The organism is Streptomyces sp. NBC_00887 (genome assembly GCF_045207585.1).
The window spans coordinates 9781494-9838455 of the sequence record NZ_CP108788.1; the positions used below are offsets into that span (position 1 = coordinate 9781494).

General features: G+C 65.6%; 47 protein-coding genes and 9 pseudogenes (2 of these 56 only partly in view). 30 read left to right on the top strand and 26 right to left on the bottom strand.

Features of this window, described 5'->3' with window-relative positions; genetic code table 11:
* Nucleotides 1-1020, top strand: the 3' portion of a protein-coding gene (locus OG844_RS44530) for an N-acetylmuramoyl-L-alanine amidase (RefSeq protein ID WP_406387470.1). The gene continues 912 nt to the left of window position 1, outside the view; 1020 of the gene's 1932 nt are visible here — the last part of the coding sequence; the start codon falls outside the window, past its left edge; the stop codon is at nucleotides 1018-1020.
* Nucleotides 1021-3048: 2028 nt separating this feature from the next.
* Here OG844_RS44530 and OG844_RS44535 read toward each other — a convergent pair.
* Nucleotides 3049-3507 carry a MarR family winged helix-turn-helix transcriptional regulator gene (locus tag OG844_RS44535; protein WP_406387469.1) on the bottom strand — a complete coding sequence of 153 codons (459 nt, stop codon included), beginning with the start codon at nucleotides 3505-3507 and terminating at the stop codon, nucleotides 3049-3051.
* 337 nt (nucleotides 3508-3844) lie between these two features.
* On the bottom strand, nucleotides 3845-4270 hold the full coding sequence (locus tag OG844_RS44540; protein WP_406387467.1) for a TIGR02611 family protein: 426 nt from the start codon (nucleotides 4268-4270) through the stop codon (nucleotides 3845-3847).
* Between the two features lie 450 nt (nucleotides 4271-4720).
* Between OG844_RS44540 and OG844_RS44545 the strand changes: the two genes are divergently transcribed.
* Entirely contained in the window at nucleotides 4721-5194 is a 474-nt protein-coding gene (locus tag OG844_RS44545) for a VOC family protein (protein WP_406387466.1), read from the top strand.
* Nucleotides 5195-5447: 253 nt separating this feature from the next.
* Here OG844_RS44545 and OG844_RS44550 read toward each other — a convergent pair whose 3' ends face one another.
* Entirely contained in the window at nucleotides 5448-6326 is an 879-nt protein-coding gene (locus OG844_RS44550) for a Bax inhibitor-1/YccA family protein (protein WP_406395949.1), read from the bottom strand.
* A 194-nt stretch (nucleotides 6327-6520) separates the two neighbouring features.
* Here OG844_RS44550 and OG844_RS44555 point away from each other — a divergent pair, with 194 nt between their 5' ends.
* A complete protein-coding gene (locus OG844_RS44555) occupies nucleotides 6521-7066 on the top strand; it encodes a CGNR zinc finger domain-containing protein (protein WP_406387464.1) in 546 nt (181 codons plus the stop codon).
* 235 nt (nucleotides 7067-7301) lie between these two features.
* Here the strand turns inward: OG844_RS44555 and OG844_RS44560 are convergent, their stop codons facing one another.
* Nucleotides 7302-8492 (bottom strand): alpha/beta fold hydrolase, encoded by a 1191-nt coding sequence (locus OG844_RS44560; RefSeq protein WP_406387462.1) that lies wholly within the window; start codon nucleotides 8490-8492, stop codon nucleotides 7302-7304.
* Nucleotides 8493-9064: 572 nt separating this feature from the next.
* On the opposite strand from OG844_RS44560, the gene OG844_RS44565 reads away from it, so the two are divergent.
* On the top strand, nucleotides 9065-9487 hold the full coding sequence (locus OG844_RS44565) for an organic hydroperoxide resistance protein (RefSeq protein WP_406387460.1): 423 nt from the start codon (nucleotides 9065-9067) through the stop codon (nucleotides 9485-9487).
* Between the two features lie 563 nt (nucleotides 9488-10050).
* Nucleotides 10051-10230, top strand: coding sequence for a hypothetical protein (locus OG844_RS44570; protein ID WP_406387458.1), 180 nt, complete (start codon nucleotides 10051-10053; stop codon nucleotides 10228-10230).
* Between the two features lie 779 nt (nucleotides 10231-11009).
* On the opposite strand, the gene OG844_RS44575 is transcribed toward OG844_RS44570, so the two are convergent.
* Complete coding sequence (locus tag OG844_RS44575) at nucleotides 11010-11195, bottom strand: transposase family protein (RefSeq protein WP_406387457.1); 186 nt, start codon at nucleotides 11193-11195, stop codon at nucleotides 11010-11012.
* A 163-nt stretch (nucleotides 11196-11358) separates the two neighbouring features.
* Between OG844_RS44575 and OG844_RS44580 the strand changes: the two genes are divergently transcribed.
* Nucleotides 11359-12003, top strand: coding sequence for a hypothetical protein (locus OG844_RS44580; protein ID WP_406387456.1), 645 nt, complete (start codon nucleotides 11359-11361; stop codon nucleotides 12001-12003).
* Nucleotides 12004-12045: 42 nt separating this feature from the next.
* Here the strand turns inward: OG844_RS44580 and OG844_RS44585 are convergent.
* From OG844_RS44585 to OG844_RS44605, 5 genes and pseudogenes are all read right to left on the bottom strand, one after another.
* Nucleotides 12046-12204, bottom strand: a pseudogene (locus OG844_RS44585) (IS5/IS1182 family transposase); the annotation flags it as partial.
* 295 nt (nucleotides 12205-12499) lie between these two features.
* Nucleotides 12500-12841, bottom strand: a complete 342-nt coding sequence (tatB, locus tag OG844_RS44590) for a Sec-independent protein translocase protein TatB (RefSeq protein ID WP_406387455.1) — start codon at nucleotides 12839-12841, stop codon at nucleotides 12500-12502.
* 48 nt (nucleotides 12842-12889) lie between these two features.
* On the bottom strand, nucleotides 12890-13738 hold the full coding sequence (gene tatC, locus OG844_RS44595; RefSeq protein WP_406387454.1) for a twin-arginine translocase subunit TatC: 849 nt from the start codon (nucleotides 13736-13738) through the stop codon (nucleotides 12890-12892).
* A 39-nt stretch (nucleotides 13739-13777) separates the two neighbouring features.
* The gene (tatA, locus tag OG844_RS44600; protein ID WP_406387452.1) at nucleotides 13778-14059 is read right to left on the bottom strand and encodes a Sec-independent protein translocase subunit TatA; all 282 of its coding nucleotides are present in this window, start codon (nucleotides 14057-14059) and stop codon (nucleotides 13778-13780) included.
* A 195-nt stretch (nucleotides 14060-14254) separates the two neighbouring features.
* Nucleotides 14255-15154 (bottom strand): alpha/beta fold hydrolase, encoded by a 900-nt coding sequence (locus tag OG844_RS44605; RefSeq protein ID WP_406387450.1) that lies wholly within the window; start codon nucleotides 15152-15154, stop codon nucleotides 14255-14257.
* Nucleotides 15155-16139: 985 nt separating this feature from the next.
* Between OG844_RS44605 and OG844_RS44610 the strand changes: the two genes are divergently transcribed.
* The 4 genes from OG844_RS44610 (at nucleotide 16140) to OG844_RS44625 (ending at nucleotide 23008) form a co-directional block, all read left to right on the top strand.
* Nucleotides 16140-18419, top strand: a complete 2280-nt coding sequence (locus OG844_RS44610) for a SpoIIE family protein phosphatase (protein ID WP_406387448.1) — start codon at nucleotides 16140-16142, stop codon at nucleotides 18417-18419.
* Nucleotides 18420-18839: 420 nt separating this feature from the next.
* Nucleotides 18840-19826 carry a nitrilase-related carbon-nitrogen hydrolase gene (locus tag OG844_RS44615; protein WP_406387447.1) on the top strand — a complete coding sequence of 329 codons (987 nt, stop codon included), beginning with the start codon at nucleotides 18840-18842 and terminating at the stop codon, nucleotides 19824-19826.
* A gap of 244 nt (nucleotides 19827-20070) precedes the next feature.
* On the top strand, nucleotides 20071-20556 hold the full coding sequence (gene ribH / locus OG844_RS44620) for a 6,7-dimethyl-8-ribityllumazine synthase (RefSeq protein ID WP_406387446.1): 486 nt from the start codon (nucleotides 20071-20073) through the stop codon (nucleotides 20554-20556).
* Nucleotides 20557-21169: 613 nt separating this feature from the next.
* Complete coding sequence (locus OG844_RS44625; protein WP_406387444.1) at nucleotides 21170-23008, top strand: glycoside hydrolase family 15 protein; 1839 nt, start codon at nucleotides 21170-21172, stop codon at nucleotides 23006-23008.
* A gap of 152 nt (nucleotides 23009-23160) precedes the next feature.
* On the opposite strand, the gene OG844_RS44630 is transcribed toward OG844_RS44625, so the two are convergent.
* The 3 genes from OG844_RS44630 to OG844_RS44640 form a co-directional block, all read right to left on the bottom strand.
* Nucleotides 23161-24186 (bottom strand): alcohol dehydrogenase, encoded by a 1026-nt coding sequence (locus tag OG844_RS44630; RefSeq protein ID WP_406387443.1) that lies wholly within the window; start codon nucleotides 24184-24186, stop codon nucleotides 23161-23163.
* Between the two features lie 325 nt (nucleotides 24187-24511).
* Nucleotides 24512-24985, bottom strand: coding sequence for a hypothetical protein (locus OG844_RS44635; protein ID WP_406387442.1), 474 nt, complete (start codon nucleotides 24983-24985; stop codon nucleotides 24512-24514).
* Between the two features lie 83 nt (nucleotides 24986-25068).
* On the bottom strand, nucleotides 25069-25641 hold the full coding sequence (locus OG844_RS44640; protein WP_406387440.1) for a TetR family transcriptional regulator C-terminal domain-containing protein: 573 nt from the start codon (nucleotides 25639-25641) through the stop codon (nucleotides 25069-25071).
* Nucleotides 25642-25884: 243 nt separating this feature from the next.
* On the opposite strand from OG844_RS44640, the gene OG844_RS44645 reads away from it, so the two are divergent.
* The 3 genes from OG844_RS44645 (at nucleotide 25885) to OG844_RS44655 (ending at nucleotide 28794) form a co-directional block, all read left to right on the top strand.
* Nucleotides 25885-26604, top strand: coding sequence for a hypothetical protein (locus tag OG844_RS44645; RefSeq protein ID WP_406387439.1), 720 nt, complete (start codon nucleotides 25885-25887; stop codon nucleotides 26602-26604).
* An 830-nt stretch (nucleotides 26605-27434) separates the two neighbouring features.
* Nucleotides 27435-28151: a molybdopterin-dependent oxidoreductase gene (locus OG844_RS44650; RefSeq protein WP_406387437.1), complete on the top strand. Its 717-nt coding sequence runs from the start codon at nucleotides 27435-27437 to the stop codon at nucleotides 28149-28151.
* Nucleotides 28105-28794 carry a cytochrome b/b6 domain-containing protein gene (locus OG844_RS44655; protein ID WP_406387435.1) on the top strand — a complete coding sequence of 230 codons (690 nt, stop codon included), beginning with the start codon at nucleotides 28105-28107 and terminating at the stop codon, nucleotides 28792-28794. The genes OG844_RS44650 and OG844_RS44655 overlap by 47 nt, the downstream gene beginning before the upstream one ends.
* Before the next feature lie 72 nt (nucleotides 28795-28866).
* On the opposite strand, the gene msrA is transcribed toward OG844_RS44655, so the two are convergent.
* Together msrA and OG844_RS44665 are read right to left on the bottom strand one after the other, a co-directional pair.
* Entirely contained in the window at nucleotides 28867-29382 is a 516-nt protein-coding gene (msrA, locus tag OG844_RS44660; protein ID WP_406387433.1) for a peptide-methionine (S)-S-oxide reductase MsrA, read from the bottom strand.
* 496 nt (nucleotides 29383-29878) lie between these two features.
* Nucleotides 29879-30778: a hypothetical protein gene (locus tag OG844_RS44665; RefSeq protein ID WP_406387431.1), complete on the bottom strand. Its 900-nt coding sequence runs from the start codon at nucleotides 30776-30778 to the stop codon at nucleotides 29879-29881.
* Between the two features lie 310 nt (nucleotides 30779-31088).
* Between OG844_RS44665 and OG844_RS44670 the strand changes: the two genes are divergently transcribed.
* The 3 genes from OG844_RS44670 (at nucleotide 31089) to OG844_RS44680 (ending at nucleotide 34540) form a co-directional block, all read left to right on the top strand.
* Nucleotides 31089-31544, top strand: a complete 456-nt coding sequence (locus tag OG844_RS44670; protein ID WP_406387429.1) for a MarR family winged helix-turn-helix transcriptional regulator — start codon at nucleotides 31089-31091, stop codon at nucleotides 31542-31544.
* A 790-nt stretch (nucleotides 31545-32334) separates the two neighbouring features.
* Nucleotides 32335-32808: a VOC family protein gene (locus OG844_RS44675; protein ID WP_406387427.1), complete on the top strand. Its 474-nt coding sequence runs from the start codon at nucleotides 32335-32337 to the stop codon at nucleotides 32806-32808.
* A gap of 715 nt (nucleotides 32809-33523) precedes the next feature.
* Nucleotides 33524-34540, top strand: coding sequence for an IS481 family transposase (locus tag OG844_RS44680; RefSeq protein WP_406387425.1), 1017 nt, complete (start codon nucleotides 33524-33526; stop codon nucleotides 34538-34540).
* Here OG844_RS44680 and OG844_RS44685 read toward each other — a convergent pair.
* The 3 genes and pseudogenes from OG844_RS44685 to OG844_RS44695 all read right to left on the bottom strand — a co-directional run.
* Nucleotides 34503-34928 (bottom strand): annotated as a pseudogene (locus OG844_RS44685) (helix-turn-helix domain-containing protein); the annotation flags it as partial. The gene OG844_RS44680 and the pseudogene OG844_RS44685 overlap by 38 nt on opposite strands.
* A gap of 569 nt (nucleotides 34929-35497) precedes the next feature.
* A complete protein-coding gene (locus OG844_RS44690; RefSeq protein WP_406387423.1) occupies nucleotides 35498-36268 on the bottom strand; it encodes an SDR family NAD(P)-dependent oxidoreductase in 771 nt (256 codons plus the stop codon).
* Between the two features lie 264 nt (nucleotides 36269-36532).
* A complete protein-coding gene (locus tag OG844_RS44695; protein WP_406387421.1) occupies nucleotides 36533-36925 on the bottom strand; it encodes a hypothetical protein in 393 nt (130 codons plus the stop codon).
* Between the two features lie 705 nt (nucleotides 36926-37630).
* Between OG844_RS44695 and OG844_RS44700 the strand changes: the two genes are divergently transcribed.
* The 4 genes and pseudogenes from OG844_RS44700 to OG844_RS44715 all read left to right on the top strand — a co-directional run bounded on the left by OG844_RS44700 (nucleotide 37631) and on the right by OG844_RS44715 (nucleotide 41558).
* Nucleotides 37631-38815 (top strand): CE1758 family FMN-dependent luciferase-like monooxygenase, encoded by a 1185-nt coding sequence (locus OG844_RS44700; RefSeq protein ID WP_406387419.1) that lies wholly within the window; start codon nucleotides 37631-37633, stop codon nucleotides 38813-38815.
* Between the two features lie 20 nt (nucleotides 38816-38835).
* Nucleotides 38836-39306: a MarR family winged helix-turn-helix transcriptional regulator gene (locus OG844_RS44705; protein ID WP_406396380.1), complete on the top strand. Its 471-nt coding sequence runs from the start codon at nucleotides 38836-38838 to the stop codon at nucleotides 39304-39306.
* Nucleotides 39303-40031: a CE1759 family FMN reductase gene (locus OG844_RS44710; protein ID WP_406387417.1), complete on the top strand. Its 729-nt coding sequence runs from the start codon at nucleotides 39303-39305 to the stop codon at nucleotides 40029-40031. Before OG844_RS44705 ends, OG844_RS44710 begins: the two co-directional genes overlap by 4 nt.
* 688 nt (nucleotides 40032-40719) lie before the next feature.
* A pseudogene (locus OG844_RS44715) lies at nucleotides 40720-41558 on the top strand (IS5 family transposase).
* On the opposite strand, the gene OG844_RS44720 reads toward OG844_RS44715, so the two are convergent.
* The 3 genes and pseudogenes from OG844_RS44720 to OG844_RS44730 all read right to left on the bottom strand — a co-directional run bounded on the left by OG844_RS44720 (nucleotide 41553) and on the right by OG844_RS44730 (nucleotide 43145).
* Nucleotides 41553-41906, bottom strand: coding sequence for a hypothetical protein (locus OG844_RS44720; RefSeq protein ID WP_406387415.1), 354 nt, complete (start codon nucleotides 41904-41906; stop codon nucleotides 41553-41555). The pseudogene OG844_RS44715 and the gene OG844_RS44720 sit on opposite strands and share 6 nt — an antisense overlap.
* A gap of 145 nt (nucleotides 41907-42051) precedes the next feature.
* A pseudogene (locus OG844_RS44725) lies at nucleotides 42052-42459 on the bottom strand (transposase); the annotation flags it as partial.
* Nucleotides 42460-42536: 77 nt separating this feature from the next.
* The gene (locus OG844_RS44730; protein WP_406395922.1) at nucleotides 42537-43145 is read right to left on the bottom strand and encodes a GPP34 family phosphoprotein; all 609 of its coding nucleotides are present in this window, start codon (nucleotides 43143-43145) and stop codon (nucleotides 42537-42539) included.
* 1126 nt (nucleotides 43146-44271) lie between these two features.
* Between OG844_RS44730 and OG844_RS44735 the strand changes: the two genes are divergently transcribed.
* The 4 genes and pseudogenes from OG844_RS44735 to OG844_RS44750 all read left to right on the top strand — a co-directional run.
* Entirely contained in the window at nucleotides 44272-45402 is a 1131-nt protein-coding gene (locus OG844_RS44735) for a hypothetical protein (protein ID WP_406387410.1), read from the top strand.
* A 418-nt stretch (nucleotides 45403-45820) separates the two neighbouring features.
* Complete coding sequence (locus tag OG844_RS44740; RefSeq protein WP_406387409.1) at nucleotides 45821-46597, top strand: PspA/IM30 family protein; 777 nt, start codon at nucleotides 45821-45823, stop codon at nucleotides 46595-46597.
* On the top strand, nucleotides 46594-46872 hold the full coding sequence (pspAA, locus tag OG844_RS44745) for a PspA-associated protein PspAA (protein WP_406387408.1): 279 nt from the start codon (nucleotides 46594-46596) through the stop codon (nucleotides 46870-46872). The genes OG844_RS44740 and pspAA overlap by 4 nt, the downstream gene beginning before the upstream one ends.
* Nucleotides 46788-47099 (top strand): annotated as a pseudogene (locus OG844_RS44750) (hypothetical protein); the annotation flags it as partial. The gene pspAA and the pseudogene OG844_RS44750, both read left to right, overlap by 85 nt.
* A 446-nt stretch (nucleotides 47100-47545) precedes the next feature.
* Here OG844_RS44750 and OG844_RS44755 read toward each other — a convergent pair.
* Nucleotides 47546-48748, bottom strand: coding sequence for an IS110 family transposase (locus OG844_RS44755; RefSeq protein ID WP_406387406.1), 1203 nt, complete (start codon nucleotides 48746-48748; stop codon nucleotides 47546-47548).
* Between the two features lie 302 nt (nucleotides 48749-49050).
* Here OG844_RS44755 and OG844_RS44760 point away from each other — a divergent pair, with 302 nt between their 5' ends.
* The 3 genes from OG844_RS44760 to OG844_RS44770 all read left to right on the top strand — a co-directional run bounded on the left by OG844_RS44760 (nucleotide 49051) and on the right by OG844_RS44770 (nucleotide 50121).
* The gene (locus OG844_RS44760; protein WP_406387404.1) at nucleotides 49051-49254 is read left to right on the top strand and encodes a cold-shock protein; all 204 of its coding nucleotides are present in this window, start codon (nucleotides 49051-49053) and stop codon (nucleotides 49252-49254) included.
* Nucleotides 49255-49449: 195 nt separating this feature from the next.
* Nucleotides 49450-49683 carry a hypothetical protein gene (locus tag OG844_RS44765; protein WP_406387403.1) on the top strand — a complete coding sequence of 78 codons (234 nt, stop codon included), beginning with the start codon at nucleotides 49450-49452 and terminating at the stop codon, nucleotides 49681-49683.
* Between the two features lie 231 nt (nucleotides 49684-49914).
* A complete protein-coding gene (locus tag OG844_RS44770) occupies nucleotides 49915-50121 on the top strand; it encodes a DUF6233 domain-containing protein (RefSeq protein WP_406387402.1) in 207 nt (68 codons plus the stop codon).
* A 24-nt stretch (nucleotides 50122-50145) separates the two neighbouring features.
* Here the strand turns inward: OG844_RS44770 and OG844_RS44775 are convergent.
* A pseudogene (locus OG844_RS44775) lies at nucleotides 50146-50787 on the bottom strand (DUF1524 domain-containing protein).
* Between the two features lie 738 nt (nucleotides 50788-51525).
* Here OG844_RS44775 and OG844_RS44780 point away from each other — a divergent pair.
* A pseudogene (locus OG844_RS44780) lies at nucleotides 51526-51711 on the top strand (hypothetical protein); the annotation flags it as partial.
* A 38-nt stretch (nucleotides 51712-51749) separates the two neighbouring features.
* Entirely contained in the window at nucleotides 51750-52181 is a 432-nt protein-coding gene (locus OG844_RS44785; RefSeq protein ID WP_406387401.1) for a DUF4259 domain-containing protein, read from the top strand.
* Nucleotides 52182-52371: 190 nt separating this feature from the next.
* Here the strand turns inward: OG844_RS44785 and OG844_RS44790 are convergent.
* From OG844_RS44790 to OG844_RS44800, 3 genes and pseudogenes are all read right to left on the bottom strand, one after another.
* Nucleotides 52372-53219: pseudogene (locus tag OG844_RS44790) on the bottom strand (DUF2199 domain-containing protein).
* Between the two features lie 1149 nt (nucleotides 53220-54368).
* A complete protein-coding gene (locus OG844_RS44795; protein WP_406395946.1) occupies nucleotides 54369-55544 on the bottom strand; it encodes a PP2C family protein-serine/threonine phosphatase in 1176 nt (391 codons plus the stop codon).
* A 248-nt stretch (nucleotides 55545-55792) separates the two neighbouring features.
* Nucleotides 55793-56320, bottom strand: coding sequence for a GNAT family N-acetyltransferase (locus OG844_RS44800; RefSeq protein ID WP_406387399.1), 528 nt, complete (start codon nucleotides 56318-56320; stop codon nucleotides 55793-55795).
* 88 nt (nucleotides 56321-56408) lie between these two features.
* Between OG844_RS44800 and OG844_RS44805 the strand changes: the two are divergent.
* A pseudogene (locus OG844_RS44805) lies at nucleotides 56409-56962 on the top strand (transposase) (it continues 218 nt past the right edge of the window).

Sequence of the window (56962 nt, forward strand, 5' to 3'; positions counted from 1 at the left end):
CGCTCCTCCGACGGAGCTACGACGCAGATGGCGGCCACCAAGGACATTCCCTTCCACGCCGGCAACTACTCCGCCAACATGCATTCCATCGGCATCGAGCACGAGGGCTACGCCGCGCACGGCGGCACCTGGTACACCGAAGCGCAGTACGAAGCCACCGCAGACCTGGTGGAGTACCTGGCCGACCGCTTCGGCATCCCGCTCGACCGGCAGCACATCATTGGGCACGACAACGTTGTCGGCCCTAAGTCGTCTCTCGTTTCCGGGATGCACTGGGACCCGGGGCCCTCCTGGGACTGGGGCCACTTCATGGCGCTGCTCGACGCGCCCACTGACGGAGACCGCGGAGTCGGTGACATCGGCTCCGTGGTGACCATCGTCCCTGGCTTCGCCGACAACAACCAGACCGTCCAGATCTGCCCCTCCGACGACCCGACCGGCGCCATCAAGGCGTGCACGGACGTGGAGAAGCCGACCAACTTCGTCTACCTGCGGACCGCGCCGAGCAGCACAGCGCCCCTTTTCGGCGACCAGGCGATCCACTCCGGTGCTGCCGGCACCCGCAGAATCTCCGACTGGGGAAGCACGGCCCAGGACGGTCAGCAGTTTGTGGTCGCCGGTAAGGAGGGTGACTGGACTGCGATCTGGTTCAGCGGCCACAGGGTGTGGTTCCATAACCCGGACGGACGCAACACGGTGCCTACACATGATGTAACCGTCATCAAGGCCGCCGGTACCACGCCAGCCACTCCGCCTGTGGCCGTGTACGGCACGTCCTACCCGGACGCCACGGAATACCCCGCGGGTCTCTCGCCCTCCACGCAGACTCCGCTGAGTATGTACGGCCTCCCGGCCGGCCAGGCATACGTTGCCACCGGTGCGCCGTCTGCTACCGACGACTTCTTCGCTTCCAGTGGCAAGGTCGTCATCGGGGCCAAGAAGATGTATGCCATCCAGTACAACCACCGCCTCGCGTCGGTGTACTCGAGCGATGTCACAGCTACTCCGCTGGCCGACTAGGTCCTGTCCGGAGTTGCACGGACGGAGCCATAAGCGGATTGCTGTTGTGGTGATCGTGCCGCAGAAGACGCAGACCTTCTGGGCCCTGACGGGTCATGTCGACGCGAGACTCGGGCTGGTTGTTGGTTCGCCCGCCCTCGTTGCGGTTCGGCAGTGTTTGCAATTGGAGCCATCAGGTCTGCCGTCTTCGCAGGCAGCGGTGGTTGCCGCAGCGGCTGTTGGGGCGTGACCCGAGCTGGACTGCGGTCGCTCGCCGGTGAGGGCGGTAGCCGCCCTCACCGGTGAGGTGGGTCTTGCAGCTCAGACCGCTCCGCGAGAGGCCGAGTTCCTTGAGGGGGCGTTTGGGGTCTTGTCCTTCCGCTGGGCCCCGGGCGTGGCCCCATGCTGGTGGGCATGGCAGGACGTCGGGCCGACAGGTCTGCGTACGCAGCCTGCAGGGTTTGCCCCTTCGTCCATCTGCCCACCGTCGATGCCGTCGCCTGTCCCAAGCTTGTTGCGGGCGGTAGGCGCTGAGCCGGCCGTGGCCAGGATGCTAAAAGGTCCTGGCAATGCGGTCGATCTCGGCAGCATCACTTTCCGATTGTATAAGCCAGAGCTCGGCCTTGCGGTCTGAGGGGGCACCACTTGTTCGCTCATTTGTCTGCCAGAAAACAACTTGACCCGCTAATAGATTAGTTGACTGGGCAATCAAGTGCATGTACGTTAAAGCTTCAATCGCTTCGGCCTGATCTGTGCCCGGAAACTCGGTTCCTGGTCGTTCAGGTTGCACATGGAAAGGGATTAAATGAACCAGCGTAATTACAGGGGAGCGGCGAGGGATAAGGGGGAGAAGATGTTCTCCATCCTCGCGGGTGTTTGCGCTGCCGCCGCTTTGGCTCTGGGGGTTGCATCTCCCGCCTCGGCGCAAACGGGGAATCTCGGGTCGGATTCCGTCTTGGCCTCGTCAACCACGGCTGAGGGAGTGCCGACCATAGAAGGTTGCGTCCGCTACTTTTCTTACAATCAGACCCAGGCTCAGGTAGACAACTGCCCGGGTAACGGTACGGCGAGTTGGGCCTGGGCATGGAGCCCTTACCAGGCTGGAAAGGATTGGGCCCGAGTTGATCTGACATTCACGGACGGCACCACCGACTCGCTCTACACGGCGGCCGGGAAGAGCGACGCTCGCAATTTCAATAAAGACATTGCCAGCCTTGTGATCTGTGAATCATGGAACAGGTGGGAGAGCTGCTCAGCGCGGTTCTACGTGTAGTCGCCTAGGGCTCGTGACGCGATCTTGCTGCAGTGTCCTGGTTGGCCGTGACCCCGGTGTGAGGATTCGGTCGTTCGCGAGGGTCTGACTACTCGTCCGTGAATCGTGGACGACAACCAGTGTGCACTGAGCGAGCCGCTAGGCCTCCATTGGCCGAAGAGGTCGCCAAGCCCCGGCCGGTGTCGGACCAGCTCTGTCTCCAGGGCATCCTGTTCGTGCTCTACCGGAGATAAAGCCGGGCAACTCCTGCTGCTGTAGCTGAGGTTCGGCTCGGAGTTGACCTGCTGGCGCCGATGCTTCATCCGCGCGAAGTAAGTAAGGGGGCCGACACCGGTCCGTCGCCGGTCGACCGGCGGAAAAGCGGGCAGCGAATACCACTCGACCTGCGACGGACGTGGCACCTCGCTCAAAGTCATCACAACGGCGACGACGTCACCCAAACCCTCGCCCTCCTCGACGGCATCCCACCCGTCGCAGGCCGCCCCGGCCGGGCTCGCCACCGACCTGACGCCCTGCTCGGCGAAGTGGTACAGCACGAGTGCGTTGCTCAGGTCGAGGACCCGCCGCAGCCGCTGGCCAGGACGTCCGTCCGGGTGCGGGTAGGCGGCGTCGGCGTTTGTGAACGGCCGGAGCAAAGGCCAGGGGCGAGGGCCGTTGGTCGGAGAGGAACACCGCTGCCTCATCCGCGAAGGCCGTCTTCAGCCATCGCCGGGCGAGAGTGTCACCGGCTGCGCTGGCCCGCCCGCTTCGAGGACTTCGCCTCCCGCAAGGTCATCTCAATGACGCGGGGCAATACGTGCCAGCACCTCAGCGGCAGCAGCTATGTCGCAGCCTTCAATGCGGGAAAAGACGTGCCGTCGGACGCTGGCGAGATTAGTGGGCCACGCCTGCTCGAGCCGTGCCCGGCCGGAGCTGGTCAGCACGACAAGGTGGGACCGTCCGTCCTGACGGGATTGGGCCCGCAGAACGAGTCCCTGGCTTTCCAACCGCTTCACAAGTCGGGACATACCGCTGATGGAGAGTCCACAGGCATTGGCTAGCTCGCTCATGGACAGCTGGTTGTGCGGTGCATCGGCGAGATGTACGAGCGCCATGTATTCGGTCCCGGAGATTTGCTGCTCTTCGAGCATGTCAGCGTCGACGACGCGGGGCAGGAAAGACATCACCCTGCCGAGAGCCCGGAGGAATGCTTCCTCGTCGGGGTTGAGAGGGTCGGTAGTCGCCGCATTCGCCATGGGCACATTGTAGGTGGGTTGCAACAACAGAGATCGGCGGCCGGCAACGCCTCGACACCGAACGCGATCCCTCACGCCGCCTGGTGGTGGAGATTTCTTCCGGGACAGGTTCCCGGGGAAGTGCGAGCACCGGACAGTGCGGGACACAACGCACTTGCAGAGGCTCCGACTGCCTTTGCACAGGCTGTCATTGACGTGGGCCGCGTCTGCCCTGCCTGCCCAGCTCACGGCAGCCAGGTCGTCTGTCCTCTAGGAGGCGCCGTGCCATCGTTGCTCGCCTGCATCCTCGGAGAGGGGGCACAGGACACCCCGTCCCACCGCGGGCGGGGGCGGCAAGTCAGAAGATGGATCGGTTGAGAAGGCCGAAGTGCGTGATCAAGGTACCGGCAGTTGCTGCCACTACCGCGAGCGCCGCCGATGTGAGAACAATATTGCGCCGCCTCACTTCCGGCCGCAAAGCTCGCCGCGTTGCCTCGGTCACCTTCCGCTTCGTCCAGCGCAGGACGAACTGGGCCCAAGTGAATTCGCTGGCCCAGATCGCCATACCGCCGAAGATCACTACCCAGCCGGGGCCGGGGAGCGGCAAAAGGATCACGCCGGTGCCGACTACCGCGAATCCCGCAAGGAATATACCGATCCGCCAGATCAGGTGTAGCGACTTCGAACGCTGGATGAAGTGGGGGGCTTTGGAACCGTACGGCTTCTCCCCTCCCTCTGCCTGCAAGACAGCGCCTTCGGTCCGGCTGTTCGAGGATGTAGCCATCGGGCCGGTATTCGCGCAAAAGCTCTCTGCAGGGTCCGAGGCGACCGCTGTTGCCCTTCTGAGCTTTTCGTCTACCTCAATCCTGGACCACACCATGACACATTTCACCGCATAAACTCTGATCAGGCTCTGGATAATTGATGCTGGGCCGGTAGTTCTGTATGGCCTGGCCCAGTCCTTCGTTGCCGGCTCGCGGGCTGCGGCACCAGGCGTAACCATTCTAAGGAGTGACGAGGGGGAGTTATTCCCGCGCAGACCACACGGTGCTGTGCCCTCTTCCGGTCCTCCTCAGAATGAGTCTCAGATATACGCAGAGCCAACCTTCAGCAAGCGCTGTGTGCCTGCCCGGGACCAGGTCGGCGCGGTATGGGGATGCACCCGCAGACAGGAGCTGCAAGCTCGAAGACTCCTGCAGTTGCGAGAACCAGGTCCAAGAGGGTGACTAGAGGAATGGACCTCAAACTCGAAGTCGTCGTTCTTCCTGTCTCTGACGTCGACCGTTCGAAGGCGTTCTACGAGAAGGCAGGGTTCCGTCTGGATCTCGACGCCAACGTCAGTGAACAGTGGAGGGCGGTACATCTCACGCCTCCCGGATCGGAATGCTCGATCCTGCTCGGCAAGGGCCTCAGCGCAGCTGCGCCTGGCTCGAGCCAGGGCCTGTACCTGGTTGTCTCCGATATCGAGGCCGCGCGTGACGAACTCGTGGGCCGCGGGATCGACGTGAGCGAGATCTTCCACGATGCGGGCGGGCTGGTCTTCCACAGCCATGAGGGCGGTGGGGTCGTGCATGGCATTGAGGGGCAGGAACGCAAGGCCGGCCCGCACCCGGACCGCGCTTCGTACGGCTCCTTCGCAACCTTCAGCGACCCTGACGGCAATGGCTGGGTACTGCAGGAGGTCACCCAGCGGGCGCCGGGCCGCTGATCGGCTTCCCTTCGAATCCGCGGGCTGCGCCTGGGCCGCGGTCAAGGTGTGTGGGGGCGTCTGGTTGCGGGACGCGGATGCAGGGGGAGACGCTGATAGTCGCTATCGGCCTGCTTGCGGTAGGAGCCCTCGGCGTCGTGTTGGCCCGGTGCGTCGCAGTACGTGAATGAGCGCGGGAGTAGTTTCTCCCGCGCTCATGAGCTGTCTCTGGCCAGTGCTCCGGTTCAGGTTCGGTCCGGGGCGGTCGGAGCGATCAGAAGACGTCCTCTTCCCGCACCAGCGTCAGCAGGTTGAGAAGTTCCACATAGAGCCAAACTAGGGTCAGGGTGAGTCCGAAGGCCGCGAGCCAGGCATCCCTTCGGGGGGCGCCGTTCTCGATGCCCTCCTCGACCTGCCTGAAGTGCAGGGCCAGGAATGCTGCCGCCAGGACGACACCGATGACTCCGAAGACGATGCCGAGGCTGCCGCTGCGGAAGCCGAGTCCCTCGCTGTCGCCGAGCTCGGAGAACAAGAGGTTCGTCACTGTGAGCAGTAGGTAACCTAGTCCCGCCGCGATCACGAAGCCGTAGAAGCGACGGGTGACGCGTATCCAGCCGAATTTGTAGGCGATCAGCACTCCGGCGAAGACCGCCATCGTGCCCAGGACCGCTTGAATCACTACACCCGGCGCGATGTGGGTGGAGACTGCAGCGGAGATGACGCCGAGGAAGACCCCCTCGAATGCCGCGTACGCAAGGATCAGTGCCGGGGTGGGTCGACTCTTGAGGGCTTGGATCATGGAGAGGGCGAAGGCGACCAGGGCGGCACCACCCGCGATGCCGTAAGACCTGCCCAGCTGCATCTGGTCAACCGGCAGCAGGACCCACGACAGCACCGCTGTCAGGACGACCGTTCCGAGGGTCATGGCCGTGCGGACGACCACGTCGTCCATCGTCATGGCGCCGGCGGTGTTCTGTGCGGGAGGGCTGAATCCGGAGTCGTAGGCCGCTTCGGTGTCCTTGCGGAGGTTGATCGTGATCAACGAGGGTGCGGTGCCCGCGTCCGTCGAATTTTCCGCACCGGCGGACCGCCGACCGCTGGCGCCGTCGTTCTGATCCTTCCACTGGCGGAGGAGCGGATTGCTGCCCTTCAGGGACCGCTTGTCTGCGTCCAACATCCGACTGCCTTCTCTGCTCGTACATCCGCGTCGCACCCTGCGTCGCTCTTGCACGGTCACACACCAATCGTCACCTGTCAAGGGGGTGACGAATTGTGGCGCCCCTTGGGCTCGCCGGTGACCTGGGGCGGGTTCTTGCGCCCTCATTCGTCACCATTTAGAGTGGTGACATGCACGCTTTCCCTGGAGGTGCCCCGGCGCTCGACTTCGCAGGAACACTGCGCTTTAGGTACCGCTCAGATCCCCGTGAGGACATGTCCTCACCCGAGAGCCTCAGCGCATGGTTCCGTGAAAGCGGGATCACGGAGCGCGAGATTCCCTGCGAGGCCACAGATCTCCGCGAGGCCCTGGAGCTCAGAGAGGCCGTCTACCAGCTGATCCTGGCGAGGATGTCCGGCCGGGCCTATGACCAGCACGCACTGGCGCTCGTAAATGATTACGCGCGTAAGCCCACCCCCGTTCCGCAGCTCACCGCGGAAGGGCGGCATGTCGAAGCTTCCATCGAGCAGGCGTTCGCCGCTGTCGCCCAGGATGCCGTCTCGGTCCTCGGCGGGCCGGACGTCTCGCTGCTCAAGGAGTGCGGCAATCCCGAGTGCTCGCAGGTCTACATCGACCGGTCTCGGGGTGCGAGGCGGGAGTGGTGTGCCATGGACCCGTGCGGTAACAGAATCAAGGCCGCAGCGTATCGGGCCCGCAAGCGAATGAGCGGGGGGTAGAAGACTGCTTCCGCTCGCTCGCGGAGCCCTAACCCAACCGTTGAGGGTACGTCGACGACCGATCAGTCGCGGTGGACGGCAGCCGAAGTCCACGACTGCGCGCAGCGTCCGCTCTTCCCTAGCAGATCAGCGAGGCCGTCAGCCAGGTTTCTGGCTGAGGCGGCACAAGCGACCGCCGCCTCCTGGGGAGGCGGCGGTCCCTAGCTGGTCGTTCCGGCGCTGAGCAGGGTTCGCGTCACTTCCCAGCCATGGGGGGAGACGTGGTGTCGCCCTGGTCCGCGTCGCCGCGGCCGGAGTTCAGGAACTTGGTGAGGACTGCCACCATCTGGTCGGGAGATTGCTCGGCGAGCCAGTGTCCCGTGTTGGGAATGACAGCGGTCTGTACGTTCACCGCAGCACCCTTCATGGCGTCGGCGACGGCCTTCCCCCAGCTGTCCTGGCCACCGATTCCCAGAACGGGCATCTGAAGCTTTGTCTTCGCCCGCTTCTCGTTCTGCGCGGTGGTGGCGTCCCAGGCGCGGTAGAGGCCGAAACTTCCGCTCAGGCTCTCGGGGTTGGAGAGGAGGCGGACGTAGTAGTCAATTGCCTCCTTGGGCACTCCGCCGCCCTGGACCTTGAACTCGTAGCCGTAGAAAGCGTCTTCCCGATCCGAGACGAGCTCTTCGACCAGCTTGGCGTCGGCCCGGTTGAACGGGATGTGCCACAGCCTGTTGTTGAGCGGCTCGGGCAGGAACAGCGGCGGCGACGGGACGACTCCGGGCGGGCCGGGTACCTCGGCCAGGGCCACGCGCTCGACCCGGCTCGGGGAGTCGGCGGCCAGTGCGTAGCTGATGATCATGCCGGTGTCGTGGCCCACGAGAGAGAACCGCTCGTGGCCGAGCTTGTCCATCAGAGCGGCCAAGTCCTTGGCCAGAGTGCCGGTGTCGTATCCGGTCGCAGGCTTCTCGGTCAGGCCCATGCCGCGCTGGTCGACCGCGATGACCGTGTGGTTGCGCGCCAGGGCCGGCATTACCAGGCGCCACGCGTACCAGCTCTCCGGCCAGCCGTGTACCAGCAGGAGAGGCGGGCCTTCGCCTCCGATGACCGCGTGCTGACGCAGACCATTAGCCTCGATGTAATGGTCGGTGAAAGTCTTCTTGAACTCCGCTGAGAGACCCGGGGATGTGGATACCGAGCCGAACTTATCCGACTGAGATGCCGACGAGGCGTCCGGTACCGCAGGCTCTCCTCCCAAGGTGGAGGAGCGGGCATTGGTCGCGGGTGTTCCCGGGGAGGACAGCACCAATCCGCCGATCAGCGCGGCGACGGCAGCGGTCGCAATGAGGCCGCCGATGACGGTGCGCCTAGAGGGCTTACGACTGCTGTCCTGAGACAGGTCTGGGTTCGAGCTGTCCTTGGAAGGCGGCTCGCCCGGAGTTCGGTTCATGCACTTCTCCTTTCACTCGTCGTGAACGTAACCTCACGTCGAGTTACCGGCATGTCGGGCATGGGGGGCGGCATGCGAATACAGGAGCCGGCCACTGATTCGGGCAAGTGGTTTCCGGTGCGAGGTTCAGCCCCGAAAGGGCTGCAGTATGCGGTCAGGTGTGGCCGGTCAAGATGGCTCGGACGGGGCGTTCCGCATTCATTTCGCTGCGCCGTGCGGGTGACGGCGGGGGTTGGGGCTGCCGTCCGGCACGCCCGCGGGCACGGGTGGTCCGGCGACGCGCCGCGACTCCCCTTCCTGTCTGGCCGACGCTGTGTGCGGCGCTGTCCCTCCAGCTGCCGCGCAACCGGCTGGGTGTCTCTGGTGGCCGCCGCAGACGCTGACCTGCCAGCCGGTGCTGCCCGCATGCGCCGAGGCGGCAGGCGGTTGAATGCATCCTCATTCGTCACCACCTTGACTGGTGACCAGTGTGATGTAATCATGGAGTCACCGCTTAAACAGGTGACGCAACGTGATTTGTGTTGCCTTCGTGCGTTACGGATCCGCAGCGCACGTCCCAAGAAGGAGAAACCATGGCGAACGACTACACCGCTCTCGTGAAGGTCACCGGCGAAGGCCGCAACGGCGGCCACGCCGAATCCAGCGACGGCCTGCTCAGCACCGATCTGTCACTCCCCAAGGAGCTTGGTGGCGCGGGCACTGCCACCAACCCCGAGCAGCTCTTTGCTGCCGGCTGGTCCGCCTGTTTCCTCGGAGCCCTTCGCGTCGCAGCGGCACAACGCAAAATCCGCCTCAGCAGCACCGAAATCGACACCGAACTCACCCTGAACCACGGCAGCGACGGATACTCCCTTGCCGCGGTCCTCAACCTTTCGCTCGGCGGAGTCACCCAGGGGGAGGCTGACGAGCTCGCCAACGCTGCGCACCAGATCTGCCCGTACTCCAAGGCGATTCGAGGCAACATCCCCGTCACCATCAACGCCGCCGCTGTCTGATTCGGCGATGATCAGTTGCTCTCCGAGGGCGGGTCGCGCGCCGAGGGATCACCGTCGTGCTGCGAGACCCACCTTCGCGAGAGCTCCGGATCGGTAGGGACGCGAGGCCGTAGCCGAGGTGCATCGGCCGCTGATCAGCCGGATTCCTTTGCCACGGGGCAGAAACCGCTGACAGCTGACCCGCGTGGATCTCCGATCCCTCTTGTCGCGGCCTACGGAAAACGCCGGGGCCAGCCTCGTATCCGGGGCCATGGCACCTCGTCTTGAGCCCGGCTCGTCGTCCAGGCCCAGGCGGTGAGGGCTTGCCAGGGAGTTCGCTCCCTGCAACCTCTTGTCAGTGCGCACGTTTGCCAGGGAAAGGAATTTCTCGGCAGCATTCTTCGTTCAATCAGTAACTACCGGAGGCCGCCATCTCCCGCAGGGGTACGACGCGTCGGGCCAAGTGCTTGTGTCCAGCTCTTGGATCTGTGGGATCACCGGAGGTATCCACTTCCGCCTCTGTCGCAGACAGAGGACAGACTGCTAGCGAGCACGCCGCTAGGGCCGTGCTAGGAGGCGTTGAAATGGCAAAGGAACGCAAGTCTGTAGATGCGGCGCAGTTGCAGCGCAGCCTGCGGTTCTCGAAGCTTCCGGCCCCTGTCCGGCTGGAGGACACCGTGGAAGAGCGTTCGGCTGCGCCACGCGACACGCAAAGCGGTGTGTACAACGCGCATTGGTGGCTCATACGCATGGGTGGTCTGTGACCCATACGTTCTCGGCCGGGGCGGTCCGAGTCCATTCGCTAGCATCTGGATGGCCGACCGCCTCGGCTGATTGGTGATATCAAATCCCGGCCGCGATACTTTCACCGTTTTTCGGCGTGCACCTGCCAAGGGTGAAAGTGTGAGACATCCTGACGTCGAAACAGAACATGACGCTTCTCCGAAAGAGGCCCCTTGAAGCCCCAGAGGATCCTTCTCAAGATGACCTCGATCGCAGCTGCCGGTGCGGTTACGCTCGGTTGCTTCCTGCATATCTTCTAGTCGGACTGAAGCCGCAGGGCGATCTCTTGCCCCGGCGATGGGGCGTCCGAGTGGATACGGAAACGTTTGAGACCCTCGAGGTAGGCGTACCCCGATTGTGGCGCCCGTAGCTGCGGTCCGGCGGGCGCACCGGCGTTCACGTTTGGGGTCGGCCCTGCCTGACGCATGGCCCATGAGGCTGGCGACGACAGGTTGCAGTCAAGCCCGCAGGCTCCTGCGCCGCATGGGTGATGGAGGATTCCCATATTGCTCGTGTACAAAAGGATTTCCCCGTTGCACCGGCTGCAGTCAGCAGCTGCGTGAGTCTAACGAGCTCGTGCACGGTCAGTGGTGGGACGTCGAAAGGGGCGGCGGGGTTTGGCGCTTTCGTCTGCCAAGCCGGTATCCGGTCTGCCGGAGATGAACTTGTCCCGGTCCTGGTGGCCGACGCTCGGGGGAGACGATCTCGATGCCGTCGATGATGCTGGTTTTCCCGGCTCGCCGAGACGGGGTCAACGACCTCAGCTAGCGTTCGCAGCCACACGTCGGGGCTGATGGTGCCTCCCGCTCCGCGAGCAGGGACCGCACCTCGCCGATGGCCGGGTGACGGTTGAGCGGTCCACGCCGAACCGGCAGGCCAGCGCGTCGTGAGTAACCCCGTGGCGAAGGTGCACGAGCGTGGCCAGGAGCCGGTCGACAAAGATCATGCGGTGCTTCGCACCTGCGCCCACCGCACTCTTCCGCGGCCGGGACGTAAGCCTGGTCTGGCGATGCTCATGCCACTACGGTCCGACCTCGGCAACGAGTTCGGTGATCACAGCGGCCGACTAGGCCTGTTGTGAGTGCTGGTCACAGGCATTCGAAACGCAGATGCTGGCCAACATCGACGTGTGGCAGGGTGCTCACATGTCCAACGGCGTCTCCTATCCCGTCTTCCGCACGTCAGACCCGGCAGCGGCCCTCGCCACGGGGCGCCGGCTCCTCGCGCTGGGCGATCGAGACTATGCCCAGGTATCGGTGGACGTGGAACTCTGCACGGTCGCGGAGGTGTTGGAACTGCGTAAGGTGCTGCCGGACGCCTGGTTCCGCACGGAGAACGAAGAGTTCTGGGCGAGGGAGTTTGATGCGCAGGCGGGCTTGAGGTGCGACTGGCACGCGGCCGAGCTTTCTGAGGATGCAGATGGCCTCGTTCCCCTGCTCCCGCTCTGGGCGTCGATGCTGGACCAGCCGGTAGGCAGTGTCGAGGACGCCTTCACGGCGTTGGTTGGGGCGAGATACGGCTTGATCCGCTGGGACCAGGTGATCTGGCCGGCGGTGCCAGAGCACGGGTACGACGGGCGGGTCGATCACGACGGGGTCACCTTGGTCTTCAACTGCGACGACGCAGGAACCACCCGACAAATCGGGACCCACAGTGTATGCGTCGACGTCCACAAGACCGGGGACTCACAGAGCTACGCTGCCTGGCTGGCCGAGCAGATCGGCCAGGCGGTCATCGGCCCGCCTTACGACTAGGACCCGCGTGAAAGTGCCGGTCACAGCCATTCGTTGATGGCTGGCGACCAGCACGGTCGCTTCGAAGCGGACGGCGAGTTTGTCGTAACGAGTGGCGACAGCCCGGTGGCGCTTGAGCCGGTTGATCCCGCACTCCACAACGTGCCGCTGCTTGTAGTCGTCCCTGTCGAACTTTGGCGGCCGACCTCCGCGCGATCCGCGATCGCCCGCAAGGGCCAGCGACGCCACAGTTCACGCCGTACGGCCTTAGGCGTACGCCTTGTCACCCAGGGATGGATTCGGGGCGCGGCCTTGGCCGACTGGGACGTCCGGCCGCCATCGGGGTGCCGTCGACCAGGGCCAGGGTCTGGGTGATGCCGTTGAACGTCGGCCGCGGTGGTGGTCGGGGCGCCGTGCCCGACGCGGATCAGGTGGGCTGCCTGTCTTCCGCCGGTCGACCGGCGGCGGACCCCTTTCCGGCCAGGACAGCAGCTGATCCGAACGAAGAACGAACCAATTAGTTCGTGACCTTGGCGAGCGTCGGCCGAGTCTTCTCATCGGCGATAATTTTGTCCAGATCGATACTCTTTGCGAGATCGTGCAGGCGGATGCTTTGTTCTGCGCTGGATATAGCCTTTTGGGTGAGGTTGCGAGGGCGCAGGTCGTTGAGGTGGAGGTCGGAGTACTCGGGCCCGAGCTCTTTGCGTATCTCGGTTTGAGCAGTCTGGGAGAGTGACCGAAATTTGCGGATTACCGAAGTGACTTCTTGTATGGCTTTCGGTAGCTTCTCGGGGCCGAGGACGATGATGGCGATTACGGCGATGGCGATTACTTCGAGTGGGCCCATGTCGAAGAACATGTGCAATCTCCTGGGTGTGATGTTTTTGCGGGGTGGTGCTGGTGGGGTTCAGTGGCTGTCTGCCGGCTCACGAAGAGAAGGCAGGGTGGAAGCTTCGTCCGGGCTGAGGGCATCTGTGTCCTCAGCCCGGGCACGGCGACGGTCGTTGAACGATGCGACGGCGCAGGCGAGGAGGTACAGAGCGGTAACGGGACCGGCGAGGGCAAGCATGGTCAGGGGGTCGCTGCTGGGTGTGGCGATGGCGGCGAAGACGGTGATGCCGATGACCATGTATCGCCACCAGCTGATCATGCGTTGGGCGGAAAGGACGCCGGCGAAGTTGAGCATGATCAAAAGGAGGGGGAGCTCGAAGGCCAGCCCGAAGACGACGATCGCGCGCGTAGCGAGATCGAGGAAGTCGTCGATGGGCAGGATATTGGTGGCCCCGTCCGGGGTGAAGGAGATCAGAACGCGTGCAGTGGTGGGAAGGATGGCATAAGCGATCGCAGCCCCGACAAGGAAGAGAGGGATGCCGACTGCCAGGAAGGCTCGCGTGTACTTCTTCTCGCTGCGGTGCAGTCCGGGGGCGAGGAAGGCCCATATTTGGTAGAGCCAGACGGGGCTCGCTGCGATGAGGCCTGCGGTGAGAGAGACCTTGAGAGCGAGGGTGAAGGGGGAGAGAAGGCCGTTGGTCGAGACGATGCCGCACCGTTCCGATCCCGCGGCTCCGATGGTCGTGGGATCGCAGCCGGGCAGGGGCGCAATGACGAAATCGATGAGCTGCTTGTAGAACAGCGCGGCGACGACGGTCGTTACGAGGATGGCACCGATCGCCTTGGAGAGGCGATTGCGCAGCTCACGTAGGTGGGCCGTGAGGGGCATACTCCCCTGAGGGTGCTGGGATGCAGTGGCAGTCATGGGTAGGCCTCGGTCCTTCTCTCGCCTCCTGGTTATCGGTCAGTGAGGGCTGTAGACACCCGGGGTGGCCACCGGGACCTCCTGGCGGTTTGGGCCGGAGACCGCTACGAGTGGGTCGCCTTCGGTGCCCTCGGACATGGGTGGGGAGGCGCTCGTGGTCGTCTCCTCGTCGCGATCGCGCATCGCCTTGGTTTCGCTCTTGAGGATCCGCAGGGACTGGCCGAGGGAGCGTGCCATGCCGGGCAGCCTTTTGGCGCCGAAGAGCAGGACCAGGACGACGAGAATGAGCAGGATTTCAGGTGCTCCGAGCTTGCCGAACATGTTGTTTCCTTCGCATGTGGGGGCGCGGCAGCGCCGCACAGGTGAGTGGATGAAGCATCGCCGGGGCGAGCTGCGTGAATTCCGTCAGTGATCCACCGGAGGTGGGGAAAGCCGGGTGAGCGGGGCCGAGTTGCCGTTACCGGGTACTCGGCCCCGCTGTTCAGGTCAGTGCCTGGAGTGAGTGGGTGCGGAGGACTACCTGCGGTGGCGGTACGGGGCGAGGAATTCCCCGAGGGTGTCGAGCATTGCCTTGGGCGCCTGCTCGGCGACCCAATGAGCGGCACCAGGGATTACCGCGGTCTCGAGCTTGGTCGTTGACTCCGCCATCGCATGGCCGACTCCGGGGCCCCAGCTGTCGGCTCCGCCGATGGCGAGCGTGGGCATCGGCAGCTTCGTCTTGGCGCGCTTTTCGTTCTGCTTGAGGGTGGTGTCCCACGATCGGTAGAACTGGAAGGCACCGCGCAGGGATTCGGGGTTGGAGAAGAGACTGATGTAGTACTCGCGTGCGTACTCGGGGAGCTTGCCGCCCTGGATGTCGAACTCGTAGCCGAAGAAGATGTCCTCGCGGTCCTGGACGAGCTTCTCGGTCAGTTCATGGTTGACCCGGTTGAACGGGATGTGCCACAGCTTGTTGTTGAACTGCTCTTCGATGAACATCGGCGGAGAAGGGACCACTCCGGGCGGGCCAGGAACCTCGGCCAGGGCGACCCGTGCGACACGGTCGGGGTGATCTGCTGCGAGGGCGTAGCTGATCACCATGCCGGTGTCATGGCCTACCACGGCGAACTTGTTGCGGTGGCCGAGGGCGTCCATCAGTGCGACGAGGTCGTTAGCCAGCGTTCGCGTGTCATAGCCGGTCGCGGGCTTCTCGGTCAGGCCGATACCCCGCTGGTCCACCGCCACGACGGTGTACTTCTTGGCCAGCTCCGGCATCAGCAGGCGCCAGGCATACCAGTTCTGCGGCCAGCCGTGAACCAGCAGCAGCGGCGGACCGTCACCACCGACGACCGCGTGCTGGCGGATCCCGTTCGCCTGGACGAACCGGCTCTTAAATGTCTCCGAAAACCCTGCCGGCAGGCGCGGTGCCGTCGACACTGAGCCGAAGCCCGCGGGTGTTCGCCGCCCCTGAGAAGCAACCGCCGGGACCGTGGCTACACCGGTCAGCGATGCACCAGCGGCCGCGACAGCCGCTCCACCAACGAACGCGCGGCGTGAGAACCAGCGGCGCGCCCTGGATGCGGTCTCAGTCTGACCTGCGGAGTCGATGGGAGTAGGAGTGGCGTTCATTGAAATTTCCTTTCGCAAAATCGAAGACGTAGAACGAGGTTCACACGGACTGCGTCACCTGTCAAGGCGGTGACGCACGAATGGTGCTGCGCCACGCGTATGTGTGGGCTTCGCTGTTCTGGTCTTCACGCAGCGTGCGCCTCTCGGAGGTGTCCGAGGTCTTGAGTGCTTTGTCGCCCAGGGAATGGCGCAGTAGGCGAGTGGCCTCCGGCGGGGACCTCGACCTCGGGCGGAAACAGGCCCGTAAACCGGCAGTTCAGGAGGATCCGTCGGTGCGGGGGAGGGGCGGCTGGGCAGGCGGCCGCGGATGCCTGCCTCGCAGGGGGAGGGGCGAGAATCGGCCCGGGATGTACTGTGATGGCCGCCTCCCGCCGGAGTTCTGCAGGTGCGGCCTGGGCGTGGTCCGGTGGCGCTGCATAAACGATTTGCGTTGCTGGCCGGGCTGTCAGTGATGATTCACGCGAGACACATGTGCCGCCGGTGGGGTGCGCGTGAATGTGCAGTTGAGTAGATCTTGCGGCTGGCGGGCACCGGCACGGAGGCTGTGGATATCGACGTCTCCCCTGGCGGCCCCGGGAGAACGGCGCTGCTGGAGGTGGCCGGAGCTTTCGCGAGCCGGACGGCTTCATATGGCTACGACCCTCCGGTGCCGGCCAGGCAGGTGCCTTCCCGACGCCCGGGTCGCCCTCGTGAATAGGGCAGGCGGCGTCGAGCGTCGGTTGCGGCACGACCGGACGGCGCGTTTGCTGAATGTATTCGCCCATCGCGGTCGACACTCAGAAGGGGACCTTCTGTGACGAGCAGCGGTTCAGCCGGCGAGCGCCCCCACGGGACCCAGCCCGGTCGTACGGAAGCGGCTGACCTCGCGGCGACCTTGCATCACGCCCTGAAGGAAGCGGTCCGTCGTCTGCGTGCAGTCTCGGCAGCCGTCTATCTGTTCGACAACGCCCATGGCGGACTTGGGCTCGCCGCAGTCAGCGGCAGCCCACCCTCCCTCTTCACGTTCCCCGTGCGAATGCGTCTGGGTGCGCTCTATGCCTCGGCTCGCGCGTTTGCCCTGCGGGAAACTGCCACCCTGTCCGACCCTGTCCCGGCCGACCCGGCCGACCAGGGGAACACCCTTCCCTATCCCTATATCTCTCTTTCGGCCCCTGTCAGCGCCGCTGAACGTCGCTTCGGAGCGATCACTACTCTCCGTCTCGAGACCCACGACAACTACCAGGAAGCAGACCACGCTGAGTTGCAGGGCATCGCAGACGCGCTGGCCCGGGCGCTCGGCGAGCTGACGGGGAAGGGGGCCGTAATCGAGCCCGGTCCCATGCCGATGCTCGCGCCCCGGTGGTTCGACCCGGAGACGAACTACGTGACCCCCGGATGGGGAGTGCCCGGAGTCCCGGGCTCTGCCGGCATCAGCATGATGTACCCCGTTCGGCGCCTGGCCGAACTGCTCAATCAGGCCATGACGATGGACGACATCGTCGAGGCAGCTCAGTACTGCGTGATGCTGCCGTTGCGCGCCCAGGCCCTGGTCCTCACGTTCGCTGACGACGGCCGGCTTTGGGTCCTGGGGCACAGCGGAAAGTCTTCTGGGCTGGTCCGCACCACCCACGGCGTCGGACGGGACGCCCAGGTGCCGGCGGCCCGGGCCAGCCGCGGGCGCCCCCTCTTCTTTCCAGACGGCCAGTCGTCGCTCTCCGACGAGTACGGCACCGACTCACTGGCCGAGGCATACCTGCCCCTCGCGGGAAACACCGGACTCCTTGAGTTCTCCCCTCTCAGGAGTGGCCAGGTTGTTGGCGTTTGCTGCCTCTCCTTCCAAGGGCCCCGCGCGTTTCCCCCCGAAGAACGAGCGATCATGACCATGCTCGCCGGACTCCTCGGCGCGGCGGTGAAACGTGTCGCACTGAGCGTCAAGCAGCACGAGGTCGCAGAATGCCTCCAGAGATTCCTCCTGCCGTCCGCGCTGCCTGATTCGCCCAGACTCACCACCACGGCGCGGTACCGAGCAACCGCAGCCACCTCGAAGGTGGGCGGCGACTGGTACGACGTGATCAAACTGCCCGACGAACGGATGGTGTTGGTGGTCGGGGATGTCGAAGGACACGGCATGGACAGCGCCGCAGTCATGGGGCAGGTGCGCACGGCTGTGGCCGCCTACGCATCCGAAGGCCACAGTCCGACCACTGTCATCGACCGGACCAGCACACTGCTTGCTGCGCTCGGCACAGACCTGATCGTGACCTGCTGCGTCATCGTGCTGGACACGGTCGACGGCACCGCCCAGGTGGCTAGCGCCGGGCACCCCCTGCCACTGGTACGAAGACCGAACGGGACTGCCGAAGTCATGACCGCTCCGTCGAATATCCCCCTCGGAGTGTCCACGTCAGTCGCCAGTGAAGGCTGGGAGCACAATATTGAGCCCGGATCGGTCCTGATGCTGTACACCGACGGCCTGATCGCCTGGGATGCGCCGGACCCGCAGGCGCAGGCGCTTGCGCTACTGGATGCTGGCGGTGGTGAGGCAGAAGAGGACCTCGAGCAGCTGGCGGACCGCATGACCGCCGAGATGACGAGCCCACAGCGGCACCGTGACGACGCCGTGCTTCTACTCGTCCGCTACGAGGGCTGCAGCGACCTGAAGGGCCAGCGGGCGGAGAGCCTGCATATTCAGCAACGGGATCTGCCAGGAGTTAAAGCAGCGCGAACCTTCGTGGACGAGCAGCTGGCCGCCTGGGGGCTGCGGGAGATGTCCGACACATGCCAGCTGGTCACTTCCGAGATCGTCACAAACGCACTCATCCACGCAGGCAGCGACGTCGATGTCCGCCTGCGCGCGTTCGACGACCACATCCGGTTGGAGGTGCGGGACGCCGGCAGTAACCCGCCCGTTCCCTCCCCCCTTGCGCTTGCCGAGGAGGAAAACGCGGAGGCGGAGCACGGCCGCGGTCTGCTCATCGTGGAGGCGCTCGGTGGGAAATGGCGAAGCTCGCCAAACGGACGTGGCAAGACGGTCTTGCTCGACCTGCCCATCGAAGTGTCCGAAGAGGTGACAGGAGACGACCCGGGGTCCTAGAAAGCGGCCTCCAGCAGCGGCACGGCGTGGACGCAGATTCCGGCAACCGCGGCTGGCCCGGAGGCGTGCGGCTGATCCGGTCTTCGGCTTGGGAAAGCCGTCACCTTCGGTGTGCACATCCGTGGCCACGCCCTCTGAGACTCCGCCACCTCCCACTGTTCGAAGCCGGTCCTGGATGAATCCCTTCAAACCGCCCGATAGGTGTTCAGAGGCTTACTGTTGCCATTCCCCAGATAGGAGCATATGCTCCTATCTGGGGAATGGTGGACGATCATCGGACAACTGGTGACACGGACGCCAGACAGCCGGGCACCAGCTACCCACGGACAGCGGCTCGGTTTCCCGAATCCGCATGCCTGTCAGTGGACGGGCACAGCACCTCTCGGTCACACCGACCGCACCTAGACAAGGAGCCACACCATGACTGTTGTTAAGGCCGCCGCAGTGCAGATCAGCCCGGTGCTCTACAGCCGTGCAGGAACCGTCGAGAAGGTCGTGAAGAAGATCGACGAGCTGGGCCAGAAGGGTGTCGAGTTTGCCGTCTTCCCTGAAACCGTTGTCCCCTACTACCCCTACTTCTCCTTCGTGCAGCCCCCCTACAAACTGGCCACGGAGCACCTGCGCCTGCTTGAGGAGTCGGTGACTGTGCCCTCTGCCGAGACGGACGCCATCGGCGACGCCGCCCGCAAGGCCAACATGGTCGTCTCGATCGGTGTCAACGAACGTGATGGCGGCACCATTTACAACACCCAACTCCTGTTCGACGCCGACGGAACCCTGATCCAGCGCCGCCGCAAGATCACGCCGACCTACCACGAGCGGATGATCTGGGGACAGGGAGACGGATCAGGCTTGCGCGCGGTCGACAGCGTCGTCGGCCGCATCGGCCAGCTCGCCTGCTGGGAGCACTACCAGCCGCTGGCCCGTTACGCTCTCATCGCCGACGGCGAGCAGATCCACGCCGCGATGTACCCCGGCGCCTTCGGGGGCGATCTGTTCGCAGAGCAGATCGAAGTCAATGTCCGTCAGCACGCTCTGGAATCGGCCAGTTTCGTCGTCAGCGCCACCGCCTGGCTCGACGCCGACCAGCAGGCCCAGATTGCGAAGGACACCGGCGGCCCCGTACAGGCGATCTCCGGCGGCTTCTTCACAGCCATCATCGACCCCGACGGCCGCATCATCGGCGAACCGATCACCTCCGGCGAAGGCGAAGTCATCGCTGACCTCGACTTTGCGCTCATCGACCGCCGCAAGCGCCTGATGGACGCCAGCGGCCACTACAGCCGCCCCGAACTGCTCAGCCTGCAGATCGACCGGACGCCGGCACCCGCCGTCCACGATCGCAATCGCCAGGGGTCCTCAAGCGCTCCGGCAACTGAAAAGGGCCGCTCAGCCGAGGCCAAGTGAGCAGCGGCCGCACCTGCCTCACATACACAGCGGTCATCGGTCATCGGCGAGGCCGAGACCCCCGCGGACGGAGATGAGTGAACGACGTCTTCGTCGGCGGGCGCCCCACCAGACCGGAAGCGCATGCGGCATGTGCTGAGACTGTCGTGCACCGCACCCTCTCGAGAGACCTGTACGCGCCCCCGTGAATGCAAGGCATCCAGAAGAACGCCGCCCACATCCCCCACCACCAAGGAGAAGAGCGATGAGCCGCAATGGCGCTCCTGTAGTGCACGTAGAGAACGGCGAAAACCTGCGAGTTGCCGTCATAGCCGCCGAGTGGCACAAGAAGGTCATGGACGGACTGGTCGACGGTGCCACGCGTGCCCTGCGCGAGCTCGGTATCGACGAACCCACCCTGATACGTGTCCCTGGCAGCTTCGAACTACCTGTCGCGGCGAAGGTTCTGGCTGGGCGCGGCTACGATGCCATCGTTGCGCTCGGCGTCGTCATCCGCGGCGGCACCCCCCACTTCGAGTACGTCTGCCAAGGCGTCACCCAGGGGCTGGTGCAAGTATCGACCGATACCGGGATCCCCGTTGGCTTCGGTGTGCTGACCTGCGACAACGAAGAGCAGGCCCTCGATCGCGCTGGGCTCGAAGGATCAAACGAGGACAAGGGGCACGAGGCCGTCACAGCCGCTGTTGCCACCGCCCTGGCCCTGCAGGGGCGCAACGACCCCCAAAGCTGAGCGAACAGCCCCTGCGCGCTGTCCAGGAGCCAAACAGGAACCCTGTCCGGCCGTCACGGGCTGAGTCGCGGATCTCCGAAACTGCGGCTGCCGACCACTCGAGCCGGCCGCCGGCTCTTCGTTCCAGCTCCAGCGGAACCTGATGAGCCTGGCAGATGGTGGAGTACAGCGAAACGGTCCAGCCGATGGCATGTCCGGAGCGGCCGAGCCCGCCCGGACGGCCCCCCGCCCGGGCGAGGCGGTGCGAACACTTCCCTGCGGAGGCCTTCAAGGGCCTGCCGCCCTCCCCGAAAAATCAACTGACCAGCCCGTTCGTCAGAGACACGCCTGGAGCGTGTCTCTGACGAACGGGCTGGCGCTGTTTTGCCTTGCCGAGCTGTCCTCTGACGGGCGGCCTCCGCTCCCGCGTCACCCTGCCGCTCCTACGAGGTCCGCAGGGCGAGCCGGAAGATTCCGATCATGCAGGGTGCCACTGAACGGGCATGGAGCGACGCCAGGGAAGTGCGTGCATATCCCGCCTGTAGGAACATGTGGCAGAGGCGTACTGCCGCACCTCAAGGCTCCGGTCCGCCCCCAAGGGCGGCTGCGACTGCCAATTGCGGAGGTGCCCCAGATGAACGACCGTCCCATCGGGGACTACGCCCTGCTCTCCGACTGCCATACCGCAACACTCGTCAGCAGCCAGGGATCAATCGACTGGCTATGCCTGCCGCATTTCGACTCCCGTTCCCTTTTCGCGCGGATTCTGGGCCCAGAAGCAGGCCACTGGAGCATCCGGCCGGCCGGCCCTCACACGGCAAGCAGACGATACGTGGACCGCACGATGGTCCTTGAGACCACATTTCGCACCCCAACCGGAGTCATCACCGTCACGGACGCCCTCGCCACAGGACGCAGCGAATGGGGGCACAACCTCGGCCGGCACGCGCCCCACCTCCTCCTCAGAGCGGTGAAGTGCACCGAAGGCCACGTCACACTCGACATGGAGTTCGCCCCGCGACCGGAGTACGGCCTGATCAGGCCCCACCTGATGCCTGTCGACGAAGGACGAGGGCTGCATTGCCACGGCGGCCCAGACACAATCGGACTAAGCACTCCGTACCGGCTGGACATCACGGACATGGCCAGATGCGCCCCGACACTGCAGACCGGCCAGTGGGCAGGCTTCGCCCTCCAACGGGTACCGGCAGGCGACAGCCCCAAGGTGTGGTCCCAGCAGGAGATCCTCACCCAGCTGCAGGACACCCTGGCGGGCTGGCGCGCATGGTCGCAGCGCCATCAGACATACGAAGGGCCGTGGGCGGACCTGGTGCACCACAGCGGGCGTGTGCTGCAGTCACTCACGTTCCAGCCGACCGGCGCCATCGTCGCGGCCCCGACGACCTCGCTGCCCGAGGAAGTCGGAGGGGTCCGCAACTGGGACTATCGCTACGCCTGGGTACGAGATGCCTCCTTCACCCTGGAGGCACTATGGGTGGCTGCCTGTCCCTATGAAGCCGAACACTTCTTCCGCTGGATGGCGCAGGCAGCAGACGGGGACCCCGAACACCACGAAGGCCTGCAGATCATGTTCGGCATCCGCGGAGAACGCGACTTGAGTGAGCGCGAGTTGCCTCTTCTGCCCGGATGGCGGGGGAGCCGGCCGGTCCGAACCGGCAACGGAGCCTGGGAACAGCGTCAACTCGACGTGTACGGCGAGCTGCTCGCCGCTTTCCACAAGCTGCGCCACTATCTGGGAGGCCTCGACGAACACACCAAAACCTTCCTGACCAGACTTGCGGACAGTGCCGCCTCCCGATGGCGCGAGAAGGACCAGGGGATCTGGGAAGTCCGCAGTGCGCCGCAGCACTTTCTGTACTCCAAGCTCATGTGCTGGGTCGCCTTGGACCGCGCCCTGGATCTGTCCGAAGAGCTGGGTGCACAGAGCCGAACCCCGGTATGGCGGCAGGCCAGGAGCGAGATCCGCGCAGCCATCGAGCGCGACGGGTGGAGTGAGTCGGCAGGCGCATACACACAGGTGCTCGGCTCGGACACGCTCGACGCGTCGGCCCTCATGCTGGCAATCGTAGGGTTCGAAGCTGCCGACACTCCCCGGATGAGGGCCACCATCGACGCAGTGAGGACCCGCCTCACCGGTACGGACGGGATGGTCTACCGCTACCTTGCGGCAGACGACGGCCTACCCGGCAATGAGGGGACCTTCCTGCTGTGCACGTTTTGGCTGGCCCAGGCGCTCGCACTGGCGGGTGATGTCGCAGAGGCCCGTACCATCTTCGAACGCGCGGCCGGCTTCATGAACGACGTGGGCCTCCTCGGAGAGGAAGTCGGACCTGGCGGCGAACTGCTCGGCAATTTCCCGCAGGCTTTCAGCCACATTGGGCTCGTCAACGCGGCCTGGGCCATCCACCAGGCCGAGTGCCCAACCGACCGACCCGAGGGCTCGCCCGACTGAGGCTTCTCGTGCCCAACAACCCGGCCCGCAAGCGGCAACGACGTGTTGCCGGAGCCCAGGCAGCCCGCCCGCGTGCCGTGCCCCCAGCCTGAAGACCGGCTTCGTGGCGCCGCCAGACTGGCAGCGCCCACCGCGGCGAGCAGGAGGATACGTCAACTGTTGGTGAGGACCATGCGGAAGCGGGCTGCGCCGGAGAGCATCTTCTTGTAGGCCGCGTCAGCCTCACTCAGAGGGGTCTCTTCTACTGTGGGAAGGATGCCGTGAAGGGCGCTGAAGTCCAGGGTGTCCTGCACGTCCTGAGCTGTACCGGAGGGATGACCGCGCACGATCCTGCCGGGCAGAATGAGCTGGAGCGGGCTGATTGCCAGGGGCTCGGGTGAAACACCGATGACCACGAGCTCGCCTCGAGGTGTCAGCCCGTCGACTGTAGCTGTGATGGCGTCGGAATTGCCGGCAGTTGCCAGGACCACCTTGACGCTGCCCAGGGACTGCAGGGCGTCCGCGACCGGGGTCGGTCCGGTGCTGTCGATGTAGTGGTGCGCCCCGAACTGTTCCGCCAGTTCCGCCTTCTCCTGGCCCCGGGCGATGGCCACCGTCTCGAATCCCATAGCTACGGCGAACTGCACACCGAGATGCCCGAGACCACCGAGACCCACTACGGCAACCCGGTCGCCCGGTTCGGCGGAGCTACGGCGTAGCCCGTTGTAGGTGGTGACTCCCGCACATGACATGGGGCCCGCTTCTGCTGCCGACAGGGATTCGGGGATCCGCGCCAGTGCGTCTACCGGGGCGATCATGGTCTCGGCGAAACCCCCGTCGTATGTCCAGCCGGGGATCTTGAGGTTCTCGCACACGATGAAGTCGCCCTGCCTGCAGGGTGTGCAGTGCCAGCAGCTACCCCCGAACCAGCCCACTGTCACTCGGTCTCCCACCTTCCAGTGGAAGCTTTCGGCACCCTCGCCCAGTTCCTCGATGCGCCCGGCGACCTCATGTCCGGGTACCAGGGGGAACTGGACTCCCGGCATGCCACCGCTCACGAAGAAGTCGTCGCTGTGACAGATTCCGCAGGCTTCAACGGATAGTCGCACGTGGTTGGGGCCCGGCCTTGGCGTGCTGCGTTCGACGATCTCGAAGGGTCCGTTCGCCGTAGCCACCTGCGCGGCGCGATAGGTATCCACTGAGTGCCTCCGTGATCAGGAAACGGTGCCGCTGCACGCAGTCGCCAATCACTTCTGGATCACGTGTTGACGAGGGCACACAGAACTGTCCTCGGCGTCCTGACCACGGCTGTCGAGTCGCGACGCAGGACAGGCCACGCACTCTCGTGTCCGGCGGTCGCCTTCTATCCGCGGTCCGACGCAAGACAATTCCATCCCACCACTGACTGCTCGGACCGGCAACTGGTGCTGCTTCGACCTGAGAGGCGTACGAGAAGACCGCGAGCATCTACCCGGCCGGACTCCATGCCGCCCGGCATCTTCAGCTGGCCCGCCCAGTGATCCGCTAGCTCAAGTGATGTTGTGCCCAAACGGAGATGCTACTCAGCCGGTCGGAGGCTTTGACGGGGTCACCGGTTCGGGTGGGCTGGCCCACCTCGAAGTCGTGGCCCGTCAGGCCACTTTCGTCCTCGACGATACGAGCGATGCGATAGGCCAGTTCCATCACCTCCAACGCCGCCAGCCCCGAGTGACGGTAGGCGACCTCGATGTGGGCTGTGTCCCCGTAGTAGTCGAGCTGCACGCGTCCCGGCGGACCAACCGTCTCAAGGGCCAGGCTGTACAGGTACTCCTCAGACTCCACAGGTCCGATGTCCCGTGAGACTCGGCCCAGGATCCGGTCCCACTCGGCCCGTTGTGCTTCGGTAAGTCGGAGAAGGGGCAGGTCGGCGTCGGGATCAAAGCCGGCGTTCAGACGGTCAAGCGTTTCCTGAAGCGTCAGACCCGGCTGGACCCGCACAAGCATGATGTCGTAGGTCACCGGGTGAATCTACGTAGGCTTCCCACTCTCGGGACAGCATCAGCCGCTGAGCTGACTTGCCGCGGTGATCCAGACAAGACCGCCTAGCGCAGGATGACGCCGAAGACCATCGTGAAGAAGGATTCGAAGGGCTTGGCCGAACGGTCGGTCCTGGTGGCGATCAGGGTCCCTTCCCATGCGTTCAGCACGAAGGACGCCAGCGTGGCAGCCTCCTGGGCCCTGGACACTTCGCCTGCCTGCTGGGCGGCGGAAATGGCCGTGGCAAGGGCCTCGCGCCAATAGGTGAAGCTCGACTGTACGGTCGCACGTACCGCTTCACTGTGGTCGGCCATCTCGACTGCGATGTCCCCGACCATGCAGCCCCGGGCGAATCGTGTCTCGAGATTCTCGTCGCGCAGGAATTCGAAGTGCTGCCGCAGCCGGGCGAGGGGCGCCACCGACTCGTCACACAGCATGTCGAAGCGACGGCTCTCTCCGTAGCGTTCCAACGCCACGATCGCGAGTGCTTCCTTACTTTCGAAATGGTTGTAGAAGGACCCTTTCGGAGCGCCGGCGGCGTCGGTGATGTCCTTCACCCCTGTTGCCGCGTATCCGTGGGCATGGAACCGCTCGACGGCCGCTTCAATGATGTTTTCGCGCAAGCTGGGTCGGGCCACGGTCAGGGCCTCCTCGCAAGATGGTCGATCGTCTCAGAATACCACTCTTCCTGCCGCTGACGGCGTCTCTCCGGTGTGCAGTCGGGCGTGGCGGGCTAAAGGATGCACTGGCAAGCGTGCCTTTGCGCGGCATGCCTCTTCCTCGTCTCGCGCTCGCGGCGGAAGTCATGCGTTGACGTTAAGACGACCGGTCGTTATGGTCGAATGGTAGGCGGCACGCCAATGCCAGACGAAGGAACCCTCATGACTGACCTCACCACCACTGTCATCGATGCCCACGGCGGCCTGGACCGTTACAGCCGGTACCGCACGGCCGTGGTCCAATTCCATTCCGGCGGAGCCCTTTGGGACCTGAAGGGCAAGGGCGGAGTCCTCGACTCATCCACGGTGCGGATCGACCTCGACCGCCAGTACGCCAGTCACAGTCCCTTCACCGCACCAGACCTGCACAGCTCCTTCGCCGCTCAGCGGGTAGCCGTGGAGAACAGCGCCGGCGATGTACAGGCGGAGCGATTTGATCCGCGCGCCGCATTCGCCGGCCACACCCTCGAGACCCCCTGGGACGATCTGCACCTGGCCTACTTCGCCGGCTACGCGATGTGGACCTACCTGACCTCCCCCTTCATCTTCGCCTCGCCCGATTTCAAGACCGAGGAGCTGGAGCCTGTGACTGAGGACGGCGCGACCCTGCGCCGGCTACAGGTGACCTTCCCCAGCCGTATCGCCACTCACGCGCCGGAACAGGTCTTCTACTACGACGAGGCCGGGCTGTTGCGTCGACACGACTACGCGGCCGAGGTCCTCAACGCCGGACCGGCCGCCCACTACAGCTCCGACTACAAGGAATTCGGCGGCATCATGGTGCCTACCAAGCGGCGCGTCTACCCGCAGGGAGAGGGCGGCGTCGCCATTCGTGACATCGAACTCGTCACCATCGACATCGATCACGTCGAATTCTCCTAAAGGGGGCGGCAGTAGATTCCGGCCCAGGCGGTGACGCGGCTTCCCGTATCACCCCACACTTTGTGGCGTCTCTGGACACCCCATCCGGGCCCCCTGCCATCGGCCCTACGTGTCACCGAAGCCTCGAACTGCTGTGCTGCAGAAGCCGATGGGGGACGGAGGCGGCGAACTCGCCGCCTCCGTCAGGGCGTCAACGGAGGGCGTGTGCAGGACCGCGGGAAGACGGCAAGTGTCCGGCAGGCGGTAGCTGTCGAGCGAGGGGATCGGCTCGGGCGAGCGGCGAGCACCGGCGATCAGTATGCCGCTCAGGCGGGCCTTCGCTGCGACGGTGAACGGTCGGACCGCGATCGTCGCCGTTCCACGGGCCCCGCCGCTCTGCGGTACTGGAGTGCGTCGGGTCCCCCCCCGCGCTTCCTTAGGCGTTGCCTCTCTGGCGGGCGGACTGGTGCCGAAGACGAAGTAGTGGCACGGCGACTCCGCCACCTCGCACGGTGATCGATGCAACGCCACTCATGCCCGACCCTGCCTTCGATGAGATGCGCATCGCATGTGCCGCACTTGCCGACTGTGAGCAAATAATCACTGCCTTGACTGGTGACGGATTGACGTGTCAGCATGCAAAGCACCGCTTCAAGGGGTGACGTGCACTGTCACAAGGCATGCCGCCGGAGGTCCGCTGCGGGCACATGCCCGGTCAGGGTCGGCGGAACTGAGGCGACAACGTAGTCACCCCAACCTCCCCCTCAGACGAACCAGTGCCAACCACCACCTGCGACAACAGCCCGGTGGTGGGAGATGCCACGATCGCCGCGATACGAAGGATGGTGGCCATGACGGGCCAGTCGAAACGCCCGGCCGGCGGTGCGCCGGTAGGACGCCGGACCATGCTCGGAATGCTTGCCGCGGGGGCCGCAGGACTAGCCGGTGCTCCCTACCTGCAGAGCGGTTGGGAACGTTTTCTGGCTTCCTCCTCCCAAGTCGATCCGACCGGTCTCACCGGCCTGCTGCCTAACCCGGGCGGCTTCCGGTACTTCAGTGTCGTCAGCTCGGTACCGCGCAAGGACGTGACGAACTACGAACTGCGCATCGACGGCCTGGTCGACAGGCCCAGAACCTACACACTCGCGGACCTGCGGGAGATGCCCCAGACCCGAGTTGTCGCCGACGTGGTGTGCACCGACGGGTGGCGCGTGGACGACACACCGTTCAGCGGCGTGAAGCTGTCGGACCTCTTGGACGCGGCTGGAGTCCGCTCGCGGGGCACGGCCGTCCACTTCACCTGCTTTGACGGCGCCTATACCGAGAGCCTGACCCTCGAACAGGCACGGCGGGCAGACATGCTGGTTGCCCTGGACATGCAGGACAAGCCGATCACACACGCCCACGGCGGCCCGGCGCGGCTCTACGCGGCGCCGATGTACTTCTACAAGTCGGCCAAATGGCTGTCAGGTATCTCGGTCACCAGCAAGGTCAAACCCGGTTACTGGGAGGAGCGCGGATATGACATCGATGGCTGGCTCGATGAGGCCGACGGACGCGCAACCTGATCCGCACGAGGTTCGGCGGTTCAGCCACGCCGAGCGCCTGGTACACCGCTCCACCGGGTGGCTGATGCTCATTTGCCTGGTGACGGCCGCCTGCCTGTACATCGGACCGATCGCCCAGGTGGTCGGGCAGCGGTATCTGATGGCCACCCTCCATAAATGGTCAGGAATCCTCCTGCCCGCCCCCCTTGTGCTCGGTCTCTTCTCCTCGGCACTGAGATCAGACTTGCGCCGGCTGAACCGCTTCACGGAATACGACAGCCAATGGCTGCGCGCAGCTCGCCGCCGGGTCATGTCACCTGAGGCCCGGCCGGCCGGAAAGTTCAACGCAGGCCAGAAGATCTACGCGGGCTGGATCGCCGGCGCCGTGCTGGTCATGATGGCCACAGGACTGCTGATGTGGTTCGCGGGACTCCTGCCCTTCATCTCCCGTACGAGTGCGATCTTCATCCACGACGCCGTCGCCTGGGCGATCACATTCGCCGTCATTGCACACATAAGGAAGGCGCGAGCACACCCTGAGGCGTTGCACGGAATGCGCACAGGCCGTGTCGACCGCGCCTGGGCCGCCCGGTACCACTCCCGGTGGCGCGCCGACGACGCGGTTCAGGACGACACGGACCAGCGTGAGGACTTCAGGCGCTGATACAGCTGAGGCCGCCCCACCCAATTTCGGTGAGGCGGCCTCAGCCGTGAACGAGAACGAGAACGAGGGCAATTACGCCTCAGCCCTCTTGGGCAGCCGCCAGTTCGGACGCGGGAAGTGGCAGGTGTAGCCCTCCGGGTAGCGCTCGAGGTAGTCCTGATGCTCCGATTCGGCTTCCCAGAACTCATCGGCCGGCACGACTTCCGTCACGACCTTTCCCGGCCACAAACCGGATGCGTCGACATCGGCAATCGTCTCTTGGGCGATGCGCCGCTGCTCATCGTCCAGGTAGAAGACCGCAGAACGGTAGCTAGCACCGATGTCGTTGCCCTGCCGGTGCTTCGTGGTGGGGTCATGGATCTGGAAGAAGTACTCGAGGATGATGCGGTAGTCGGTGGCGGCGGGGTCGAAGACGATCTCGATCGACTCCGCGTGACTGCCGTGGTCGCGATAGGTCGGGTACAGCGGTGTGCCGCCACCGCTGTACCCGACTCGGGTGCTCAGGACGCCCGGAAGCTTCCGGATCAACTCCTGCATGCCCCAGAAGCAACCGCCGGCCAGCCAGGCCTTCTGCTCGGTCTCACTCATGATCTGGATCATTTCCTTCCTGTAGTGGACTTCGGGCACGGACAGCAGCCGTTTGGCCCGGGGACGGACGAGTGCCGGGGCGCCGCGTGCACGAAAGGTCTGCAGCTCCGTCGCCCCGGCAGGGTCCGTGGTGGATGAGGTGGGGGGCCGGCCCCGCACGAGTGGCGCGTACACGTGCTGGTCAGCCGGACCTTCGCTCATCGGCGGACGCACGGACTGCGCTGAGGAAGCAGGTCGCCCAGACCGCGGCGAACAACTGCTCGGGGGCGGGTTCTGTACCGGCACCGCCGAGCTCCTTCGGCAGCGCCGGCCAGGTATCCAGCAGACCGTCGTCCGCCCGGGCGCGGCCGCCGTTTCGGCCCTCACCGGTGACTAGATGGTCGCAACCCAAACGTCACCTGTCAAGGAAGTGATGGATGCTGGTGGAGGCTCGACCGAAACCCGCTGCTCATGCCGGGTTGTCTCCGGCGGAACAGCGGGTTCGGTGAGATGGGAGTCAGCCAGCAGTTGCTCGGCGGCGCGCCAGGCGGGGGCGCAGGGCCAGTACGCCCCCGGCGACTATCGCCCACAGGGCCAGTGTGATCGCGGGGGTGACGAGGTGGGAACCGCCGTAGTAACTCAGGTCGGCGATTGCGCGGACGGCGGCGCCCGGTGGCAGAAGCGCCGAGATCGCCCTGGCTCCGGCGGGCAGCAGATCGGCCCCGATGACGGCGCCACTGGTGGCATTGCCGACGGTCAGCAGTACCAGGGTGGTGATCGGCAGCCCGATCGGCCCCAGGAGGGTTCCCAGGAGCGTGGTGGTGAATGCAGCCGACGCGGCCAGCAGGGCCAGGATGAGCATGAGGGGGATGAGTGGCGCAGGGGCGGCGCCCAGGACTGGGCCGACGAGAATCGCCCCCACGATACCGATGGCGACGGAGGCGCCGGTCAGCAGAAGCAGCCGGTGGCGCAGACGCATGACGCCAGCCAGGCCCAGAACGTTCGAACCCAAAACGAAGCCGGCCAGCGACACGCCGAACGCCACGTAGAAGCCCGCCAAGCCGCGAGCATCGTGCTTCGCGAGCGGGATGACGTCCTCGGCGGCGACGTGCATTCCAGCGCCATGGGCATAGGCGTTGACGAGATCGCTTACAGCCGAAGTGGTGGATGTGCCGGCGGCCCCGGCAAACTTCAGGCTCAGGTGATCAGGAGTCTCGGCGCTGAGCACCGCCACGACGTCGTGGTGTTCCAATGCGTGGCGTGCCGTAGTGGCGTCTGCGGCGGGGTGGACCTCTATGGCACTACCCAGGGCCTCCTGGACCTCCCCCGGCAGGCTGGGTCCGGTGACGGCGATCGGCACCTGGTGCGGCTGTGGGTCGCGCTGAAGGCCGACGTAGCAGGCGATGAAGGCTGCCACGACGATCAGGGAGATCAGAGTCGGCTGGAGCCACATTCTTGTGGGCGGCCGACGAGCCCCCTGGCTCAGCTTCGGGGTTTGTCCTGCTGGGGGAGGGGGTGTCTGCTCGCGCTCGGCGGGCGATCCGGTCGCGGTAGCCATAGTGGGCCCTTGGGTTTGTGGGTGAGGGGCGGAGTGAGGGAGTGGGGAGGCCTCACAGAGATAAGAGCATATGCTCCTATCTTGAGGATGGCAAGAAACGTCCCCTGCCCTGGGTGGCCGGCGATTAGGCGCATGTACTCTTAGTTGGATCTGGGATCTGGAGGAGACCATGCCCCCTACGGAGGCGACGGATACCGTCGACGCGTGCAACAGCCTCGCCCTGCGTAAGGCGGCTCGGTATCTGAGCGCCGCCTACGACAAGGCTCTCGCCCCGACAGGCCTGCGAACGACGCAGTTCAGCATCCTCCGGCACCTGAGCGGCCGCGAGGCGATAACGATCACTGCCCTCGCGGACATGATTGCCATGGACCGCACCACCCTGGCCACCAACCTCAAACCGCTGGCCCGAGAGAACCTGGTCACCGTCGAAACCTCCTCGACCGACCGCCGTGCCCGTGTCGTCTCCATTACCCCGGACGGCCAGAGCCGCATGGAGGCCGCTCTTCCCTATTGGTGCACTGTGCAGGCTCAGTTCGAAGAGAACTTCGGAGTGGATCGGGCCGCCCGGCTCCGCGCCACTCTCGAGGATGTCCTCGAGGCAGGCTTCGACCCCTGGGCCGAGTAGGAGGCGGATCGCCGGAGGGTCTCGTGAGGCTCCCCTCCAGTCGGGCCCGCACCTCGATGGCCCGGTAGCTGCCCAGCAGCGGCCCGCCCCCCTCAACTTTCAGGCGCCGGTGCTTCAGTGATCCCCGCGAGTCAAGGCATGTGTCGGAGCGCTGCGCCGCTTTGGGGGAGTGCAGTCCGATCCAGGAAGCGGTGCCGTCTGCTGACTGCCTTGGTCGGCGGGCGGGCTGTGCTGTGCCGAATGACCGCTACTGCCTCCCTTGCGCCAGGGGCGCGGCGCCCTGTGGGGGTGCTGGTGCGAGGCAAAATTGCGCGGTTTCGGACCGTCGGCATGTGTCAGTGATGCGAGGCACCTAAGGGCTTCACCGGCGTTGCCTGTCGTGGTTGGCCGCTTCGTGGTGCTGCTCGTCGCCGCGAAGGCGCCGACTCCGTGGGCGCTGTAGTGGCAGTGTTTGGCCCGATGGTTCTGCTGCCACGTTCCGGCGGGGTCGTGGCGCTCATTTCGGAGGTGTGCCCGCTTCGAAATCGTCTTGGGGGAGTCGAGGCTTGAGCGGGTGGGCTGCGGGATGACTCTTCCCGGCATTCGGACTGATCGAGCTGTGGCTTGCTGCGGCATTCTCATGCTCTGAGCTGGGGAAGCGCTTGTTTGCGGGTCTATGAGTGTCCGAGGTGAATCCAACTCGAGACGTCACCGCCTTGACAGGTGACGAACGATATTGCACGCTCGTCACCAGTTGAACCGGTGACGATTCTCGTCTCGGGCACTTCACTCACAGAAAGTGAACAAACCCATGAACCTGAAGCTCGAACTCATCGTCTTGCCCGTATCCGATGTCGACCGCGCCAAGGACTTCTACGAGAAGGCAGGATTCCGCCTGGACATCGACGCCGCCCCCATCCTGGAGTGGCGCGCGGTACACCTCACACCCCCCGGATCCGAGACATCGATCATCTTCGGTAAGGGCATCACTTCCGCCGAGCCTGGCTCCACGCAGGGCCTCTATCTCATAGTCACCGACATTGCGGAAGCCCGCCAGGAGCTCCTGGACCGAGGCATCGAAGTGAGTGAGGTGTTCCACGACGCTCGAGGCCGGCTCTTCCACAACCACACCGGCGGAACGATCACACACGACCTCCCCGGACAGGAGCGGATCGTGGGCCGTAACCCCGAGGGCGACTCCTACGCTTCCTACGCCACCTTCAGCGACCCCGACGGCAACGGCTGGGTCCTTCAGGAGGTCACCGAGCGTTTCCCCGGCCGCTGACACCGTGGCAACGGACGCCAACCGAGCCTGAGGACCGCGAGGCGCCGACGCCACCTTGCAACTCGCGGTCCCCGGCTCGTAGAGGCTCCCAGTGCTTGGGGGCATCGCCCGAGTATGGCGGCGCAGCGGCTCGGCTGGCCGTTCGGAGAGAGGCGTTGGCGCCACGCCGCATAGGTCCGCTGGCACGGACAAGCGCGAGAGCTGGTTACGTGAGTCGGCAGGTCCGTCCGAACGCCGGCTCAGGTCCGACCGGAACGTGGCAAAGCAGAGTGGCTTGTTCGGCGCGGGTTTCAGCACTTAGACCGTGTCCTACATGGTCTCAGAGCCACGGGCCTGCCGAGCATCACGTGGTACAAGAACGGCTGCACCTTCTGCTCAACGCCAGACATCCAGACGTTGTTGCAGGTGGAGCAGACGCATTTGACAGTGGCGGTGGCGAACAGTTCGGGGATCTGCCGGTACTCACCTTGCTTGGTGCGGATGGTGCGGGTGCCACCTGCCTCCACGAACTTCTCAGGGGCCTGGCGCCGCAGCCACTGCGGCAGCACGTGCTCACGGCTGCCCGCCCTCCCCCCCCGCAGAACACGCACGTGTTGGCCATTTCGACTCCCACCTGTGTATTGATCACGAGCGTTGTTGACACGGGGGTCTTGATCAAAGGCGAAGACCTCCGGTGTGGTGGAGCTGTCTAGGACTGCACCACACGGAGGTCTTCGTGTCCCACCGTAATGTCCGGCTGACTGTTCATGGCCGGCGGCTGTTGATCCAACGTGTCTGTTCCGGCCGTCCGGTCGCTCATGTGGCCGCAGAGATGGGAATCTCGCGGGCGACCGCCCACAAGTGGGTGCGACGGTGGCAGGCCGAGGGCGACCCGGGGCTGTTCGACCGCTCGAGCCGACCGCGCACGACCCCGCACCGCACGGCCCCTGGAACGGAAGCAGCTGTCTGCGATCTGCGGAAGGACCGCAAGCTCGGCCCGGCCCGGATCGGCCCGATTCTCGGTCTGCCCGCCTCCACGGTGCACCGGATCCTGACCCGTCACGGCCTGAACCGTCTGGCCTGGCTGGACCGGCCGACCGGCGAGCCGATACGCCGCTACGAACGCAGCGGTCCCGGCGAGCTGGTGCACGTCGACATCAAGAAGCTCGGCAACATCCCTGACGGCGGGGGCTGGCGCACGGTCGGCAGAACAACCGGCAACCAGAACCGGCAGAACACCACTGACCTGCGCAAGAGCTGCAAACCGGTGATCGGCTACAGCTACATCCACTCCGCCGTCGACGACCACTCCCGCCTCGCCTACAGCGAGGTCCTGGCCGACGAACGCCAGCACACCGCGATCGGGTTCTGGCAGCGGGCTCACGCGTTCTTCACGGGACACGGCGTCACTGTCGAATGGGTTCTGACCGACAACGGCTCCTGCTACAAGTCCAAACTCTTCACCCAGGCCCTAACCGCGGATGGCATCGCCCACAAGCGCATCCGCCCCTACCGGCCACAGACCAACGGCAAGGTCGAACGCTTCAACCGCACCCTCCAGGAGGAGTGGGCCTACCTGCGGCCCTACACCTCCAACGACGAGCGCACCGCTGCCCTGGCAGACTTCCTCCACAGTTACAACCACCACCGCTGCCACACCGCACTCGATGGCAAGCCACCGATCAGCCGTGTCAACAACGCTGAGGGTCAATACACAGGTAGAGGCCCACGACGTCGCGGACCTTGTCGATGAAGAACGGGTCCGTGGACAGCTTGAACGTCTCGGACCGGTGCGGGGCGAGTGCGAACGCCCGCCAGATCCGGGAGATCGCCGACTGCGACATGCCGGTGGCGGCAGCCATCGATCTGGTCGACCAATGGGTGGCGTTCTTCGGCCGCTCCTCGAGTGTCTTGACGATGACCCGCTCGACGTCAGCGTCACTGATCTTCCTCGGTGCACCCGGCCGCGGTTCGTCGGACAGGCCGTCCAGGCCCCGTTCGATGAACCGCCGCCGCCAGGTTCGGACCCTGTCCGCGGCCAGGGCCTGGGCCGTCGAACGCCGACGTACCCACCCCTCCAGCACAGCCCGTTGGGCATCGGTCACCGACAACGGCGGAATCTTCGGACCCGGACGACTCATACCCAATTGCACCGCTACCGCTCCCGCGACATCGCGCTCGACGGCTGGCTCGTGACATTGCCGGGCCGCCTTGGCGGAGTACTGCCGCTGCCCGATCCGAAACATCCCCTCGTCCTCGTCCCGGCAGGCGAGCCTGGCTGCCCGGAGACCACCCGCCTCATGGTGGCGCTCGCCAACCTGTTGGGTCGTTACGACCGGCTGCACCTGGCCGCCCACCAGCTCGCCTCGTGCCACGCTGACCGCACAATCCGGGCTGGAGGAACTCATCAGCGCGTGCGGTGAGCAGCGATCTGCAGATCGCTGGCTCAGGCATCACAGGCCACTCCCCCGTGTCTTGCTGAGCGCGGCGACGATCAGGTCAGCGGCGGCCGCCCCCGAACGGTCACAGACGAGAACCGCCGCAGTGGGGAAGCCCCTTGTGGACAAGCCCGAACCGAATGCCAGCTTGTTGCCGGATGGCATGGACGTCCTCGTCAAGAGGTGCGGATGCTCCCGGAGCCTTGCCTGGTAGCGCTCGCACTGCTCTGGGACCCGCGATGTCCGCTCTTCAAAGGGCAGGGTCCCAGTCCTCAGGTGAAGTTGGCCCCGCCGTCGACGAGGAAGGACTGGCCGTTGATGTAGAAACTGTCGTCGGAGAACAAGAACGCCACAGGGCCGGCTAGATCGTCCGGGACGCCCAGCCTTGTTGACCTTACCGAGGCGAGCGTCTCCTCGCGGAACTGCTCGGTGGTCGCTGCGAGGGATGCCTTGCTGAGGATGACGCCGGGCGAGATGAGGTTGCATCGGACACCGTGCTTGCCGCCGACGGTTGCAGTGTGGCGGGTGAGCCCTACCAGACCGCTCTTGGCAGTCTGGTAGGAGACGGCTACGTCCTTGCCCATCCACACCACGCTGGACATGGTGTTCACGATCGATCCGGTGCCCTGCTCCATCATGATCGGCAAGGCGTGGCGGATGCCGTACATGTAGCCGCTGAGAGTGACGTCAATGGTGTGCTGCCAGATGTCGAGCGGGACTGAGGTGACGTCGGTGTCCCTGCTCATGGTTCGTGCGGAGAGGTCGGCAGCCACGTTGAACAGGCCGTGCAGGCCTCCGAAGCGATCTACCGTGAACTCGATCAATTCCTTGTACGACGTCTCGTCGGTGATGTCGAACGCCTTCGCCACCGCGCTTCCTCCGGCGGCCGTGATCTCGTCGGCGACGGCCTTGGCGTTGGCTTCGTTGAGATCGGCAGTCACGACGTGCATGCCTTCCCTGGCCAGACGGATCGCTGTTGCGGCGCCGATGTTTCCCTCTGCGGCGCCCGCGATGAGGGCTACCTTCCCGCGCAGTCCTTGCATGGTCTTCTCTCTTTCGTCCAACGGCGACAGCCGCCGTCCAGGAAGGGGGCGGCTGTCGAGGTAGGGGGTGGTCTATGTCGACGTGCCCCTCCGCTTGGGGGCGAGTTCACGCGACAGCGTCATGGCGCCGGAGGCCTCGCGCTCGGCCCGCCCCTGGTTTCCAGAGGCCGGGCCGGGCGAGGTGGCGACCCGGCCAGCGAGACGCCACCCGTTTGGCTGGCCGTGGCTTCGACAGCGTCAGCGGGAAAGCGGGAGGCGGGCCGTCTACAGGTGGATGAAGAACTTCTGCTCGTTGGTGAGTTCGGCGATGCGGCCGTCCGGGGCGAAGACGAACCTGTCCGCCCCGCCGGAGACGGACAGCGAGCCGTCGGACTGGCGGAGGACGAACACGTAGGGCATTTCGATGGAGTTCCCGCTGAGCTCGTTCACGTTCCAGAGGTGCTTGAAGCGAGGCCCGGACTCGAAGAAGAAGCGGTACATCGCTGCGAGTTCCGCACGCCCTGTCATCTTCTTCTCAGGGGCACTGACGTGCAGGAGAGTCGTCTGCACATCCTCGGTGAACATTCCCATGAGCTCCTCGAAGGCCAGCGGATCCTGCGGCGCCAGGTCGCAAAGCTCCATGTACCGGTTTCCGACGTCGGTGAGGGACCATCCCATTTCACTTCTCCAACTTGATCGAATATTTGCTGCGTCAAGCAAATACGTTAGTTGAAGATTGGACATCAGGCAATCGGGTGGCCGCCCCCACGCAGTGGGCGGTCCCGGTGGGGGGTGGCAGCAGGACCTGCCCGCCTTGCCGCGGCGCCGGTGCGGCCAACAGGTGCGGAGTTGGCTGATCGCGGCGCTGGCGCGGGTCTCGCGTGCTGGGATCAGTGCGCGGCGCGGAGTCCAAAGACGCCCGCGGGCAAAGCGGTGCCCTCTTCGACGGGCAGCGGGATCTTAATTACCCAGAGCGTTCCGACTATGACTCCACGTACGCGACTCATCCGATCGGCAAGGAAGGCACCGCGGCCTAGTAGCCCTCGAACAGGGTCGCAGTTGCCGTACGTCCGCGTCGGGCCAGTCGACGATGTCACCTCCGAAGCTGAAGTCCGGGCCCTCGGTGCGTATCAGGACGGCTCGGCGCTGCCGCGGCCGATTGCGTCGAGTGCCTCGGTGAGCGCGGTGGCCATTTATGAATCGATGCGGTTCTGTAGCGGGTTGGTCGGTACCAGCGTGGTGAGGCCGTCATTTTCGTATGCGCTATGACCGGGATCACGGCGCCGCCGGACAGGTCCCGGGAATGCTTGCTCCGTCAAGCTGTTTCGATACATGCGAAGTCATGTATCAGTGCAGTCATGTAACCAGTTGAAGGAGTGCGACATGCAATTCGGTATCTTCGGGGTCGGTGACATCTCTCCCGACCCGACGGGTTACACCCAGAGCGAGGCGGAGCGGATCAGTAACCTGATCAAGCTCGCCCAGCGGGCCGACGAGGTCGGCCTCGACGTCTTCGCGCTGGGTGAGCATCACAACCCCCCGTTCGTGATGTCCTCGCCGCCGGCTCTGCTCGGGCACATCGCGGCACTGACGGAGCGGATCATCCTGAGCACAGCCGTGACCCTGATCACGACCAACGACCCGGTGAAGCTCGCCGAGGACTATGCGATGGTCCAGCATGTCGCCAAGGGGCGGCTGGACCTAATGCTCGGACGCGGGAACACCGTCCCGGTCTACCCGTGGTTCGGCAAGGACATCCGCCAGGGGGTCGCACTCTCCCTGGAGAACTACAACCTGCTCCACCGATTGTGGCGCGAGGACGTAGTCGACTGGGAAGGACAGTTCCGCACCCCGCTGCAGGGCTTCACCTCCACCCCGCGCCCGCTGGACGACGTCCCGCCCTTCGTGTGGCACGGCTCGATCCGTACCCCTGAGACCGCGGAGCAGGCGGCGTACTACGGCAACGGGTTCTTCGCCAACCACATCCTCGCCCCGAACTTCCACTTCAAGCCGCTCGTCGACCTCTACCGGCGGCGGTTCGAGCATTACGGACACGGAACCGCCGACCAGGCCTTCGTCGGGCTCGGCGGCCAAGGGTTCATCGCCAAGCGCTCCCAGGACGCAATCAACACCTACCGGCCCTACTTCGAGGGATACCCGATGTTCCGCGGCTCGAGACTGGAGGACTACATGGCTGGCACGCCGCTGACGGTGGGCAGCCCGCAACAGGTCATCGAGAAGGTGCTCACCTTCCAGGAGGGATTCGGTGACTACCAGCGCCAACTCTTCTCCGTCGACGCGCTCGCCCTTCCGCTCGACATGGCGCTGGAACAGGTCGAACTGCTGGGCACCGAGGTGGTCCCGGTATTGCGCCGGGAGATGCAGGCGCGCCGCAAGCCCGGCGTCCCGGACGCACCGACGCACGCTGCGCTGGTCAAGGCGAAGTACGGGGACGCCGAACCGCGCCAGCTGCGACCGAACCCCAACCGGGGCGACAACCTCTCGGGTACCTCGCCCTACCAGGACAGTGCCTCAGGAAATGCGGCTCGCTTCCCGGTCGACTCGTGATGACGGACACCAGGGGCTTGATGAGGTTGGCGAACGAGGCATGGGAAGCGCTGTTCAGAGCACAGGCGACTCTAGCGCGAGAGTTCGAGCACTGCGGCGATTGGGGCGTCTTCCCGCCCCGGGAGTACGGCGTGCTCTACGCCCTTGTCGGCGCCGAGGACGGTTTGCGCATCACCGATCTGATCGACGACGTCCTGTTGACTCAGGCCGGAGTCTCTCGGCTGGTGGCGCGTCTGGAGAAGCGCGGCCTTGTCGAGCGGCTCCCGGATCCCGACGACGGCCGTGCCTGCCGCGTTGTCCTGACCGGCGAGGGACGCGATGTTCAGCGGCGACTCGGTCGCGCACACGCGCGACACGTCGCGACGGCGATGACTCGCGCGCTCACCGCGTCACAACTGACAACGCTGCGCGACCTCGGGAAGGCGCTTGCCGCCGCAGCCCCGCCGGCAACCTCGCAGCACACGGAGCCAGACCCAAGGAACATCGCATGAACAATGTGCCCACCGCCCCCCAACAAATCGCCATCACGGTCGTGAATGCCGGGGTGAGTGATCCGTCCTCGACCCGGCTGTTGTCCGACCGGATCGCCCAGAAGAGCATCGACGCACTGCGTGAGATCGGCATTGCCGCGACCGTGCGCTCGATCGATCTGGGACCTCTCGCCGTTGAGATCGCACGGTCGATCGTCTCGGGGATACCTGATGCGAAGGTGAAGGACGCCATCGCACAGCTCGCCGAGTCGGACGCGATCATCGCCGCAACTCCGGTCTACAAGGCAGGAATCAGCGGCCTGTTCAAGTCGTTTGCCGACCTGATCGACAACGACCTGCTCATCGCCAAACCGGTCATCCTCGCCGCTACCGGCGGCTCGGCCAGGCACAGCATGGTCGTCGACGACCATCTCCGACCGCTGTTCGCGTTCCTACGGACGATCCCGATGCCGACCTCCCTCTACGCCGTACCGGAGGACTGGGGCTCGACCGATCTCGGCAAGCGCATCGTCCGCGCGGCCGGTGAACTCGCGGCCGTCCTCCACAGCGGCGCCGCCCGCGACATCGCCGACGGCAATTGGGCGGGCTACCAGCACACGTTCGGCGGCAACGCCACCCGCGCCGAACGCAGCGTCGAGGACGTCGACTTCGACACCGATCTCATGCGCCTGGCCACCGGTGGAACCGCACACCCCCCTGCCGGTGACCGGGCGGAAGCACGCTGACGTACCTGCCCCGGCATGGGGACCAGCGGGGCGGGATCGAGCCGGTGAGCGCGCGACGGTGGTGGTCATAGGGTGCGGGCAGTCGGGGCTCTCGGCCGGCTACCACCTGAAGCGGCGCGGCTTCACCAGCGCACTGACAGGCACGGACGGCCCGGACAGCAACCGGACCTTCGTGGTGATCGATGCAGAGCCGGCAGCCGGTGGGGCGTGGCGGCACTGATGGGAGTCGCTGCGACAAGCACCACCGCAACGGGCTCTGCCGAAACGCTGCAGCAGAGCCCGCGCTCTCGAGGACCGTACGGCCTGCTTCCTGTGCAGCACCGTGCTGATTAAAACCGTGCCCTGTCCTTGCGACTTGGGCCGCACCTGCTCCTCCGGCTCGATCACTCGGTCCGAGACGGTGGGAATGCCGATCTCGGTGCTGAGCTGCCTGCCTCCAGGAAGTAGTAAGACCGTGTCCTACATGGTCTTAAAGAGCGTTATATCCTGTCCGGGGTGTTTGGCGGTCTTCTGGGTAGCAGGTCGGGCTGGGACTGCTGAAGCCAGGGTTGCTATCCGTGACGTGAGGGGCGGCTGACGCCATTGCCGGGCACGTTTCCGCCCGTTCGCTCCTGTCTGATCCCAAGGCGCCCCCACTCGCTCCCGTTTGCGCCTGTGGCGGGATGCCGCTCGGCGGAACTATCGAAACATGTCTCGACAGCGGCCGTATCCGAGTGACCTGTCCGATGCCCGATGGGAACTGCTCGAGTCCATTGTGTCGGCCTGGCGGACCGAGCGGCGAGGGAAGGGCCTGGATATCGGGCGGCCGCCCGAGCGCGACCTGCGCCGGATCATGGACGCGGTGTTGTATGTGGACCGGACCGGGATCCCCTGGCGCTACCTTCCCCACGACTTCGCTCCGTGGGAAACCGTCTACGGATACTTCGCCGCCTGGCAGAAGGACGGCGTGTTCGACCAGCTCAACGGCCTGCTCCGCCGACTTGTCCGGGAGGCCGCAGGCCGGGACGCCGAACCGAGCGCATGCGTCCTGGACGCCCAGAGCATCAAGACGTCCGCCAACGTCCCGGCCACCGGCCAGGGCATCGACGCGGGCAAGAAGATCGCGGGCCGCAAGCGCCGTATCGGCGTCGACACCCTCGGCCTCCTCCTCGCGGTCTGGGTCACCGCGGCCAGCGTTCCGACAACGCCGGCGGTATCCATCTGCTCTCGCGCATCGCCAAGGCCCACCCCGGAATCACCAAGGCATGGGCCGACAGCGGTTATCGAACCAAGGCCATCGACCACGGCGCCACCCTCGGCATCGACGTCGAGGTCACCCGCCGTGACCCGGGACAGAAGGGCTTCAAGGACATTCCGCGGCGCTGGGTCGTCGAGCGGACGTTCGGCTGGCTTATGAATCACCGCCGCCTCGCCCGCGACTACGAAACCCACCCGCACCGCTCCGAAGCGATGATCCGCCTCGCGATGATCGACCTGATGAGCCGCAGGCTCACACGAGAGTCGACTCCGAACTGGAAGGACTCATAGCCGCCGGGCCACACTGACCCGCGCTTCCTCGCCCCTCATAGCCTGCGGCCAGCGGTCATCAATGACACCCGCCGCTTCCCGGCAAGCGCCACAGGCGTTCCCTCGCTGCGGCAGCCACCCGTAATCAGACGGCGACATGCCGGCTTGCCGGACTCCGCACAGCGTCCTGTCGAAGATGCCAAAGGCGTGCGAAACGTCGAGGGGAAGGCCGTCCGCGACCACCCTTTCCCAGCGCATCTCCACAGGCAAATACGGCGGCCGCGCGACCTCGAACCACTCGCCGCCCACATGGGTGGCGGCATGGCACCAGGAACAGGACCAGATCTCCTCGTCCCACACAGTCGGCATCGCCGGCCACCGCCACATCGCCCGTCCACACACATCGCACTCCACAAGCGGATCTTCACACGCCTCCGGGCGTGACCCCAATCCGCCGACATGGCGACTTACCAAACACCCCGGACGGGATAAAACGCTCTTTTAAGACCGTGTCCTATGTGGTGAGGCGGGTGAGTCGTTTGTAGCAGCAGAGGGCGGCGGCGAGGCCGAGAAAGGCCAGGTAGTTGCGGGGGTGGCGTTCGTAGCGGTGGTTGAGTCGGCGGTATCTGGTGAGCCAGGACATGGTGCGTTCGATGACCCATCGTCGGCGCCCTAACCGTTCGCTGGATTCGATGCCCTTGCGTGCGATGCGTACGCCGATGTGTTTGCCCCAGAGCCATTTCCGCAGGTGGGGGACGTCGTATGCCTTGTCGGCGTGGAGCCGCTGGGGCTTGAAGTAGCGGCCGCGGTGGGGGTCGTGTCTCGTTTGGTGGCCCTCGATCATGGGCTTCAGCGCGAGGCTGTCGTGGGTGTTGGCCGCGGAGAGGCAGACGAGGAGGGGCAGCCCGTTCGCGTCCTCAAGTTTGCACAGCCAAGGACCCGGAGGCAGCAACCTGCTTTCATCGAGGCGGGCTCCAAGCCGAGCGGGTCCTGTGGGTGTCACTCCAAAAGGCCCCAGCCGTCATCGAACTTCCCCTGTCGGTGGTGTTCTTCCCTCTGCGCGGACTTCAGCCGTACCAGTGTGCCGCCAAGAGCGGACAACACCGTTGCTACTGAACTGTCCACTACGTTCGCAGAGCTGGGCCGGTCGTCGCGCTTTATCCCAACAGCCTCAGCGAGAGCAACAAGGACGTGATCAGCGGCAGCCCAGCGCTCAGCTGCTTCCCGGCGAGCTGGTGAGTCGATCAAGGTGAACTCGCGGCGCCTGAAACGATGCCCAGCAGGCCGTTGCCAGGCGGCCAGCTTGTCGGTTTCAAGAGCCTCGGTGTATGACCGTGCCAGAGCGCGATCTCTGCGCCACAGCCAGTCACCTATCAATTCGTACGGCTCCGTCAACTGCAGCGTCGCGGCAGCCTGCTCCAAGAAGTGCTCTGCAGGTACCCCATGCGGACCTGGCACGATGTGACGGCTCTCCAAGCCCACAACCCGGACCTTGAGCAGGTCGATCAGCTCAGCGGCGGCAAGCACCAGCGACAGATCTTCCTGATCCACAGGAGTGCTCGTCGGCACGTCCATAGTGACCATCAATAGGTCCCGGGGTGTAGCCATAAGGTCTTCACGTCCCAGCCGACATTGATGTGCCGCTCGGTAAGAGATTTTGCCGCCAGGCGCGACATGGGCTACCGAAGCGCCGCCCACCCGATCCTGCGCCCAGCTGCTCCTGCCAGCTTACGGAGTGCCGACCGCGACTGCATTCCGTGCTGGGGGCGCCTGCGCTGCGGCTACACAGTCTGCCCGGCAATCGATGACAGGCACGGCGGCGCAGATTTCGGCGCTTAGCGCTGTGGCCCCCAGAGCTGGATGGGAGCGGCCCCGGAAGCCACAGCGTGCTGAGCTCTCCCAGCCAGGCATGGTGCCGAGAGCGCAGCTGTTGTCACCTTCCCCCGTGGAGCGGGCCTCAGGGCGCAGGCGCGCGATATCAGTGAACGACTCGCAGGAGACGGTTCTGACCGACATGGTCGACGGCATTTCTATGCGTGTCGCAACCAGGGCGCGCCCGACGGATCCTGAATCGATTGGTTGGACGAAGACGGCACGCTGTGCGCCGAAAGACAGCGGTGGCGCGACGCTGGTTACCCCCAGACAAGGCGTGGTCGTGGCAGAGAAGGAACCCGCTTCGGAGAAAACGGAGTTGCGGATCATCGATGCACTGGAGGCAGACGAGGACGGCGGCGAGAAGCCGTCGGCTCAGGGAGGCTGTCGGCGACGCACGCCGACGGTCTTGGCTACCCCCGACGGGCCCTGCAAACCATGCGCTTCGAACCCGACCTTTCAGACCGTGCGCCACGCTGACGTCGCTAGCCTGATCGGCGGGCCTGGGGCCCATCGCCCTGTCGCGGGGAGTCTGGGATCAGGGGATCCAGGGCAACACGAGGCCAACCGACCCAACAACGCCCCCACGTTGCACAGACACCAGACCTTCAGGGGCACCGTTGGCGGCACGACCGTTACGCCAACCTCGGCTTCAACTACCGGCTCGTCAGTGCAACGGGGCCATACCAGATTGGCCTCTCGCAGATGCGCGTCTCCAGCCCGCCCACGTTCGGCCGCGCGAGCAGCCCGGGCGGATTTGAGCTGCGGGTGACGCGACACTCGAGCCCGGGACCGGAGGCGTCGGGAGGCGGTCGCAGCCCGGCGCTGAGGTACGGCAGCCACCCCGTGTGATGATGTGATCATGACGTGGCTGAGGGACTGCGGGAGGCGGCCGGTCAGGCTCGTGGCGGCGGCAAGTGCGGTGCTGGCACTGACCGCCTGCAACGGCTCCGACGATGAGCGCTCTGGCAGTCGCGAGGCGGAGTACAAACGCGTCATCGAGGACCCTCACCCGGGTCCAGCCGACGTCATTGAGGCAGCCGGCGCACCCAGTGGCGTGATCCGCGCAGACGACGGCTCGCTGCTCCTGACTTATTACATCAGCAACGTCGAGGACGACGAAGGACCGGCCGCCTCCGCCTGGCGCATCGTGGACCCCGACGGCCGCACGGTCACCGAGCACGCGGAACACACGGACGCGGAGGCGGGGCAGGCCGCGTTCAAGGGAATACGCGATGGCTTCCTACAGGTGCCGCCCGGGGTGGGAGCGAGGGAAGGATCAGTCCTCGACGTACACGGCAAGCGGCGCAAGGTCGTCGTCACGGAAGCCGCGTTGCGCACCCGCCCCGGCGACATCCTGCTCGTCGCGCCGGAGCCGATCCTCATTTACCGCCCCGCCACGCGCACCGTGGCGCCACCGGCCGGAGTCTGGGAAAACGCCATCCGGCTCGCCGTCGACGAGCGGGGCACGGCCTGGAGCCTGGACCAGCCCGTCGCCGAAGAACCCTTCAGCGTCGTATGGCAGCGCGGCGGTCGCATGCTCGGCCGCACGGTTGTGCCGAAGCCGTACTGGGGAGGCGCCCTCACTGCGCGGGGTGGCACTGCAGCGTTGTCCCTCACCCAGGGCCACAGCACGCGCGGCCTGTTGGTGACGACGGACGGCGGCGGGCACTGGAAGACAGTGCTCGATGGTGGAATCCCCTTCAGCGCCCTGAAGCGTGGCCCGGAATGGCTCGTCATGCAGGTGTTTACGGACGGACGGCTGCTCGTCGGCGAGGAGGGTGGCCGGTACTGGGTCGCCGATGACCGCACCAACAGCCGCTTCCACGAGCTGAAGACGCCGGCGAAATTCACGTCGCTCACCGTCGACGGCACCACGCTCTACGGCATCGCGGATGCGACGACGGCGACATACGACCTGGTGAAGGGCGAGGGTCTGTGGATCTCTCGCGATGCCGGACGCGAGTGGCGACGCTACCAGCAGCGCGGATAGCGGAGGAACGAGTGTGTGGACGTATCCGCCACAACGGTCCACCGGTGTCCGGAGCTGGAGTCCTACCTCTTGGAGCACCATCCCTGGGACAGCCCGGAGGTGTGCCGGCCAGCCCAAAGCCCTTACAGCAGATGCCGGTTTGGTGCCGTCGCGGTGTCGGCGGGAGATCCGGTGCGCTTCCCGGGTGCCCTAATCGTCGCCGTCGCCTTGGTGTCGCTCACGCAGACAGATTCCGGCACGCATTCCGGCCCGATACCAGCAGAGCCGGTGTAAACACGGTCACACTGCCGTACCTCAGCTGGGGTCGGACAATGGAAGGGCTGCTCGCGGATGTCTGCTCGGAGTAAGCAATCCGGTGCCAGCGCTCACAGGGCTGAATCGTTCTACGGACGTCGGCCTCGGCAGGAAGGCGGTCACCATGACCAGCATTACCAACCGCTTCACCACCCTGTTCCGGATCAAGGCGAACAAGGCATTGGACGAGGCTGAAGACCCTCGCGAGATCCTGGATTATTCCTACGAACAACAGCTACAGATGTTGCAACGTGTACGGCGCGGGGTGGCCGATGTGGCAACCAGCCGCAAGAGGGTCGAACTCCAGGTTAGCCAGATGCAGCAATCCAGCGGCAAGCTGCAACGCCAGGCCGAGCAGGCGCTGGCCGCAGGGCGCGAAGACTTGGCCCGCGAGGCCCTCACGCGAAGTACGGCCGTGGCCGCGCAGACCACTGACTTGGAAGCCCAGCATGCTTCGCTGGCGGATCAGGAGGAAAAGCTCACGCTCGCAATGCAGCGCCTGGAAGCGAAGGTGGACACCTTCCGAACCCGCAAGGAGACCGTCAAGGCGACCTACACTGCGGCCGAGGCCCAGACCCGTATCACTGAGGCGGTAACCGGTATCGGTGAGGAGATGGGTGACGTGGGCATGGCTATGCAGCGCGCGCAGGACAAAACCGAGCAGCTACAGGCGCGCGCTGGTGCGCTAGACGAACTGATCGCCTCCGGTGCGCTGGAGGACGCCACCGTACCGGTGGGTCGGGACGACATCCAGGCTGAGATTGAGCGCGTCAACGCAGATCAGAACGTGGAGAACGAGCTGGCCAGGATGAAGGCTCAGCTCCCAGCGGCTTCGACCGCCCGGGCGGTCGAAGCCCCGAGAACCCCAACGGCCCGGCCGGAGCGTGAGGAGACGCCATGATCATGCGCATTCTCGGCGAGGGCCAGTACGACGTCGCCGACGAGCATCTAGACCGGCTCAACCAGCTGGACTCCGCCTTGCAGGCATCCGCCGACGCGGGCGACGAGACAGCATTCACGTCCGCCCTGTCGGCCCTGTTGGACGCTGTACGCAGCCTCGGCGAACCGGTGAGCAATGAGCGGATTACGCCATCGGACCTGGTGCTTCCCGAGGAGACAACCAGCCTCTCGCGGATGCGAGAGCTGCTCTCCGACGAAGGGCTCATCCCTGGATGATGGGCCGAGCGCGATGCGCGGGCAACGGTGACGAGGACCGCACCGGCTACACCCGCTCGTCCTTCCGGCACTGGAATTCCGGCGACATCGCCACCGACGGCTGCAGCACCCGCAACGAGGTGCTGCTTTCCGAGGCGGTCACGGCCCCGGTGGTGGGTGCCGGCTGCAAGCTGACCGGGGGAGTGTGGCTGTCGTACTACGACGGCCAGGAGGTCACCGACCCCGGGGGGGGTGCCCCTATGTCTTTGGTCAAGGCATTGAGGCGTCCGCAGAGGCTTTGGGGCGTCAGTGGACCGTGGCGGGTGCGATAGTTGGCGCCGCGCGAGGCGAATGGGCTCGTTAACTGTGGGGGGAACGGGTGGAGCGGATCACTGAGGACCAAGTCAACCGGCTGGTCCGTTTCGTGCGGGACCGCATCCCTGACTCGGCTTCGCTTCAAGGTGAAGCCCGCCGCACGGCGACAGCCCTTCGTCTGGCCGCGGACAAGCAGATCTTTGCAGTGCGCTTTCATCGGACCGCTCCGCCCGCGAACGGGGCAACGACTGATGTGGCAGCCGCCGCATGGAACCTTTTGGTCGCCCTCGCTGGAATCTGGCACGACCACCCTGAGTTCCCCGCTGATGCCGCCAGGGAGACGTTCGAGTTTGACTGCGATGCGCCTCTCTAGCGGTTCTCACACCGGTGTGGCAGGCCGAGGATCGTAGAAGGTTCCGTCGCGGAGCATCGCAAATAGCACGTCGGCCCGCCGTCTGGCGAGGCAGAGCAGGGCCTGGGTGTGGTGCTTTCCTTGGGCGATCTTCTTGTCGTAGTAGGCCCGCGATGCCGGGTCGCCGAGTGCGGCGAACGCGGAGAGGAAGAAGGCCCGTTTGAGCTGCTTGCTTCCTCTCCGGGAGGGGTGTTCACCGCGGATCGAGGAGCCCGAACTCCGGGTGGCAGGGGCGAGACCGGCGTAGGCGGCGAGGTGGCTGGCGGTCGGGAAGGTGCTGCCGTCGCCGACCTCGATCAGGATCCGTGCTCCGGTCCTGACGCCGACTCCCGGCATCGACCTCAGGACCTTCGAAAGAGGGTGGTCCTCCAGGAGTTCCTCGATCCGCCCGGCCAGCAGTCTCCGCTGGTCAAGCACGGCGGTCAGGGACCCGGCCAGGCTCGGGACGATCAGCGCGGCCGCCTCGGTCCCCGGAACCGTCACGGTCTGCTCGTCCAACGCGGCGATGATGTCCTCGACCAGACGCTCGGCCATCCTCGGGGCCTTCGGCCGCAGGAGGGTGACCAGGCGGCGTCGGCCGGCCTTGCGGATCTGGGCCGGTGAACCGAACCGCTCCAGCAGCGCGAGGACGGCCGGGTGCTGCAACCGCGGCCCCAGCACCCGTTCCAGCGACGGATGGATCTGGGTCAGCAGGCCGTGGAGCCGGTTCGCGACCCGAGTGGCCTCGCCGGCCAGGTCGTCGTCGAACCCGACGACCATCTCCAGCTCGGCGATCGTCTCGTCCTCACCGTCGATCGCCCGCAGCGTGTGAGGCATCGCCCGGGCCGCGTCCGCGATGATGAACGCGTCCTTCGCATCCGTCTTCGCCTCGCCCGGGTAGAGATCGGCGATCCGCCGCATCGTCAGCCCCGGAAGGTAGGCCACGGGGCAGCCCATGTCCCGGGCCACGGCCAGCGGCAGGGCCCCGATCGAGGCCGGCTGGTCGACCACGACCAGCACCGTTCCGTGCTTGGCCTGCAACTTGGCGAACAGCTCGCGGAGCTTGGGTTCGGTGTTGGGTAACCGCTTGTCGAACGCCTTCTTCCCGGCCGGGGTGACGGCGGTGGCGTGGTGTTCGCCCTTGCCGACGTCCAGGCCGAGGAAGACGTCGATGTCGCCGGTGTCGATCACGTGCAGGCCCCTCCGCTCACGTTTTCGTCCGGCCTTGCCTCGGCACCGAGCTGCCACATCCACGTTACGGAGAGCTCTTCCGGCTCGGGTGAAGCCGGTGCTCAAGCCCCTCATCAGCGGTCCGTCGATGCCTCCGGGCCCGGTGACACCACCCCCCGGATCATGAACAACAAGGGGGGAAGTCATGCCGGACCCGAAGGCCGGAGGCCCCATTGCGGAGCCACGAAAAAGGTAACGGGGGGGAAGGGCGCTACAGGGGTCCAGCCCAGGGCCGTTGTTGAATTTGAACCAAGGGGAAGAGCATGGCCAGTGGCACCGTGAAGTGGTTCAACTCGGAGAAGGGCTTTGGTTTCATCGCCCAAGACGGAGGCGGACCGGATGTCTTCGCGCACTACTCCAACATCTCGGGCAACGGTTACCGCGAGCTGACCGAGGGCGAAGCCGTGACATTCGACATTACGCAGGGCCAGAAGGGGCCGCAGGCCGAGAACATCGCCCGCAGCTGAGTCTCCGCCCCGTTCATCTCCCTTCCGTCGGCGCCCGCACCGTGCGCGGGTACCGACAGCATGTCGTGACCACTCGCCACGCCAGCGACCCTGGACAACGAAGGGCGATTCACGCACAAGCCGACGCAGCCCCGCCTTCAGCGCGCGCGGTGAAGCCTGTGCCCATCCCCGCACACCGCGCCCGGGCACCACCACATGGTTCCCCCGGCCGGGTACCGATGCGAAGGGTGTCAGGCGGACGACGCCGAACCGGCGCAACACTCCGCCAGCCGCAGCATCAACGTCCGCGGCCTGTGGGACCACGCCGTCGACGCCTGGCTCGACGACGACATCCAGGAACTCGACGCCATCTGGGATCAGATCATCGAAGAACTCGGCTCCGACTACGACGCGTACAGCAACGTTTCCTCCATCGGCTGGGCCGCCTGAGCGAGACAATCGCCCCGCTTCCCGGCATTGCAGCCGCCGGAGGGCGAAGCTTTTGCCGCACGTGGCCGCTGACCTGTCCTTGGCGAGTGCAGTGCTGATGCGGACCTCGAATCGGGGCCGCCCGCTTATGGAGTGTGCGGGCCGTGCCGAGCGGGCGGGGGGTTGCCGCTGCGGTCGAGGCCCGGCCGCCGTCCCACCCCTAACCTCGTCCCGTCACCGCCCGCCGCGGACATGAGCTGGGCCTGGACCGGCGAGCGCACTCGGGCCGCCGGCCCCGGCAGCCGACCGACCGGCCCCGTCGTGCACGAGCACGGGTGCAAGGCGGTCCCCGCCGGCGGCGCGGAACTCGACCTCGAGGGGGCCCTCGCCGCCCTCGCCCGTCCCGGCGCCAGGGCCTGCCAGATCTGCGCCGCCGCCGAGGTCCTCACCCGCCTGTAGGCGGTACGAGGAGGGTCGGGATCGTCAGCAGCCGTTGAGGACTGAGGACAGGGCGCTCTTCTCCGTGCTGTCGACGGTCAGGCCGTAGTAGTACTTCACCTGTACCCAGGCGCGCGCGTAGGTGCACTTGTAGCTGGTGACGGATGGCCACCAGGTGCCCGGGTCCTGGTCACCCTTGGACTGATTGACGTTGTCCGTGACCGCGAGCAGTTGGGGGCGGGTGCGGTCGTTGGCGAAGTTTTGACGCTGGGAGGTGCTCCACGCCCACGCGCCGGACGCCTATGCCTCGGAGAGCGGGACCATGTGGTCGATGTCGAGGTCGGACGCGGCGTGCCAGGTCGCGCCGTCGTACGGCGAGTACCAGCTGCCCGACGTCGCGGCGCAGGACGAGTTGGTGACGACGCCGGAGCCGTCCCGCTTGAGGACGGTCTCCCGGGTGTCGCAGGTGCCGGAGATGGTGATCCAGTGCGGGAACAGCGCACGGTCGTACGTCGAGCCGTGCGACTCGGCGGTGGCGGGCATCGACGCCAGGTAGGAGCGGGCGGTGGCGGCGCTCACAGGGGTGGGCAATGCGGCCTGTGCAGGGGTGGTGCCGAGGAAGGTGACAGCGGTGATGGCGGCTGCTACGAGGGTAGTGAGGATGCTCCGGCGGGCCTTGGTGCGCATGAGTGTTGGCTCCTAGGTTGAGGAGTTGAGGGGGTGACTCGCGCACATGATGGCCCGGGGTGGTCTATGCGTGTAGATGTCGGCGCTGAAATTCTCGTGACGACTCGTCAACACCGGGCGGATGCCGCCGGTTCACCGACGCCCGCGGCCTCAAGGCATGCGCGGCTCCTCGCCCATCACCAGGGACAACGGCCGCGTTTCCGCAGGTGAGGTGTATGCATCTACCGCGACAGACCCGGATGTCCCGTCACTCTCCGCTACATGTCCTTCTGCCGTAGCTATACGAGAACCGGGCCGTGAGGCCCGTGGGTTTAAGGAAGCCGAAGGTCCTCCAGACCGAACCCACGGGCCCATCGGTCTGCCTCAGGCCGGTGGGCCCGTGGGTTCGGTTGGAACACGAGGACGCTGTGCAAGCCGACGAGCTTCGGCCGTGACATCGGCGTCGACCTGCGCCTGTGTTCTGTAGCCGTATTCAAGGACGGCGTAGTCATCGTCCAGGTTGGCGAGTCGTTCGACCAGAGACAGCTCGTGCACGAAACGATGGTGGATCCTCAAGGCCAGCTCGCGTGGTGTCAGCTCGCCGGCCAGCATTCGGGCGGCAAGTGCTCGCGCCGCCCAATACGACTGGGAGGCGGTCGTCAACGGCCTCAGCCTGCCCTGGAGCTCAGGTGCAGTCGAAGTCAGGTCACACGCATCAAGCTCATCAAGCGCCGGTCATACGGACGAGCCTCCTTCCTCGCCGCCGGCATCGACCGCGACCTCAACGCCGTCACCGCTGGACTCAGCCTGCCCTGGAGCTCGGGCGCGGTCGAGGGGCATGTCAACCGGATCAAGATGCTCAAGCGTCAGATATTCGGACGTGCTGGCTTCGCCCTCTGCGAAAGCGCGTACTGCTCGCACAGTGACCGCAATGTCAGCGGCTGATGCGAAGATCCCGGCGCAACTACACGAGGAGATCAAACATGGGCACCTGGGACACTGGCCCCTTCGACAACGACACGGCAGCGGACTTCGCCAACGCTCTCGACGACGCCAAACTCGAGGAACGCGAGGCACTGATCCGTGGCGTCCTCACGCGCACCATCGACGCCACCGGCTGGCTCACCGAAGGAGAAGAAGCGGTGGCTGCGGCCGCACTGATTGCGGCGCAATGCCCCGGCGGCGGCCCAATCGACACACCTTACGGCCCTGAAGAACCCATGCCCGCCTTCCCTGACGATCTCCGGACGCTCGCGGACAAGGCCCTCGATCGCATCATCAGCTACGACGCCGGGCCGGCCTCGAACTGGGTCGATCCGGAAGACTGGAAGCAGTGGCGAGCCGACCTCAACCGCCTTCGCACAGTCCTTGCTCCGCCAGCACCGTCCATCCCGCTGTTCGATATCGAGCAATGACAGAGCGTCACCCGCCGCAGAACCTGCGCCAGAACCACAACTCGGATCAGGCACAAATTCCGTGAGGACGATCAACGGATGTTGCTGCTTCTTGCTGCGTGGAGTGGACCGGCCGCTGGAGGAAGGAAAAGCAGAGTGATCCTCACCGTGACCAGCTCGTTGCGTATGAGCTGCCGACAGAGGGTCCGGGTCAGGCCTTACCGCTGTTGGGATGCAGGACTGCCTCGGCGATCTCTCGGACACGGTCCATGGTGATGCCGGTCCGCTGTTCGACTGCGAGGGGATGGTCGGTGGGCTCCAGTTCGATGAATGGACGCTGGCCGAGCGGACGCGTGTGAGCGTGCGTCTTCAGGTTCGTGGTGCTGGGTGAGTAGAGCGCCAGCTCGGTGGTCAGCCAGCCGAAATAGGGGGTTCGGCCTCTCGGCCGGGCGTCTCCCAAACGTCGAGGGACCGGGCGAAGTTGTCGCGGCTGAGGGAGACCCAGACGCCCCAGGAGAACGCGTGGTCGCTGTCGATCACAGGTATTTCGATCGTGCCTCTGAGGAAGAAGTGCTCGTTCTTGATGATGCACTGGTCGGTGGAGAGCATGCTGGCGGAATCGCCAGCAAAGCTCTCGGACCAGACGTCGGGCGCCATGGTGGAAAACCCCATGGGGAGTTCTGCGTGGTACTCATCGCAGCAGGAGCAGGTGAAGCCGAGATCGTTAGCCATGGCCGGGAGCCTAACGATGTGCTGCACTGCGGCCCCGGAGGGGTAACGGCAAGCTGCGCCGGAGAAAGTTACCGACTGCTGTCGGTTGTGGGGCGGGGCGGCGGTCAGGAGGACGCGCTTGCGGAGGAGGGGGAGTTTGCCGCGTCCGAACATCTGGCGTTTGATCATCTTGATGTGATTGGCCCGGCCCTCCACCGGGCCGGAGTACCAGCGGGTGGTCAGGCGCTGCGTTTGACGGCGGTACCGAGGTTCTGCCGAGATGAAATCGGTCGGCAACCTGAATTGCGCTCGGGGCACCGGTGCGGGCGCCGTCGGCATAGGGCCCATGTGCAGTTCCCGGGCGATCTCCCGGATGCCGTGTCCCTGGGCCAGCAGAGCATGAACGGTCGCGTGACGTTCACGGCATCACCGTCCGCCGCACCGCACGAGCTACGGTCCCCGAAGAGTTACTGAGCGGGCGTCGCCAGCGCCGGCCCAGCCAGCTCGACCCCTTCCTCGGCCCGGTCATCCGCCGTGGCCGCCCATACCCACAGTCCGATGAAACACACAAGGAGCAGCACGAGCACAGCCAGGCAACCGTTGAACAGGCATCCCCCGGCCGTTCCACTGCGTACCCCGTCGCGTCTTCCCATGGCCCGAGCATGCCGGTGCCCAGACCGGCCAGGGGGCACGAGTCCAGGCCGTAACTCACTCCATCCCTGCGCGAGACCACTCGTGGTGACCGCCGGGACGCCGTCTGCCGCCCGTCCGGATCCCGGGGCAAAAGTGCTGTGGCGGTGGTGACCACCATCGCCACCCCGCGCCGCTGTACAGGCCGGGAGAGAGGCTGCGCCGACCCGATGCCGGCCGATCCTGGCCGCTGCGCTCGGTGTCGTCCTGCGCAGTCGCACTTACCCCTCCGCTATCCCCTCCAGTAACCCGTCCGTTTGCCCCTTTACTTACAGGCGCGCACGATTCCGCCCGACGCCTGCATAGGCCCAGGTCAGGCACCGGTTTTCGTCTGGTGAGTATTCAGACTTCCCCTTGTTCTCCTGGTCTGCCCTGCTGTGGTGGCTGGTGGTGGGGGTGGTCGCGGGAAGTCGAGCGGCGCTGCGCTGGCCTTCTTCTCCGGCCCGACGCGAGACGTCGGGCCGGGCCGGCCGCTTACTGCGGAGTCGGCGGCTGCGTCCGTCAGTCACCCCATGGCAAGCGCCCTGCGCTCAGTGGACGACGGAGTTGTCGGCGCTTCGGGTCTAGAACTCAAGGAGCGGCCGGGGCGTTGGCGCCTCCGGCGAGACCTTCCCACCACTCGACTCGGCAGGGTGGCAGTGCAGCCCAAGTTCGACGGTTCTCCAGACACCTCGTGATGTCTCATTCGGGTAGGTCCCAGAGCCGCCCATAGCGGCTGGGGATGGACGGGAGCTCAGGCTTCCAGGAAGAGGCGCGACGCGAGTGCTACTCGGCGGCCGCTTGGCGCCGTCCAGCAGAGCACTCTGGTCAGGGCTGCTGCTTTGTGCGGCTGGCTGAGGCCTGCCGCGTGTCCGCGCCGGAGCTGACGTGCCGTTGTGCCTCCTGGGGGCCGTGCCAGTCCAGGCACATCACGGTGGCGTCGTCCCCGAGCCGGCCGCCGGCGGCATCCCGGACCGCGGACGTCAGCATCAGCGCGGTCTCCCGCGGGTGCAGGTCCCGGGTGCGCTCCAGCAGGGCGGGCAGGTCGACCTGCTCCCCGTGACGTTCCAGCATGCCGTCGGTGAACATGAGCACACGGTCACCAGGGCGCAGGTCGAGGTCCTGGACGCGGTAGGGGCGGGTCGCGAACTCGGACAGCCCGAAGGGATGGTCCACCTCGCAGGTGATCACCTCCACCGCGCCCTCGCGCATCCGCAAGGGCCAGGGGTGACCGGCGTTGACGAGCTGGGCCTGCCCGGTGTGGAGATTGATGCGCAGCAGTTGCCCGGTGGCGTGACCGTGGCCGTGGGCGACCAGTGCCTGGTCGGCCCGGTGGGCCTGTTCGGCCAGGCCGGCTCCCGCGCGGCGGGCGCCACGCAGGGCGCTCACCAGGACCGTGGCGGCCAGAGCGGCATCGATGTCGTGGCCCATGGGGTCGGTCACCGAGATATGGAGGGCGTCGCGGTCCAGGGTGTAGTCGAAGGTGTCGCCGCTGAGGTTTTCGGAGGGCTCCAGGCTCCCGGACAGGGTGAACTGCGCGGCCTCGCAGGACAGTGACGGGGGCAGCAACTGGTACTGGATTTCTGCTGCCAGGGTGGGAGGCCTGGAGCGTTTGCCCCACGTGTAGAAGTCGGTGAAGCGCCCGTTGGCGATCACGACGTAGGCCAGGATGTGGGCCGCTTCTCCGACCTCGTCAAGGACGTCCTCGCCGGGGCCGGCCGGCAGGAGCAGTTCCAGCAGCCCGATCGCATCCCCCCGGTTGGTGACCGGCACAATCACCCGCTCTCCCTGACCGGTCGCCTCCTGATACAGCCGCTGGGTACGGATCACCTCCTCGTAGACGCTGCCGAACAAGGGGATCCGCTCCGCCTTACGGCCCTCCTCCGCAGGAGCGGTGGACAACCGCGCCACTGCCTTCCCCGTCAGGTCCACGATGAGGAAAGAGACCTCCATGGCATTGAAACGCAGCCGCAGGTCCTCCGCGACCACGTCGACAGCCTCCACCGGCGCCGCCGTCTCCGCTGCCGTCAGCAACCGGGGAAGTCCACGCTGCCCACCACTCACGACCACAGTCCCTTCCACCCGTCCCGCCTACCAACCTGAGAATTACCACGGCGAGCGTCAACACATGAAAGTCACAATAAGTGAAGATGATCAGGTTATGCATTCATAGAAATGGGTTTGTTTCCCGACGCCGCCCGCGAACGCGACCGTCACGAGCCGTCTAAAAGCAGTTCCGTAACTGTTGGTTGTCACCGGGCAGCGGCGTGCAGGTCCCGGATGTACCAGTCGAAGCGTGTGCCGTCCTTGCCGTGCGTCGGCTTGCCCGGGGTGAACCCTGCCCGCTGCGCGACTGCGGCAGATGCGGGATTTTCCGGCTCGACCTGAATGACCGCCTCCGCCTCGCCCTCGCTCGCCGCGTACTGGGACGCCAACAGGACCGCGCGGGTAGCCAGGCCACGCCCCCGCCAGGACGGATAAAGGCCGTAGGCGACATTCACCTGGCCGGGCGCCAGACCTTCTCCTGCGAACCGCAAGTCGATCGTGCCCGCGAGCACTTCGTCGGCACCCATCCGGATGCCGAACGCGCGGAGTGGCCCGGCGGTGTCCCACTGCTCCCGGCAGTGCCGGAAGTACGCTTCGATGCCCTCGCGCGTGCCGGGACCGCCGTTGAGCCAGCGAACGAGTAGCTCGTCCTCCCCCGCGAGGTGCGCCTCCACGTCGTCCAGGCGCAGGGGGGACAGAGTGATGATTCCGTCGGACAGCTTCACTTCATGCATCCGGTGATTCTTGACGCCAGAGCCGTGCAGCACCATCGGATTCTGCGCGACATCACACAGAGCTCCCCGGACACAGGAGATGATCTCCGTGTGTGGTGGGATCACGGCGTCGGAGCCGTCCTGGATAGCCCCGTTCACCGGGCTGAGCCCGCGTGCCTTCGCGAAGCTGGTGGCGGTTCTGCGTCGTGAGGGTGCGGACGCGGTCCGCAAGGGCCGGCCGTGGAGCCTTCCGCTGGAGGACCGGGCACTGCTGGTCGCGGTGTACTGGCGCCGAACCTGACCATGCGGCAGCTCGCTCCGCTGTTCGGGGTGTCGAAGTCGGCGGCGGACCGGATCATCGATCACCTCGGGCCGATGCTCGCCCTCCAGCCCCGCAAGCGGTTCGCCAAGGACGCCGTGCTCATCGTGGACGGCACCCTGGTTCCCACCCGCGACCACACCATTGCCGAGCGGTCGAAGAACTACCGGTACTCCACCAACCATCAGGTCGTCATCGATGCCGACACCCGCCTGGTCGTCGTGGTCGGCCGACCGCTCGCCGGGAACCGCAACAACTGCAAGGCGTGGGAGGAGTCCGGCGCCAATGCCGCGGTCGGCAAGACCACCACGATCGCCGACGGCGGCTACCCGGGCACCGGACTG

Bases quoted from the DNA above. Each gene is read 5' to 3' on its own strand.
- OG844_RS44535 (WP_406387469.1), bottom strand. From the start codon at position 3,507: ATGGCGAATGCGGCGACTACCGACCCTCTCAACCCCGACGAGGAAGCA.
- OG844_RS44540 (WP_406387467.1), bottom strand. From the start codon at position 4,270: ATGGCTACATCCTCGAACAGCCGGACCGAAGGCGCTGTCTTGCAGGCA.
- OG844_RS44545 (WP_406387466.1), top strand. From the start codon at position 4,721: ATGGACCTCAAACTCGAAGTCGTCGTTCTTCCTGTCTCTGACGTCGAC.
- OG844_RS44555 (WP_406387464.1), top strand. From the start codon at position 6,521: ATGCACGCTTTCCCTGGAGGTGCCCCGGCGCTCGACTTCGCAGGAACA.
- OG844_RS44560 (WP_406387462.1), bottom strand. From the start codon at position 8,492: ATGAACCGAACTCCGGGCGAGCCGCCTTCCAAGGACAGCTCGAACCCA.
- OG844_RS44565 (WP_406387460.1), top strand. From the start codon at position 9,065: ATGGCGAACGACTACACCGCTCTCGTGAAGGTCACCGGCGAAGGCCGC.
- OG844_RS44570 (WP_406387458.1), top strand. From the start codon at position 10,051: ATGGCAAAGGAACGCAAGTCTGTAGATGCGGCGCAGTTGCAGCGCAGC.
- OG844_RS44575 (WP_406387457.1), bottom strand. From the start codon at position 11,195: ATGATCTTTGTCGACCGGCTCCTGGCCACGCTCGTGCACCTTCGCCAC.
- OG844_RS44580 (WP_406387456.1), top strand. From the start codon at position 11,359: ATGCTGGCCAACATCGACGTGTGGCAGGGTGCTCACATGTCCAACGGC.
- tatB (WP_406387455.1), bottom strand. From the start codon at position 12,841: ATGTTCTTCGACATGGGCCCACTCGAAGTAATCGCCATCGCCGTAATC.
- tatC (WP_406387454.1), bottom strand. From the start codon at position 13,738: ATGACTGCCACTGCATCCCAGCACCCTCAGGGGAGTATGCCCCTCACG.
- tatA (WP_406387452.1), bottom strand. From the start codon at position 14,059: ATGTTCGGCAAGCTCGGAGCACCTGAAATCCTGCTCATTCTCGTCGTC.
- OG844_RS44615 (WP_406387447.1), top strand. From the start codon at position 18,840: ATGACTGTTGTTAAGGCCGCCGCAGTGCAGATCAGCCCGGTGCTCTAC.
- ribH (WP_406387446.1), top strand. From the start codon at position 20,071: ATGAGCCGCAATGGCGCTCCTGTAGTGCACGTAGAGAACGGCGAAAAC.
- OG844_RS44625 (WP_406387444.1), top strand. From the start codon at position 21,170: ATGAACGACCGTCCCATCGGGGACTACGCCCTGCTCTCCGACTGCCAT.
- OG844_RS44645 (WP_406387439.1), top strand. From the start codon at position 25,885: ATGACTGACCTCACCACCACTGTCATCGATGCCCACGGCGGCCTGGAC.
- OG844_RS44650 (WP_406387437.1), top strand. From the start codon at position 27,435: ATGACGGGCCAGTCGAAACGCCCGGCCGGCGGTGCGCCGGTAGGACGC.
- OG844_RS44655 (WP_406387435.1), top strand. From the start codon at position 28,105: ATGACATCGATGGCTGGCTCGATGAGGCCGACGGACGCGCAACCTGAT.
- msrA (WP_406387433.1), bottom strand. From the start codon at position 29,382: ATGAGTGAGACCGAGCAGAAGGCCTGGCTGGCCGGCGGTTGCTTCTGG.
- OG844_RS44670 (WP_406387429.1), top strand. From the start codon at position 31,089: ATGCCCCCTACGGAGGCGACGGATACCGTCGACGCGTGCAACAGCCTC.
- OG844_RS44675 (WP_406387427.1), top strand. From the start codon at position 32,335: ATGAACCTGAAGCTCGAACTCATCGTCTTGCCCGTATCCGATGTCGAC.
- OG844_RS44690 (WP_406387423.1), bottom strand. From the start codon at position 36,268: ATGCAAGGACTGCGCGGGAAGGTAGCCCTCATCGCGGGCGCCGCAGAG.
- OG844_RS44695 (WP_406387421.1), bottom strand. From the start codon at position 36,925: ATGGGATGGTCCCTCACCGACGTCGGAAACCGGTACATGGAGCTTTGC.
- OG844_RS44700 (WP_406387419.1), top strand. From the start codon at position 37,631: ATGCAATTCGGTATCTTCGGGGTCGGTGACATCTCTCCCGACCCGACG.
- OG844_RS44705 (WP_406396380.1), top strand. From the start codon at position 38,836: ATGAGGTTGGCGAACGAGGCATGGGAAGCGCTGTTCAGAGCACAGGCG.
- OG844_RS44710 (WP_406387417.1), top strand. From the start codon at position 39,303: ATGAACAATGTGCCCACCGCCCCCCAACAAATCGCCATCACGGTCGTG.
- OG844_RS44720 (WP_406387415.1), bottom strand. From the start codon at position 41,906: ATGCCGACTGTGTGGGACGAGGAGATCTGGTCCTGTTCCTGGTGCCAT.
- OG844_RS44730 (WP_406395922.1), bottom strand. From the start codon at position 43,145: ATGGCTACACCCCGGGACCTATTGATGGTCACTATGGACGTGCCGACG.
- OG844_RS44735 (WP_406387410.1), top strand. From the start codon at position 44,272: ATGACGTGGCTGAGGGACTGCGGGAGGCGGCCGGTCAGGCTCGTGGCG.
- OG844_RS44740 (WP_406387409.1), top strand. From the start codon at position 45,821: ATGACCAGCATTACCAACCGCTTCACCACCCTGTTCCGGATCAAGGCG.
- pspAA (WP_406387408.1), top strand. From the start codon at position 46,594: ATGATCATGCGCATTCTCGGCGAGGGCCAGTACGACGTCGCCGACGAG.
- OG844_RS44760 (WP_406387404.1), top strand. From the start codon at position 49,051: ATGGCCAGTGGCACCGTGAAGTGGTTCAACTCGGAGAAGGGCTTTGGT.
- OG844_RS44765 (WP_406387403.1), top strand. From the start codon at position 49,450: ATGGTTCCCCCGGCCGGGTACCGATGCGAAGGGTGTCAGGCGGACGAC.
- OG844_RS44770 (WP_406387402.1), top strand. From the start codon at position 49,915: ATGAGCTGGGCCTGGACCGGCGAGCGCACTCGGGCCGCCGGCCCCGGC.
- OG844_RS44785 (WP_406387401.1), top strand. From the start codon at position 51,750: ATGGGCACCTGGGACACTGGCCCCTTCGACAACGACACGGCAGCGGAC.
- OG844_RS44800 (WP_406387399.1), bottom strand. From the start codon at position 56,320: ATGCATGAAGTGAAGCTGTCCGACGGAATCATCACTCTGTCCCCCCTG.